This window comes from Elusimicrobiota bacterium (assembly GCA_041660925.1).
In the GTDB taxonomy this organism is placed as follows: Bacteria; Elusimicrobiota; Elusimicrobia; order UBA1565; family UBA1565; genus JBAZUV01.
The window spans coordinates 286,822-343,252 of sequence record JBAZVI010000002.1 but is presented as its reverse complement, the minus strand read 5'-3'; the positions used below and the strand labels follow the sequence as shown (position 1 = coordinate 343,252).

54 protein-coding genes (2 of these 54 running past the window's edge) are annotated in these 56,431 nt (G+C 71.8%); 22 read left to right on the top strand and 32 right to left on the bottom strand.

Annotated features, from left to right (window positions below):
• The 5 genes from WC969_04170 to WC969_04150 all read left to right on the top strand — a co-directional run.
• Positions 1-95, top strand: the 3' end of a protein-coding gene (locus WC969_04170; protein MFA6029034.1) for a HAMP domain-containing sensor histidine kinase. Its footprint begins 664 nt before the window's first position; the window shows 95 of its 759 coding nt (coding positions 665-759); its start codon lies beyond the left edge, outside the window; its stop codon occupies positions 93-95.
• Positions 92-472: a response regulator gene (locus WC969_04165; GenBank protein ID MFA6029033.1), complete on the top strand. Its 381-nt coding sequence runs from the start codon at positions 92-94 to the stop codon at positions 470-472. Before WC969_04170 ends, WC969_04165 begins: the two co-directional genes overlap by 4 nt.
• On the top strand, positions 376-1,185 hold the full coding sequence (locus WC969_04160; GenBank protein ID MFA6029032.1) for a hypothetical protein: 810 nt from the start codon (positions 376-378) through the stop codon (positions 1,183-1,185). Before WC969_04165 ends, WC969_04160 begins: the two co-directional genes overlap by 97 nt.
• A 13-nt stretch (positions 1,186-1,198) precedes the next feature.
• The gene (locus tag WC969_04155) at positions 1,199-2,272 is read left to right on the top strand and encodes a tetratricopeptide repeat protein (protein MFA6029031.1); all 1,074 of its coding nucleotides are present in this window, start codon (positions 1,199-1,201) and stop codon (positions 2,270-2,272) included.
• A gap of 287 nt (positions 2,273-2,559) precedes the next feature.
• Positions 2,560-3,141 (top strand): hypothetical protein, encoded by a 582-nt coding sequence (locus WC969_04150; protein ID MFA6029030.1) that lies wholly within the window; start codon positions 2,560-2,562, stop codon positions 3,139-3,141.
• Positions 3,142-3,214: 73 nt separating this feature from the next.
• Here the strand turns inward: WC969_04150 and WC969_04145 are convergent, their stop codons facing one another.
• From WC969_04145 to WC969_04130, 4 genes are all read right to left on the bottom strand, one after another.
• Positions 3,215-5,146 (bottom strand): HEAT repeat domain-containing protein, encoded by a 1,932-nt coding sequence (locus tag WC969_04145; GenBank protein ID MFA6029029.1) that lies wholly within the window; start codon positions 5,144-5,146, stop codon positions 3,215-3,217.
• A 64-nt stretch (positions 5,147-5,210) separates the two neighbouring features.
• Positions 5,211-7,313, bottom strand: coding sequence for a sodium-translocating pyrophosphatase (locus WC969_04140; GenBank protein MFA6029028.1), 2,103 nt, complete (start codon positions 7,311-7,313; stop codon positions 5,211-5,213).
• Between the two features lie 100 nt (positions 7,314-7,413).
• A complete protein-coding gene (locus tag WC969_04135; protein MFA6029027.1) occupies positions 7,414-9,423 on the bottom strand; it encodes an amino acid permease in 2,010 nt (669 codons plus the stop codon).
• 39 nt (positions 9,424-9,462) lie between these two features.
• The gene (locus WC969_04130; protein MFA6029026.1) at positions 9,463-10,599 is read right to left on the bottom strand and encodes a branched-chain amino acid ABC transporter substrate-binding protein; all 1,137 of its coding nucleotides are present in this window, start codon (positions 10,597-10,599) and stop codon (positions 9,463-9,465) included.
• A gap of 79 nt (positions 10,600-10,678) precedes the next feature.
• On the opposite strand from WC969_04130, the gene WC969_04125 reads away from it, so the two are divergent.
• From WC969_04125 to WC969_04055, 15 genes are read left to right on the top strand one after another with little or no spacing between them, the layout of a single operon-like run.
• Positions 10,679-11,173 carry an NADH-quinone oxidoreductase subunit J gene (locus WC969_04125; protein MFA6029025.1) on the top strand — a complete coding sequence of 165 codons (495 nt, stop codon included), beginning with the start codon at positions 10,679-10,681 and terminating at the stop codon, positions 11,171-11,173.
• Positions 11,170-11,472, top strand: a complete 303-nt coding sequence (gene nuoK / locus WC969_04120; GenBank protein ID MFA6029024.1) for an NADH-quinone oxidoreductase subunit NuoK — start codon at positions 11,170-11,172, stop codon at positions 11,470-11,472. Before WC969_04125 ends, nuoK begins: the two co-directional genes overlap by 4 nt.
• Positions 11,469-13,337, top strand: a complete 1,869-nt coding sequence (gene nuoL / locus WC969_04115) for an NADH-quinone oxidoreductase subunit L (GenBank protein MFA6029023.1) — start codon at positions 11,469-11,471, stop codon at positions 13,335-13,337. Before nuoK ends, nuoL begins: the two co-directional genes overlap by 4 nt.
• Positions 13,334-14,791, top strand: a complete 1,458-nt coding sequence (locus WC969_04110; GenBank protein MFA6029022.1) for an NADH-quinone oxidoreductase subunit M — start codon at positions 13,334-13,336, stop codon at positions 14,789-14,791. Before nuoL ends, WC969_04110 begins: the two co-directional genes overlap by 4 nt.
• The gene (locus tag WC969_04105) at positions 14,788-16,182 is read left to right on the top strand and encodes an NADH-quinone oxidoreductase subunit N (protein ID MFA6029021.1); all 1,395 of its coding nucleotides are present in this window, start codon (positions 14,788-14,790) and stop codon (positions 16,180-16,182) included. The genes WC969_04110 and WC969_04105 overlap by 4 nt, the downstream gene beginning before the upstream one ends.
• Position 16,183: 1 nt before the next feature.
• Positions 16,184-16,534, top strand: coding sequence for an NADH-quinone oxidoreductase subunit A (locus WC969_04100; protein ID MFA6029020.1), 351 nt, complete (start codon positions 16,184-16,186; stop codon positions 16,532-16,534).
• A gap of 8 nt (positions 16,535-16,542) precedes the next feature.
• Positions 16,543-17,022 (top strand): NADH-quinone oxidoreductase subunit B, encoded by a 480-nt coding sequence (locus tag WC969_04095; GenBank protein ID MFA6029019.1) that lies wholly within the window; start codon positions 16,543-16,545, stop codon positions 17,020-17,022.
• Positions 17,019-17,624: an NADH-quinone oxidoreductase subunit C gene (locus tag WC969_04090; protein ID MFA6029018.1), complete on the top strand. Its 606-nt coding sequence runs from the start codon at positions 17,019-17,021 to the stop codon at positions 17,622-17,624. Before WC969_04095 ends, WC969_04090 begins: the two co-directional genes overlap by 4 nt.
• Positions 17,621-18,952: an NADH-quinone oxidoreductase subunit D gene (locus WC969_04085; GenBank protein ID MFA6029017.1), complete on the top strand. Its 1,332-nt coding sequence runs from the start codon at positions 17,621-17,623 to the stop codon at positions 18,950-18,952. Before WC969_04090 ends, WC969_04085 begins: the two co-directional genes overlap by 4 nt.
• Positions 18,949-20,757: an NADH-quinone oxidoreductase subunit NuoF gene (gene nuoF, locus WC969_04080; protein MFA6029016.1), complete on the top strand. Its 1,809-nt coding sequence runs from the start codon at positions 18,949-18,951 to the stop codon at positions 20,755-20,757. The genes WC969_04085 and nuoF overlap by 4 nt, the downstream gene beginning before the upstream one ends.
• A gap of 1 nt (position 20,758) precedes the next feature.
• The gene (locus WC969_04075; GenBank protein ID MFA6029015.1) at positions 20,759-22,372 is read left to right on the top strand and encodes a 2Fe-2S iron-sulfur cluster-binding protein; all 1,614 of its coding nucleotides are present in this window, start codon (positions 20,759-20,761) and stop codon (positions 22,370-22,372) included.
• Complete coding sequence (locus WC969_04070; protein ID MFA6029014.1) at positions 22,369-23,475, top strand: complex I subunit 1 family protein; 1,107 nt, start codon at positions 22,369-22,371, stop codon at positions 23,473-23,475. The genes WC969_04075 and WC969_04070 overlap by 4 nt, the downstream gene beginning before the upstream one ends.
• Complete coding sequence (locus WC969_04065; GenBank protein ID MFA6029013.1) at positions 23,472-24,035, top strand: NADH-quinone oxidoreductase subunit I; 564 nt, start codon at positions 23,472-23,474, stop codon at positions 24,033-24,035. The genes WC969_04070 and WC969_04065 overlap by 4 nt, the downstream gene beginning before the upstream one ends.
• Positions 24,032-27,076 carry a HEAT repeat domain-containing protein gene (locus tag WC969_04060; GenBank protein ID MFA6029012.1) on the top strand — a complete coding sequence of 1,015 codons (3,045 nt, stop codon included), beginning with the start codon at positions 24,032-24,034 and terminating at the stop codon, positions 27,074-27,076. The genes WC969_04065 and WC969_04060 overlap by 4 nt, the downstream gene beginning before the upstream one ends.
• Positions 27,073-28,371, top strand: coding sequence for a solute carrier family 23 protein (locus tag WC969_04055; GenBank protein ID MFA6029011.1), 1,299 nt, complete (start codon positions 27,073-27,075; stop codon positions 28,369-28,371). Before WC969_04060 ends, WC969_04055 begins: the two co-directional genes overlap by 4 nt.
• 45 nt (positions 28,372-28,416) lie before the next feature.
• Here WC969_04055 and WC969_04050 read toward each other — a convergent pair whose 3' ends face one another.
• The 3 genes from WC969_04050 to WC969_04040 all read right to left on the bottom strand — a co-directional run bounded on the left by WC969_04050 (position 28,417) and on the right by WC969_04040 (position 30,662).
• Positions 28,417-29,814 (bottom strand): hypothetical protein, encoded by a 1,398-nt coding sequence (locus tag WC969_04050; GenBank protein MFA6029010.1) that lies wholly within the window; start codon positions 29,812-29,814, stop codon positions 28,417-28,419.
• 105 nt (positions 29,815-29,919) lie between these two features.
• A complete protein-coding gene (locus WC969_04045) occupies positions 29,920-30,183 on the bottom strand; it encodes a CPXCG motif-containing cysteine-rich protein (GenBank protein ID MFA6029009.1) in 264 nt (87 codons plus the stop codon).
• The gene (locus WC969_04040) at positions 30,096-30,662 is read right to left on the bottom strand and encodes an HDIG domain-containing metalloprotein (GenBank protein MFA6029008.1); all 567 of its coding nucleotides are present in this window, start codon (positions 30,660-30,662) and stop codon (positions 30,096-30,098) included. Before WC969_04040 ends, WC969_04045 begins: the two co-directional genes overlap by 88 nt.
• Positions 30,663-30,755: 93 nt before the next feature.
• On the opposite strand from WC969_04040, the gene WC969_04035 reads away from it, so the two are divergent.
• A complete protein-coding gene (locus WC969_04035) occupies positions 30,756-31,718 on the top strand; it encodes an adenosylmethionine decarboxylase (GenBank protein ID MFA6029007.1) in 963 nt (320 codons plus the stop codon).
• Positions 31,715-32,572 carry a polyamine aminopropyltransferase gene (speE, locus tag WC969_04030; GenBank protein ID MFA6029006.1) on the top strand — a complete coding sequence of 286 codons (858 nt, stop codon included), beginning with the start codon at positions 31,715-31,717 and terminating at the stop codon, positions 32,570-32,572. The genes WC969_04035 and speE overlap by 4 nt, the downstream gene beginning before the upstream one ends.
• A 9-nt stretch (positions 32,573-32,581) precedes the next feature.
• Here the strand turns inward: speE and WC969_04025 are convergent, their stop codons facing one another.
• The 25 genes from WC969_04025 to secF all read right to left on the bottom strand — a co-directional run.
• On the bottom strand, positions 32,582-34,495 hold the full coding sequence (locus WC969_04025) for a hypothetical protein (GenBank protein MFA6029005.1): 1,914 nt from the start codon (positions 34,493-34,495) through the stop codon (positions 32,582-32,584).
• Between the two features lie 149 nt (positions 34,496-34,644).
• Positions 34,645-35,364: an LPS export ABC transporter ATP-binding protein gene (lptB, locus tag WC969_04020; protein MFA6029004.1), complete on the bottom strand. Its 720-nt coding sequence runs from the start codon at positions 35,362-35,364 to the stop codon at positions 34,645-34,647.
• Positions 35,361-36,098, bottom strand: coding sequence for a hypothetical protein (locus tag WC969_04015; protein ID MFA6029003.1), 738 nt, complete (start codon positions 36,096-36,098; stop codon positions 35,361-35,363). Before WC969_04015 ends, lptB begins: the two co-directional genes overlap by 4 nt.
• Positions 36,095-36,559 carry an LPS export ABC transporter periplasmic protein LptC gene (gene lptC, locus WC969_04010; GenBank protein ID MFA6029002.1) on the bottom strand — a complete coding sequence of 155 codons (465 nt, stop codon included), beginning with the start codon at positions 36,557-36,559 and terminating at the stop codon, positions 36,095-36,097. The genes WC969_04015 and lptC overlap by 4 nt, the downstream gene beginning before the upstream one ends.
• A 26-nt stretch (positions 36,560-36,585) precedes the next feature.
• A complete protein-coding gene (locus WC969_04005) occupies positions 36,586-36,831 on the bottom strand; it encodes a hypothetical protein (protein ID MFA6029001.1) in 246 nt (81 codons plus the stop codon).
• On the bottom strand, positions 36,828-37,682 hold the full coding sequence (kdsA, locus tag WC969_04000; protein MFA6029000.1) for a 3-deoxy-8-phosphooctulonate synthase: 855 nt from the start codon (positions 37,680-37,682) through the stop codon (positions 36,828-36,830). Before kdsA ends, WC969_04005 begins: the two co-directional genes overlap by 4 nt.
• The gene (locus tag WC969_03995; GenBank protein MFA6028999.1) at positions 37,669-39,285 is read right to left on the bottom strand and encodes a CTP synthase; all 1,617 of its coding nucleotides are present in this window, start codon (positions 39,283-39,285) and stop codon (positions 37,669-37,671) included. Before WC969_03995 ends, kdsA begins: the two co-directional genes overlap by 14 nt.
• Positions 39,278-40,099, bottom strand: a complete 822-nt coding sequence (gene kdsB, locus WC969_03990) for a 3-deoxy-manno-octulosonate cytidylyltransferase (GenBank protein MFA6028998.1) — start codon at positions 40,097-40,099, stop codon at positions 39,278-39,280. The genes WC969_03995 and kdsB overlap by 8 nt, the downstream gene beginning before the upstream one ends.
• On the bottom strand, positions 40,096-41,115 hold the full coding sequence (rfaE1, locus tag WC969_03985) for a D-glycero-beta-D-manno-heptose-7-phosphate kinase (protein ID MFA6028997.1): 1,020 nt from the start codon (positions 41,113-41,115) through the stop codon (positions 40,096-40,098). Before rfaE1 ends, kdsB begins: the two co-directional genes overlap by 4 nt.
• Before the next feature lie 56 nt (positions 41,116-41,171).
• The gene (locus tag WC969_03980; protein ID MFA6028996.1) at positions 41,172-42,890 is read right to left on the bottom strand and encodes a hypothetical protein; all 1,719 of its coding nucleotides are present in this window, start codon (positions 42,888-42,890) and stop codon (positions 41,172-41,174) included.
• Positions 42,883-43,695: a DUF3108 domain-containing protein gene (locus WC969_03975; protein MFA6028995.1), complete on the bottom strand. Its 813-nt coding sequence runs from the start codon at positions 43,693-43,695 to the stop codon at positions 42,883-42,885. Before WC969_03975 ends, WC969_03980 begins: the two co-directional genes overlap by 8 nt.
• Positions 43,692-44,255 (bottom strand): hypothetical protein, encoded by a 564-nt coding sequence (locus tag WC969_03970; protein ID MFA6028994.1) that lies wholly within the window; start codon positions 44,253-44,255, stop codon positions 43,692-43,694. The genes WC969_03975 and WC969_03970 overlap by 4 nt, the downstream gene beginning before the upstream one ends.
• Positions 44,252-44,797, bottom strand: coding sequence for an HAD family hydrolase (locus WC969_03965; protein ID MFA6028993.1), 546 nt, complete (start codon positions 44,795-44,797; stop codon positions 44,252-44,254). The genes WC969_03970 and WC969_03965 overlap by 4 nt, the downstream gene beginning before the upstream one ends.
• Before the next feature lie 47 nt (positions 44,798-44,844).
• Positions 44,845-46,041 carry an O-antigen ligase family protein gene (locus tag WC969_03960; GenBank protein ID MFA6028992.1) on the bottom strand — a complete coding sequence of 399 codons (1,197 nt, stop codon included), beginning with the start codon at positions 46,039-46,041 and terminating at the stop codon, positions 44,845-44,847.
• Positions 46,022-47,110 carry a tetraacyldisaccharide 4'-kinase gene (lpxK, locus tag WC969_03955; GenBank protein ID MFA6028991.1) on the bottom strand — a complete coding sequence of 363 codons (1,089 nt, stop codon included), beginning with the start codon at positions 47,108-47,110 and terminating at the stop codon, positions 46,022-46,024. Before lpxK ends, WC969_03960 begins: the two co-directional genes overlap by 20 nt.
• Positions 47,101-48,138: a glycosyltransferase family 9 protein gene (locus WC969_03950; GenBank protein MFA6028990.1), complete on the bottom strand. Its 1,038-nt coding sequence runs from the start codon at positions 48,136-48,138 to the stop codon at positions 47,101-47,103. Before WC969_03950 ends, lpxK begins: the two co-directional genes overlap by 10 nt.
• Positions 48,139-48,954, bottom strand: a complete 816-nt coding sequence (locus tag WC969_03945) for a polysaccharide deacetylase family protein (GenBank protein MFA6028989.1) — start codon at positions 48,952-48,954, stop codon at positions 48,139-48,141. It lies immediately after the preceding gene.
• Positions 48,951-49,703 (bottom strand): glycosyltransferase family 2 protein, encoded by a 753-nt coding sequence (locus tag WC969_03940; GenBank protein ID MFA6028988.1) that lies wholly within the window; start codon positions 49,701-49,703, stop codon positions 48,951-48,953. The genes WC969_03945 and WC969_03940 overlap by 4 nt, the downstream gene beginning before the upstream one ends.
• Positions 49,700-50,845: a glycosyltransferase gene (locus WC969_03935; GenBank protein ID MFA6028987.1), complete on the bottom strand. Its 1,146-nt coding sequence runs from the start codon at positions 50,843-50,845 to the stop codon at positions 49,700-49,702. Before WC969_03935 ends, WC969_03940 begins: the two co-directional genes overlap by 4 nt.
• The gene (locus tag WC969_03930; protein MFA6028986.1) at positions 50,842-51,882 is read right to left on the bottom strand and encodes a glycosyltransferase; all 1,041 of its coding nucleotides are present in this window, start codon (positions 51,880-51,882) and stop codon (positions 50,842-50,844) included. Before WC969_03930 ends, WC969_03935 begins: the two co-directional genes overlap by 4 nt.
• A complete protein-coding gene (gene waaF, locus WC969_03925) occupies positions 51,879-53,426 on the bottom strand; it encodes a lipopolysaccharide heptosyltransferase II (GenBank protein ID MFA6028985.1) in 1,548 nt (515 codons plus the stop codon). Before waaF ends, WC969_03930 begins: the two co-directional genes overlap by 4 nt.
• 191 nt (positions 53,427-53,617) lie before the next feature.
• On the bottom strand, positions 53,618-54,919 hold the full coding sequence (locus tag WC969_03920; protein MFA6028984.1) for a 3-deoxy-D-manno-octulosonic acid transferase: 1,302 nt from the start codon (positions 54,917-54,919) through the stop codon (positions 53,618-53,620).
• Positions 54,916-55,578 carry a lysophospholipid acyltransferase family protein gene (locus tag WC969_03915; protein MFA6028983.1) on the bottom strand — a complete coding sequence of 221 codons (663 nt, stop codon included), beginning with the start codon at positions 55,576-55,578 and terminating at the stop codon, positions 54,916-54,918. Before WC969_03915 ends, WC969_03920 begins: the two co-directional genes overlap by 4 nt.
• Positions 55,579-55,680: 102 nt before the next feature.
• The gene (locus WC969_03910; protein MFA6028982.1) at positions 55,681-56,274 is read right to left on the bottom strand and encodes a hypothetical protein; all 594 of its coding nucleotides are present in this window, start codon (positions 56,272-56,274) and stop codon (positions 55,681-55,683) included.
• Between the two features lie 9 nt (positions 56,275-56,283).
• Positions 56,284-56,431, bottom strand: partial view of a protein translocase subunit SecF gene (gene secF, locus WC969_03905; GenBank protein MFA6028981.1) — the 3' portion only. The gene runs 863 nt beyond the window's last position; the window shows 148 of its 1,011 coding nt (coding positions 864-1,011); its start codon lies beyond the right edge, outside the window — the gene reads right to left on this strand; its stop codon occupies positions 56,284-56,286.

Sequence of the window (56,431 nt, the reverse complement as noted above, 5' to 3'; positions counted from 1 at the left end):
CCGCGCGCGTCGCCGAACTTCACGGGGGGCGCATGACGCTCGAGGTGGACCCGGACGGCCGGGCCGCCATCGCGCTGGAGCTCATCCGATCATGACCCGAATCCTCATCATCGAAGACGACTTCGCGCTCGCCGAGAGCCTTCAGGCGCTGCTCAAGAGCAAGGGCTACGAGGTCTCCTTCGCCCCCGACGGGCTCCAGGGGCTCGAGATGGCGCGCAAGGGAAGGCCCGACCTCATCCTCCTCGACGTGCTCATCCCCCGCGTCAACGGCTACGAGGTCTGCCGCCAGCTGCGCACCGAGCCGAAGACCAAGGAGATCCGCATCGTCATGGTCACGGGCCTCGGCACGATGCGCGACGTCGAAAAGGCCTTCGCCTGCGGCGCCACCGACTACATCATCAAGCCCTTCAACACCGACCGCCTCCTCAAAAAGATCGAGAAGGTGATGGGCTCCGGCCCCACCGCCTCCTGACGCCCCTCCAGGCGCACCGCCGTCTGCTGCGCCGCTTCGGCCCGCAGGGCTGGTGGCCTCTCACGCCTCCCGGCTCCCTGCGCCCCCGCTGCCGTCCCGGAGACCGACGTCCTCCGGGGGAACGGGGGGCGTTCGAGGTCTGCGTCGGCGCGCTGCTCACGCAGAACACGGCCTGGGTCAACGTCGAGCGGGCGCTCGCCGAGCTCCACCGCTCGCGCGTCCTCACTCCGGAGCGGCTCCTGGCGCTCGACGCCCCGCGCCTGCAGCGGCTCATCCGCTCCTCGGGCTGCTTCCGGCAGAAGGCGCGCCGCCTCAAGGACTTCAGCCGGCGCCTGCGCGCGCAAGGGCGGCCGCTGCGCGCATGGCTCAGCGGCCCGCTCGACGTCGTGCGCGCGGAACTGCTCGCGACCCGCGGCATCGGGCCCGAGACCGCCGATTCCATGCTGCTCTACGCGGGGGGCCGGCCGGTCTTCGTCGTCGACGCCTACACGCGCCGCATCGGCGGCCGCGTCGGCTGGCTGGGAGCGTCCTGGGAGTATGACCGGGTGCGCGCCTTCTTCGAGGACGCCCTCCCGCGCTCCGTCCCGGTCTATCAGGAAGCTCACGCCCTCTTCGTCGCGCTGGCGAAGGCGCACTGCCGCACGAAGCCCGTCTGCGAGGGATGTCCGCTGCGCTCCGGCTGCCGGGCGGGAGGGCGGCGGGCGTCGAAATAGGTATCATAGACTCATGGACGCCATCGAGAAGCTGGAAGCGGCGCGCGAAGCGCTCTCTGAGAGTCCGCGCCGGGCGCTATCGCTCCTGCCCCGGGCCGCGGCGCTTCCGCCGGCCCTGCGCCCTGAACGGGATTTCGTCGAGGCCGAGGCGCTGCGCGCGCGCGGCTTCCTCGCCTCCTCCGAGAGCCTCTACGCCGGAGTCCTCTCGCGCCTCACCCCCTCGGAGGACCCCGTCCTCTTCATCGAGTCCTGCCTCGCGCGCGCGGCGGCGCTGCGCAGCCTGGGAAGGACCCGCGAAGCGTCGGGTCTGCTCGCCAAAGCCGGCCGCGCTCCCTGGGCCCGCCGCTTCGCGCATCGGCTGCGTCTCGAGCGCGCCCTCGTCCTGCGCGCCGAGGGACGCCATCGCCCCGCCCTGCGCGAGCTGCGCTCCCTCCTCGCCGGCGCCCTGGACGCGCGGGACGCGCAGGAGGCCGCCTTCCTCCTGTGGGCCATCGGCGGCGCGGAGCGCCTCGAAGGGGAGCTCGAGGCGTCGGTCCGCTCGTTCAAGCGCTCCCGGACGCTCTTCCGCCGCGCCGGAGACCGGCTCGGGGAGGGCTACGCCCTCTTCGGGCTCGCCGGCGTCTCCCGCATCCGGGGCCGCGCGGCCGACTCCGAGCGCTTCTACGCGCGGGCCGCCGCCGTCTTCTCGCAGAGCGAGGACCTCTTCGGCCGCGCCTACGCGTTCTGCGGCCGCGCCAACGCCCTGCGCCAGCTCGGCCGCCTCGACGAGGCGGAGCGCCTCTACCGTTCGGCCTACGGGCTCTACGCCTCCCTCGGCGACGAGGTGGACCTCGCCTATGTCGTCTGGGGACAGGGGAAGATCCTTCTCCAGCGCGGAGCGCTCGCCGGCTCGCGCAGCCTGCTCCTGCGGGCGCTCGGGATGTTCTCGCGAGGGAACGAGACGCGCGGGGTCGTGCTCAGCGAACTCGCGCTCGCGCAGGCGCTCTACGCGCTGGGGAAGGTCCGCCAGGCCGAGGGCCTGAAGAAGCGCGCCGAGGTCCGCGCCGCGCGCGCCGGCCTCCATACCCCGCTGGAAGTCTTCACCTGAGCATCCACTTCTCCGTCGCCGCCGAAGCCCCGCCGCCCCTGCGCGAGCTGCTGGAGGGCATCCCTGCGCGCGGCCTGCGCAGCGCACCCGCCCTCCCGGAGGGGGCCTCCGCCTGGCTCAAGCGTCCCTGGACCTTCCACGTCGACCGGCGCTCCACGCGCCTCACGGAGGTCCGCTTCACGGGGGACCGCTTCGAGGTCGGCGTCCTCGCCGCCGCCGCGCCCGAGGATTGGGAGCTCGCCCTGCGGCTCGTCGAACGCTCGGCGGAGCTCCTGCACGCCCGCGAGGTGGACTGCGACGTCTTCGGGATCCTCCCGTCGGGAGAGCTGCGGGAGATCTTCGCGCCCGCCATCATCGCCGAGCAGGTGCGCTCCGACGCCCGGACGCTGGCCCGGATCGTCGGCGCGGAGCACCGGGTCCTGAAGATCCCGGGGCCGACACGCGACTTCTGCGTGGGACCGCGGCTGATGACGGAACTGGAGGGGGAGGGCTCCGCGGAGCTCTTCCCGCAGCGCCTGCTCAGGGCCATGCGCGCCGTACAATGGGCCGACACCGGGCGCTACCCCGCCGCGGATCTCTACGAGTTCCGGGAGTCCCAGGGGATGGGGACCTGCGCCGCCTGGTACGGCGAGCGCGACGCGCTCCTTCCGGCCGCCGACTTCATCATCCTCCTCACGGGAACCGACGGGCGCTCCGGGCCGGTGGTGCCGTTCCGGCACTTGCGCGAGCTGGCCGGCGAACACTGGAGCTCCCTCGACGAATGCCAGGGCCTCGTGCGCGGATTCGGAGAGGAATGGCCCGAGATCCTGCGCCGTGCGGCCGAGTTCGCGGCCCCCTCCGACGGCACCCCTCCCATCTTCATGGATTGAGCGCCCCCGAGGGGCGCTCAATCCATGGCTTTTTTGAACAAGCCCCAGCCGGGATTTCCTATGGAAATCCCGGCTATTTCAATGTGGCTTTGACGATGTAGTCGCCCGGCTCGAGGCGGTCGAGGACGTCGAGGCCGATGACGACGCGGCCGAAGGCGGTGTAGCGTCCGTCGAGATGCGGCGCGTCGATGAGCGTGATGAAGAGCTGGCAGCCGCCGGTGTCCTTGCCCGCCCTGGGCATCCCCAGGGTCCCCCGCGCGAAGCGCAAAGGAGTGGTCTCGTCGCGCAGGAAGTAGCCGGCGTCGCCCCAGCCGGTGCCGCGGGGGTCCCCGCCCTGCACGACGAAGTTGGGGACGACGCGGTGCCACACCTTCCCGTCGTAGAAGCCCCGTCGCACGAGCGAGACGAGGTTCGCGGAATGCGTGGGGGCCTCCTCGGGAGCGAGCTCGAGGATGAGCTCTCCCTTGCTCGTGAGCAGCGAGACCCGCGTCCCGGGCGCGGGGACGGGCTCCGCGAGGAGCGGGGACGGTGACGGAGCCTCCGGCGCTGGGGCCGGCCGGCCGAGCGCCTTCGCCGCCGCCGCGCGCACGGAAGGCGCGGGGTCCTCGAGCAGACGCTCCCGCCAGCGCTGCAGCTCCGCGGACTTCGGCGCCGTCGCCGCGAGCGCGGACCCGGCCTCGACGAGCGACTCGCGCAGCTCCACGAACTCGCGCGAGAAGGAGAGGCGGTAGCACTCTTCGAGGTCGGGAAGAAGCGAGGGTTCCTTGAGCTTCGCGGCCGCCTCGACGGCGGCGCCGCGGACCTCCAGCGGCGCCGACGCGTCGCGCAGGGCGGTCGAGAGGGCGGCGCGGGACTCCTTCGGCCAGCCCTCGGCGAAGGTCCGCAGCGCGGCGGCGCGCACGCGCACGTCCTCGTCCTTGAGCGCGGCCGCGAGCAGGCGCGGCCCTTCTCTCGGGAGCTTCAGCGCGGACTCCGCGGCGCGCAGGCGCACCCACCAGGAGTTGTCGGAAGCCGCCCTCTTGAGTTCGCGCGCCGCCTTGTCGCCCAGGCGCGCGGAGAGTCCCGCCGCGGCCTCGGCGCGCACGGAGGAGGAGCCGTCGAGGAGCAGCCGCCGCAGGGCCGCAGGGTCGCCTTCGCGGTTCCCGAGGGCTTCGGCCGCGGCCGCGCGCACGCGGGGGGAGGGGTCGGCGAGGGTCCGCGCGGAGATGCGCTCGGCTCCGCCGGCGGCGCGCAGCAGGGCGAGGGCCTCGACGCGGACGCGTTCGTCGCCGTCCTCGAGGCACTCCTCGCCCGCTTCGGCCGGAGCGGCGGCGCCCAGCTTCGAGAGGGAGCGCAGGGAGAAGAGGCGCGCGCGGGGGTCCGACGCGGTGATGGCCTCCGCCAGGGAGCCCGCGGCCTCCTTCGACGGCCAGCGGCTGAAGGCGTAGGCGCAGGCCCAGCGCGAGGGGGACTCCTCGCGCAGGCAGGCGAGAAGCCCCTGCACGGCCGCCGTGGAGTAGGCGGGGACGCGCTCGAGCAGGCGCATGCGGAAGAGCGCGAGGGCCGCGGCCTCGCGGACCGCGGGGTCCTTTTCGCGCAGGAGCCGGGCCGCCCAATCCTGCTCGTCGGCCCCTCCCGCGCGCCCGAGGGCGTCGAGGGCGGCGAGACGCACGGCGGCGGCCGGGTCTTCGAACGCCTCCTCGAGGGCCTCCGTCACGGCCCCGGAGGCCGGAGAGGTGCTCTCCGCGGCGACGAGGCCGACGGAGAAGGCGGCGTCCGAGCGCACGCGCGCGGAGTCGTCGCGCAGAGCGCGCAGAAGGCCGTCGAGATAGCCGGCGGAGCCGATGCGCCCCATCGCGCGGGCGGCGCGGGCGCGGCGCTCGGCGGAGGCGTCGCTCAGGGCCGTGCGCAGGAGCGCGGAATCCGGCTCGCGCAGGTCCTCCGCCGTGCGCAGGTCGGCGTCGGGCGCGGCGGTCTGCCCCGAGAGGGGGGAGGCGGCGAGAAGCAGCAGGAGGAGCGTCGTCATGCGCTCAGTCTATAAAAAGAAGAGGCCGGGCGGCACGAGCCGCCCGGCCTCCCTGCGCTCCGACTCAGATGAAGAGCGGAGCGAGGACCAGCGTGACCGTCGAGAGCAGCTTGATGAGGACGTGCAGCGAAGGGCCGGCGGTGTCCTTGAGCGGGTCGCCGACGGTGTCGCCCACGACCGCGGCCTTGTGGGCCGGAGAGCCCTTGCCCCCGAAGGCGCCGAGCTCGATGTACTTCTTGGCGTTGTCCCACGCGCCGCCGCCGTTGTTCATCATGGTCGCCATCAGGATGCCGGTGATGGTGCCGACCATGAGCAGGGCCGCGACCGCCTCGGCGCCGATGCCGAAGAGCTTGAAGAAGAGGCCGACGGCCACCGGCATGCCGACGGCGAGGATGCCGGGAAGGATCATCTCCTTGAGCGCGCCGGTCGTGACGATGTCGACGCAGCGGCCGTAGTCGGGCTCCTCGGTCCCCTTCATGATGCCCGGCTTCTCGCGGAACTGGGCGCGGACGTCGTTGATGACGAAGTAGGCCGCCTTGCCCACCGCGCGGATGGCCAGCGAGCTGAACAGGAAGACGAGCATCGCGCCGAGCAGGCCGCCGACGAAGACCTCCATCTTGGCGATGTCCACGCTGTGGAAGGCCTTCCCGGTGAGGAGCGTCACCTCGTCGAGGTAGGCCGAGAACAGCAGGAACGCGGCCAGGGCGGCCGAGCCGATGGCGTAGCCCTTCGTGAGCGCCTTGGTCGTGTTGCCCACCGCGTCGAGCCGGTCGGTGCGGCGGCGGATGTCCTCGGCCTGATGGCTCATCTCCACGATGCCGCCGGCGTTGTCGGTGATGGGCCCGAAGGTGTCCATCGCCAGGATGTAGGCGCAGGTCGAGAGCATGCCCATCGTCGCGATGGCCGTGCCGTAGAGGCCCGCCGAGGAGCGGGTGATCCCCTCGACGCCCGTGAGCGCCTGGATGCCGCAGTGGTAGGCGCCGAGCAGGGCGACCGAGATGGCCACGACCGGCAGGGCCGTACATTCGAGCGCGACCGCGAAGCCGGAGATGATGGTGGTCGCCGGCCCCGTCTGGCAGGCCTCCGCGATCTCCTTGACCGGACGGTACTTGTACTCGGTGTAATACTGCGTGATGAGCACGAACGCGTAGCTCGTCAGGATGCCGATGACGCCGGCGCCGAAGAGCCAGAGGTTGTTCTTGAGCAGCCAGTGCACCGCTCCGTAGAAGCCGACGATGGCGAGAACCGTGGTGACGTTGTAGCCGCGATTGAGGCTGTGCATCGGGTCGGTCTCGTCTTCCTTGACCGACACCGACATGACGCCGACCGCCGCCGCGATGAGGCCGAAGGCGCGCGCGACGAGGGGGAAGAGGATGCCCTCGATGCCGAAGACCGGGTAGAGCGCGGTGCCGAGGATCATGGCTCCGACGTTCTCGGCCGCCGTCGACTCGAAGAGGTCCGCGCCGCGGCCCGCGCAGTCGCCGACGTTGTCTCCCACGAGGTCGGCGATGACCGCGGGGTTTCGCGGGTCGTCCTCGGGGATGCCGGCCTCGACCTTGCCGACGAGGTCGGCGCCGACGTCGGCGGCCTTCGTGTAGATGCCGCCGCCGAGCTGAGCGAAGAGAGCCACGAACGACGCGCCGAAGCCGAAGCCGACGATCTTCAGCGGGACGAGCTTCATGACCTCGGGGTCGCCGGTGTTCCCGCCCAGGAGGTAGAAGAGCCCGCCCACGCCGAGGAGGCTCATGGAGACGACGGTGAGGCCGCTGACCGCCCCTCCGCGCAGGGCCGTCTGGAGGGCGTCGTTGAGGCTCTTGCGGGCGGCCGACGCGGCCCGGATGTTCGAGCGGATCGAGATGTACATCCCGATGTAGCCCGCCAGGCCCGAGCAGAAGGCGCCGAGGATGAAGGAGAGCGAGGTCTGCCAGGCGGTGGTCATGTTCCCCTGCACGCCGGCGTAGACCGCGAACATCACGACCGCGAGGGCGATCGCGAGCATCGCGATGGTCTTGTTCATCCGTCGGAGGAACGCTTCGGCGCCGGCCTTGATGGCGTCCGAGATCTTGCGCATCTCGGGGGTGCCGTCGTCGCGGCGCAGGACGTTATGGGCGAGCCAACCGGCGAAGGCCAGGGACAGGAGGCTGATGACGAGGACTAGCGCAAGCATTCATGTGCTCCTTGACGCGATATGCATACACCTTTTATAGGTGCATGATTATACATTATACCATCAAAAACGAGATAATGAACGCTCGTTCATTTTTGATTCAGGAGAGCGGGAGCTCGGTGCGGCCGCCGTCCGGCCGGAGGATGATGAATTTCACGGGGTGCTGACGGCTCTGGGCGATCGCGCCCCAGGCCATCGCGAGACGTTCGAGCTGGGTCTCGCCGCTCATGACGTTGGACGCCCCCATGACGACGGTCTGGGCGCCGACCGTCTGCGCGGCCTGGGCGATGGCGAGGAAAGGGTCGCTCGCGACGACGAGGAGGGGGACCACCGGCTTGCCGTGCTTCTCCGAGAGCGCGACCACCTGGGTGAAGAGGAGCTCCTCCTCCGGGCTCATGCGCTCGACCTCTCCGCCGAGCATGATGCCGCCGGCCCGGCGCGCGTGGAGGACGATGACCTCGCTCTCGTCGGTGTCCGTCGACTCGAGGAGCTTGTGGAGGGCATGCATGTGGACGCCGTCGCGCAGGGCGAGGAGGATGCGGCGGGGAAGCTGCACGTCGTCGAGGACGCCGTGGAGGTCGCCCTGCTGCAGCAGGTTCAGCTTCTCGCGATGCTCGGCGGAGAGCGCCTTGCGCCGGTTCATGCTCTCCGAGACCACGAAGACGACGTAGAAGACCGCCGTGAAGGCGAGTCCCCAGACCGTCGCCACCTTCTTCGTGAACAGGTTCGTGAGCGCGACGCCCAGGAGGAACACGAAGATGAGGCCGATGCCGAGCGGGAGCTGGAGCGTCCCAAGACGCAGGTTCAAGGGGACCATCCACTCGCGCGGGGTGCGGTCCTTGAAGCGCAGGGCGATGACCGAGGCCGCCATGAACACGAAGCTCCAGATGACGCCGAACGCGTACGCCTCTCCGAGCAGGTAGACGTCGCCGCGGCTGGCGACGATCGTGACGAGCTGGAGCGCGACCACGAGGTTGATCGTGCGGTGCGTGGTCCCGTACTTCGGATGCAGCCAGCGGAACCAGTCGGCGAGGATGCCGTCCTCGGCGACGCGGTTGAGCACGCCGTTGGCGCCGACGATGGCGGTGTTGACGGCGCCGGAGAGGATGAGGGCGCCGACGATGACGACGAAGGCCTGGAGGAGGAGCAGGGCGCGATGCGGACCTTCCTGGAACATCGCCAGGCCGGCGAGCAGGTTGTCGAGGTAGCGGCCGCGCTCGCCGTCCGGGATGATGGAGGAGGCCAGGAAGGTGGAGCCCACGGTGAGCGTGAACGCGAAGAGGAAGATGAAGAGGGCCGCCCGCTTGAGATTGACGTGCTTCGGGGCCTCCATCTCGCGGTAGACCTGCGCCAGCGACTCGAGCCCGCTGAGGCCCAGGAAGGAGTGCCCGATGGCGACGAAGACGCCGGCCGCCCCGATCGTGCGGACCCAGTCCTGCCCGTCGAGCCAGCCGAGCGCCTCGGGCCGGAAGGAGAGGGTGAAGGGGGGCAGGGAGAAGCCCCGGGACCACAGGGTCCAGGCGCTCCAGCCGAAGACGACCAGCGCCATCACGGACGTCAGCTGGATGATGAAGAGCGATTTTCCGGAGGACTCCTCGATGCCGATGATGTTCTGGCGCCAGAAATAGACTGTCACGACCACGGCGAAGATCATCGAGAACAGATGGGGGTCCACGTGCCAGCCGATGCGCAGCACCGGGAAGGCCGTGTTGAGCAGCCCGGCGAGATACTGCCCGGCGGAGACGCTGGAGATGGGTCCGGTGAGGACGTAGTCGAACATGAGGGCCGAGACCGCGATCTTCGCCAGCGGGGCCCCCATCGACTGGCGGACGACCTTATAGACGCCCCCGCGCACGAACATGCTCGAGGACTCGAGGTAGACCGCGAGCATGCAGGCCGAGAAGGCCATCACCGCCAGTATGAACCAGGGGGCGGAGCGGCCGATGGCCTGCTCGGCGATGCCGCCCGCGTAATACGCCGAGGAGGCCATGTCGCAGAGCACGATGGACCCTGCGCGCCAGAAGGAGATGAAGGAGAGCATGGCGGTCGTCATCACGACGACGCCGCCGACGCGCCTGGAGACTCCTGTGGGCTTCTCGGGAGGGGCCATGGGGTGGGCGGGGACTATATCACGGCCCCGCCGGGGGAGTCAATCGACGGGGACGAAGCGTCCTTTCGAGGCCCGATAGAGGGTCACGCTGCGCAAAGTCGTATCGCCCTTCCGATCGAAGGAGGTCGTGCCGGCGAGGCCGCGCCAGCGCGTCCCCCGCAGGGCCTCGAGCAGGGGGCCGCGCTGGGGTCCCGCGCGGCGCAGGGCCTCGAGCGCGATGGAGGCCGCGTCGTAGGCGAAGACGTCGAAGGGGCCCGGCTCGGCGCCGGGGTACCTGCGCCGGTACGCGTCGAGGAACTCGGCGCCCCGGTCGAGCTTCTCGAGCGGCCGGCCCGGGGCGGTGAAGAGGGCGCCTTCGGCGGCGTCGCCGGCGAGGGAGAAGACCTCGACCGCGCGCGCGCCGTCTCCGGCGAGGAAGGGGACCTTGAGCCCGGCGCGGCGCGCCTGCGCGAGCAGGAGCCCGAACTCGGGATAGGCGCCGCCGAAGAAGACCGCCTCGGGGCGGTCGGCTCGGACCTTCTCGACGAGCCCGCCGTAGTCGCGCGCGCCCACGGGGACCCCGCGCAGGCCGGCGACGCGGCCTCCCGAACGCTCGAGGCGCCGCGCGAACTGCTCGGAGAGGTTGCGGCCGTAGGGGGTCCCGTCGTGGAGGACCGTGAAGCGGCGCAGCCCCCGGTCGACGGCGGACGCGGCCGCGCGGTCGGCCTGGAGCTCGTCGGTCGGCACGAGCCGGAAGACGTTGCGGGGGCCGGGCCAGCCCGGCTCGAGCTGCGCCGCCGTCAGGCGCGGGTGCGTGGCCGCCGGCGTGAGCATCGCGAGGGAGCCGGCGGCGTAGATCGGCGCGGCCGCCAGCGAGCAGCCGGAAGTGTAGTGGCCGATCACGGCGACGACCCGGGGGTCGGCGAGGATGAGGCGGGCCGCGCGCACGGCCGTGTCGGGCTCGGCGCGGTCGTCGAAGGCGACGACCTCGACGGGCACGGGCAGGCCTCCCTGCGCACGGGCGTGCTCCACGGAGAGCTCGACCGCCCGGCGGACGCCCTGCCCGCCCGCGCTGAGGTCCCCGGTCAGGGGGACGGCGACCGCGATGCGGGCGACGCGCGGCTCGGGGGAGCAGGCCGCGGCCCACGCAAGGAGGGGGAGGAGCGCGAGGAGGGGGAGGGCGCGACGCGGCTTCATCGGGGGGGCTTTATATCAAATACGACGAGGTCTCCGCGCGTTTCTTGCTCCCTGCGCGCGAATTTCGGATAATGCGTGCGTGATTACGGCCGCAGTCGCCGTCTGCGCCGCCGCGGCGATCCTCTTCGCCGTCCTCGCCCTCTTCCAGCGCTCGCTCTACGGCAGCGCGCTCTGCCTCCTGGTCGTCCTCCTGCAGGTCGCCGCCCTCTACTTCCTGCTCGGCGCCCGCCTCCTCGGCCTCCTGCAGGTCCTGATCTACGCCGGCGCGGTCATGGTCCTCATCGTCATCGCGGTCATGGCCTCCGCCCCGCGCGTCGAGAAGCTCTGGGCCGACGGACCGCCGCGCTCGCTGGCGTGGGTCGCGCTGGCGGTCCCGCTCCTCGAGCTCCTGGTCCTGGCGCCGCTCGCGCGAGACGCCGCTCCGGCGCTGCCTCCGGCGGCCGCACTGGAGCGCGGCACCGCCCTCCTCCTTTTCGGGCCCTACGCCCCGCTCACCGAGGCCCTCGGACTCCTCGTGCTGGTCGCGGCGCTCGCCGTCGTCCGCGAGCGTCCCGACGAGGGAGCGGGCCGATGAGCGCGTCCTTCTGCGTCCAGGCGGCGGCCGCCCTCCTCTTCCTCATCGGAGCCGCCTTCATCGTCCTGCGTCGTCAGCTCATCGCCATGCTCATCGGCCTCGAGCTCATGATCAACGCCGCGAACCTGGTCCTCGTCCAGGCGGCGCTCGCGCGCGGTGACGCCCGCGGACTCGCCGTGGCGCTCCTGGTCCTCGCGGCGGCGGCGGCGGAGGCCGTGGTCGGCATCGTCCTCGTCCTCGAGCTCGACCGCGCGGGCCGGCCGGCCGAGACCCAGGCGCTCGAGGAGCTTCAGGGATGACGCCCGGAACACTGGACCTCCTCGCCGTCCGGACCCTCTTCGCCGCCCCCGTCCTGGCCCTGCTCGCGGGCTATTTCCTCTTCGGCGGGCGCTGGTCCCGCCGGGCGCACTGGCCGCCGCTCCTCTCCTGCGCCGCGGTCGCGGCCTCGGCGCTCTGGCTCGCGTGGCAGGTCCGCCACGGCCTGGTCATCGACTCGACCGCCTGGCGCTGGCTCTCCGCCGGCTCCTTCTCGGTCGACTTCGGGGTCCGCATCGACGGGCTGAGCGCCTCGGTGCTCGCGATGGTCAGCGTCGTGGGCGCCCTCATCCACGTCTACGCGGTCGGCTACATGCAGGGCGACGAGGGCTATGCCCGCTTCTTCCTCTACTTCCACTTCTTCCTCCTGTCGATGGTCGGGCTGCTCGTCTCCAACAGCTACCTCCAGATGTACCTGTTCTGGGAAGGGGTCGGCCTCGCCTCCTTCCTCCTCATCGGCTTCTGGTCGCACAAGGAGAGCGCCCGGCGCGCGGCCTGGAAGGCCTTCCTGGTCAATCGCATCGGCGACGTGGGCTTCATGCTCGCGGTCCTCCTTCTGCTCCGCGCGCTCGGGACGACGCGCTTCGAGGAGGTCTTCGCGCGCGTCGGAGAGCTCTCGCCCGCTCTCGCCCTCGCCGTGGCCGGGCTCCTCTTCTGGGGCGCCTCAGCCAAGTCGGCCCAGTTCCCGCTCCATGTCTGGCTGCCCGACGCGATGGAGGGCCCCACGCCGGTCTCCGCGCTCATGCACGCGGCCACGATGGTCACCGCCGGGGTCTTCCTCATGGCCCGCTCCATGCCGCTCCTCTCTCGCGCGCCCGCGGTCATGACCGCCATGGTCGTCGTCGGGCTGGCGACGGCGCTCGGCGCCGCGGTCGTGGCAGCCACGCGCCGCGACCTCAAGCGCATCCTCGCCTACTCGACGGTGAGCCAGCTCGGCTTCATGATGACGGCGCTCGGGACCGGGAACCTCTTCGGCGCGGTCTTCCATCTCATCACGCACGGTTTCTTCAAGGCCCTCCTCTTCCTCTGCGCGGGCAGCGTCATCCACGCCCTCCACGACGACCTGCACGGCGCGACGAGCGCGACGGTCGACGACGCCGGAGGGCTCTCGAGGCAGATCCCGGTGACGACCGGCGCCTTCCTCCTGGGCGCGCTCGCCCTCGCCGGGGTCCCGCCCCTGGCCGGCTTCTTCAGCAAGGACTGCATCCTCGAGGGCGCCCACGCCGCGGGCCCGGTCCCCTTCCTCCTCGCGCTCTGCGTCGCGGCCGGCTCGGCCGTCTACATCTTCCGCATGCTCTTCCTCGTGTTCTTCGGCGAGCGCCCCGAACAGCGCGGCCCGCGCTCCCACGGCCACGAGCCGGGCCTGCGCATGAAGATCCCGGTCCTGACGCTCGCGCTCTGCAGCGCGGCCGCCGGCGCGCTCGGCGGCCCGGTCGCGGCGATGCTCGGCGTCGAGGCGCCCGTCCTCGACCTCGCCGTCTCGCTGAAGGCGCTGACCTTCGCGGGCTTCGGCTTCGCCGCGGCCTGGGTCCTCACCACCGCGCGCCCATCCTTCGACTGGGAGTGGCGCCGCCGCCGCCCCGGCCTCGAGCGCCTCGTCGACTCCGAGTTCGGCTGCCAGACCTTCACGACGGCGCTCGCGCGCGCAGGAGGAGACTTCGCCGCCTTCCTCGCCGACGCCTGGGAGCGCCGACGCTGGGACCCCTTCACCGAAGCCCTGGGAGACACCTGCGCCGGCCTGGGCGAAGGCCTCTCCGCCGTCGCCCGCGGACGCCTCAACGAATACGTCTGGTGGATGGTTCTGGGCGCCGCGGTCCTCGCTTCCACCGTCGTGGTGAGGACCCTGTGACCCTCTCCCTGACCACTCTCTGGCTCGCGCCCGCCCTCGCCGTCCCGGCGGTCTGGGCCATGCCCGGACGCCGTTCGGCGCGCTGGGCCGCGGTCCTCGTCTCCGCCGCGCTGCTCGCCTACGCGCTCTTGCTCCTCGTCCCGTATTCCGCCGGGAGCGGCCTCCTGCGCCTCGAGGAGCTCGGCGGCGCCGGCCTCCTCGGCATCCGCTACCACCTCGCCGTCGACGGCATCGCCCTCACCCTGTGCTGGCTCACCGCCCTCCTCACCGTGCTCGGCCTCCTCGCCTCCTGGAAGCTCGAGGTCCCGCCCGCCTACTGGGCCTCCTTCCTCGCGCTCGAGGCCGCGCTCATGGGCATCTTCACCTCCCGCGACCTCTTCTACTTCTATGTCTTCTGGGACGTCGCCCTCGTCCCGATGTTCTTCATCATCGGACTCTGGGGCTCCGAGAACCGCCGCAAGGCGGCCTACAAGTTCTTCCTTTACACCTTCCTGGGGAGCATGTCCCTGCTGATCGGCCTCGTCGCCCTCGTCACGCTCCACCACGGAGCGACCGGCATCTGGACCTGGGACATGGGCGAGCTGGCGCGCTCGCCGATCCCGCCGTCCGCCGTCCCCTGGATCTACGCGGCCCTCGCGCTCGGCTTCGCGGTCAAGATCCCGGTGTTCCCGCTGCACAACTGGCTCCCCGACGCGCACACGGAGGCCCCGGCGGCCGGCTCCGTCCTCCTCGCCGGCTCCATGCTCAAGATGGGCGTCTTCGGCTTCATGCGCGTGCTCCTGCCGGTCTTCCCCGAGATGAGCGCGGACGTCCTGCCCTGGCTCGGCGGGCTCGGCGCGGTCAACATCGTCTACGGAGCGCTCTGCGCGATGGCGCAGAAGGACCTCAAGCGCCTCGTCGCCTTCACGAGCGTGAGCCACATGGGCTTCTGTCTCCTGGGCCTCTACTCGCTGACGCCGCAAGGCGTCTGCGGAGCGGCCCTGCAGATGCTCAACCACGGCCTCTCGACCGGAGGGCTCTTCCTCCTCGTGGGCTTCCTCTACGAGCGCACGCACCGGCGCGGGCTGGGGGACTTCGGCGGGCTCTCCGAGCGGGCGCCGATGCTGACGTTCTTCTTCGCGTTCATCCTCCTCTCCTCGATCGGCATGCCCGGGCTCAACGGCTTCGTCGGAGAGGTCCTCACGCTCGCCGGCATGGCGAAGGCCTCCCGTCCCCTCGCGGCGGTCGGAGCGCTCGGAGCCGTGCTCGCCGCGGCCTACGGCCTGCCCGCCTTCCAGAAGGTGTTCTGGGCCCCCGAAGGTCCCCGCTCCGTCTCCTCGAAGGTGACGGAGCTCGACGCCCGCGAGAAGGCGATCCTCTGGACGCTCACCGTCCTCATCCTCTGGCTCGGGCTTTATCCGAAGCCGGTCATGGAGCTCCTGGACCCCGCCGTCCAGGCGCTCGCCCAGCGATGAACGCCCTCGCCGACCCGACCCTCTCGCTCCTCCTTCCGCAGGCCGCGTGCGCGCTGGGTCTCGTCCTCGTGCTCCTGCTGGGCATGCGCCCCGGAGGAAGGGACGGCTTCGCGCTCGAGCGCTGGGTCGCGGCGCTGGCCGCCGCCGCCGGGCTGCTCCTCGTCCTGCGGGTCCCCTCCGGCGGGGAGACGGAGCTCTTCCGCGCCGACGGGATGAGCAAGGCCTGGCAGATCCTCTTCCACCTGGGCACGCTGGCGCTGTTCGCGGTCCTTCGTCCGCGCGGAGAGCGCCCGCTCGCGCTGGCCCTGGCCGCGCTGCTCGGCATGGACACGATCGCCTCCGCCAACCATCTCTTCGCGCTCTTCCTCGGGCTCGAGCTGACCAGCCTGCCGACCTATCTGCTCGTGGCGGGCCTGCGGCCGGGACGACGGTCGCTCGAGGCGGCGCTGAAGTACTTCTTCGCGGGCGCAGCGGCGTCCGCCCTCTTCCTCATGGGCCTCGCGCTGCAGTACGCCGCGACGGGCTCCTTCTCCTTCGCCGGCGGCCTGCCCGGAGCGGCGTCGGGGCTCGCGCTCGCCCTGATGGGCTCCGCCGCGCTCTTCAAGATCGGCGCCTTCCCGTTCCACTTCTGGCTCCCCGACGTCTACGAGGCCGCCGAGCCCGAGCTCACCGCCTGGATGTCCACGGCGGTGAAGGCGGCCGGCGTCCTCATCCTGCTCCGCATCCTCGGCGGCCACGCCGACTTCGACCTCCCCGACCTCTCGCGCTGGCTGCCGGCCGTCGCCGTCGCCACGATGACCTTCGCCAACCTCATCGCTCTGCGCCAGTCGGACGTCCGCCGCCTGCTCGCCTACTCCTCGGTCTCCCATGTCGGCTACCTCACGGCTGCGGTCTGGGCCTGGCAGACGGGGGGGATGCCGGGCGACGCGCTCGCCACGGTGTACTTCTATCTCTTCGCCTACCTCTTCATGAACACCGGGGCCTTCCTCTTCCTGCGCCTCTGCGGCATCCGTGAGCTCGAGGAGCTGCGCGGCTTCGGCTCCCGCGCCCCGCTCCTGGCCGGCGTCTTCGCCCTGATGGTCTTCTCCCTGGCCGCGCTCCCGCCGACGACGGGCTTCCTGGCGAAGTTCTTCGTCGTCTGGGACCTGCTCAAGGCGGGGGGGACGGGTCTCGCGGTCGCCGTCGTCGTGAACAGCCTCGTGGGCGCGGGCTATTATCTCAACCTCATCCGCCTCATGACGCTCGAGCCCGCCGGGCCCCGCACCGCGCCGGCGCCCGGACGCACGGCCCCCGCGGCGGCGCTCGTGCTCCTGGCATGCGCGGCGTTCACGGCAGGCTTCGGCCTCGTGCCGGGACTGCGGGAGTGGCTGGCGGCGTTCCTGATCCTCTGACATGGCCATCGCGTTCATCCTCAACGTCCTCATCGTCCTGGCCCTCGCGGGAGGGATGAGCTTCGCCTCGGCGCTGCTCGGCCCGCGCCGCCGCTTCAAGGGGGAGAAGGGCGTACCCTACGAGACCGGCATGCCTCCCTGCGGCTCCCCGCTCGGGCGCATGAGCGTCTCCTACAGCCGCCTCGCCGTGCTCTTCGTCGTCTTCGACGTGGACCTCGCCTTCCTCGCCCCCTGGGTCCTGCTGCGCGACTCGCTCACCCTCGGCGCGATGGTCTCGATGACGGTCTTCATCCTGCTGGTCGGGCTGACCCTCGCCTATGTCTGGCGCAAGGGCGCCCTGGAGTGCGACTGAGCGACCCCATGGGACTGGAACAGATCGAAGCCCCCGGCATCCTCGTCTCGCGGCTCGACGACGCCGTCGGCTGGGCGCGCAAGTTCTCGCTCTTCCCGTACCCCTTCGTCACCGCCTGCTGCGGGATGGAGTACATGTCGGTCTCCTGCTCCCACTACGACCTCGACCGCTTCGGCGCCGCCTTCCCGCGCTTCTCGCCGCGCCAGGCCGACCTCCTCATGGTCGTCGGCACCATCAGCCATAAGATCTCGCCGGTCCTTCGCCGCATCTACGAGCAGATGGCCTCGCCGAAGTGGGTCGTCGCCTTCGGCGTCTGCACCTGCACGGGCGGCTTCTACGACAACTACGCGACGGTGCAGGGCATCGACACGATCGTGCCGGTCGACCTCTACATCCCGGGCTGCCCGCCGCGCCCGGAGGCCGTGCTCAAGGGCCTGATGATGCTGCAGGAGAAGATCCAGCGCGACGGACGGAAGGCCGGACTATGAACGGCGTCGAGCTCTGCGAGAAGCTTCGGGGCCTCCTCGGTCCCTCCGCGGTGACCGGACACGCCGGCTCCGGCTTCGACGGCGTCGTCGCCGTCGAGCAGGAAGCCGCGCGCAAGGCGCTCGAGCTCCTCAAGGACGAGGGCTTCAACGTGCTCGTCGACCTGACCTGCGTGGACTACCTCGGCTACGGCGCCGCGCCCGCGCGGCCGTCGCCCTCGCACCCCGAACGCGGCCGCCGCTGGGAGGCTCCGCGTCCGCCGCAGCGCTTCAAGCTCGTCTACCGCCTCATGGACCTCGAGGCGGAGAGCGGCCTGCCGCGCCGCCGCGTCGCCCTCGACGTCTGGGTCCGGACCGAGAACGGCACGCGCTCGGTCCGCGACCTCTGGCCGAACGCCGACTGGCTCGAGCGCGAGGTCTGGGACATGTTCGGGCTCGGCTTCAGCGACCGTCCCGACATCCGCCGCATCCTGATGTACGACGAGTTCCAGGGCCATCCGCTGCGCAAGGACTACCCCATCCGCCGCCGCCAGCCGCGCATCGGTCCGAAGGACGCTCCCGCCGCCGCTCCCGAGAGGGAGCTGCGCCCGAGGCCCGCGCCATGAACGCCCGGACCCCCGAGAAGAAGTCGTATTTCCTCAACATGGGCCCGTCGCACCCGGCCATGCACGGCGTCATCCGCCTCCTCGTCGAGCTCGACGGCGAGCGCGTCGTGGGCGCCGAGGCCGAGATCGGCTATCTGCACCGCGCCTTCGAGAAGCAGGCCGAGGACGACTCCTGGAACAACGTCATCCCGTTCACCGACCGCCTCAACTACGTCTCCCCGCTCATCAACAACGTCGGCTACTGCCTCGCCGTCGAGAAGCTCTGCGGCATCGAGGTCCCCGAGCGCTGCAAGTACCTGCGGGTCCTGGCCTCCGAGATCTCCCGCGTCACCGACCACCTGACCTGCGTCGGCGCCTCGGCGATGGAGCTCGGCGCCTTCACCGTCTTCCTCTACCTCATGCAGGCCCGCGAGGTCCTCTACTTCCTCGTCGACCGGCTCACCGGCGCCCGCGTCACGACGAGCTACGCCCGCATCGGCGGGGTCAAATCCGACCTCCCCGCCGGCTTCGAGGACGCGCTGCGCGAAGCGATCGCGAAGGTGCGGCGCTCCATCCGCGAGGCCGACCTCCTCCTCACGAAGAACCGCATCTTCATGGACCGGGTCCGCGGCACCGGCGTCCTCCCGAAGGAGACGGCGCTCGCCTACGGCATCACCGGGCCCATGCTGCGCGCCAGCGGCGTCCCCTACGACGTGCGCCGCGCCCTGCCCTATCTCGTCTACGACCGGCTCGACTTCGAAGTCCCCGTCGGCTCGACCGGCGACAACTACGACCGCTACCTCGTGCGCCTCGCCGAGACCGAGCAGAGCCTGCGCATCATCGAGCAGTGCCTCGAAAGGATGCCCGCCGGCCCGGTGGGCGTCCACGAGGGACAGCTCCTCGAGGCCGGCCTCATGGCCGACCTCGGCAAGCGCGGGAAGACCGGCCACATCTGGAAGGCCCGCGCCGACGGCGACCCCGTCCTGGAAGGGACGGGAAGCGCCGTCAAGGAGGGCATCAGCGCCGCGCGGCCCGAGGCCGTCCTCCCGGCCAAGGAGGAGGCCTACGGCTCCATCGAGGGCCTCATGCGCCACTTCGAGGTCGTCATGTGGGGACGAGGGATCGTCCCGCCGCCCGGCGAGGCCTACTTCCCCGTCGAGGGCGGCAACGGGGAGCTCGGCTTCCACGCGGTCTCCGACGGCGGGGACAAGCCCTGGCGCGTGCGCGTGCGCCCGCCCTGCTTCTTCAACATGGCGGGGCTGCACACGATGCTCGCCGGCGGGATGGTGGCCGACGTCATCGCCACCTTCGGCTCCCTCAACATGATCGCAGGGGAGCTCGACCGATGAGCATGACTCCCGAGCTCCGCGCGGCCCTCGAGGCCCTCACGAAGCGCTACCCGGAACCCGCCATGGGCCTCGTCGAGGCCCTTCGAGAGGTTCAGCGCCGCCAGGGCCGCGTCGCGCCGGAGGCCGAGGCCGAGCTCGCGGCCCTCTTCGGTCTGCCCGCCGCCCGCGTCCATGAGGTCGCGACCTTCTTCCCGTACTTCACGGCGGAACATGCCGGCAGGCACCGTCTCTGCGTCTGCCGCAACCTCTCATGCCAGCGGCGGGGCGCGGGAGACCTCGTCGGGCACCTGCACCGCGCGCTCGGCCCGGAAGGCCAGACGACTCCCGACGGCCTCCTCTCCTGGGAGGCTGTCGAGTGCCTCGGGGCCTGCGACCACGCGCCCGCCGTCGCGCTCGACGACGAGCTCCTCGGAGCGGGGACGCCCGCCTTCCTCGATGCGCTCGTCGCCGACCTGAAGGCCGGGAAGCGCCCGAAGCCCGTCGAACCGCGGCTCTACGCCCCTCCCGCGGACGGCGCCCCCCGGGTGCTGACGACCCATTTCTCGGAGCCCTCCCTGCACCGCCTGGAGACCTACCGCCGCTTCGGCGGCTACGCCGCCCTCGAGAAGGCGAAGGGGATGGAGCCTTCCGCCCTCCTCGCCGAAGTGAAGTCGGCGAACCTGCGCGGGCTCGGAGGCGCCGGCTTCCCGGCCGGCATGAAATGGGAGACCGTCCCGCCGAAGTCCCAGCGCCAGGCCCCGCACTACCTCATCGCCAACGCCGACGAGAGCGAGCCCGGCTGCTACAAGGACCGCGTCCTCATGGAGCGAGACCCCCACGGCCTGCTCGAGGGCCTCTGCATCGCCGCCCGCGCCCTCGATGCCGACGGCGTCTTCATCTTCCTGCGCGGCGAGTACGCCTTCCAGAAGCGCGTCCTCGAGACCGCGATCGCCGAGGCCCGCGCGGCCGGCGCGACCGATCGGGAGATCCTCGTGGTCTCCGGCGCGAACGCCTACATCTCGGGCTGCGACACCGCCCTCATCGAGACCCTGGAGGGGAAGAAGGCCCAGCCCCGCCAGCCCCCGCCGTTCCCGACGGTCGCGGGCCTGCTCGGCTGTCCCACGGTGGTCAACAACGTCGAGACCCTCATGATGCTGCGCGCGATCGTGCGCGACGGGGGAGCGGCGTTCGCGAAGCTCGGCGTCCCTCGCAGCGGCGGCACGAACGTGTACTCCGTCAGCGGCGACGTCGAGCGGCCGGGCGTCTACGAGTTCCCCATGGGGACGCCGATGAGCGTCCTCCTCGCGGCCTGCGGCGGCGTGCGCGGCGGCCGCCGCCTGAAGGCCGTCATCCCCGGAGGCACCTCGACCCCGGTGCTCACCGCGGCCGAGGCCGCCGCCGTGAAGCTCGATTTCGACGCGCTCCGTACGGCCGGCTCCTTCCTCGGCGCCGGGGGGGTCGTCGTCCTCGACGAGACGGCGGACATGGTCGAGGTCCTGCATGTCATCGAGCGCTTCCTCTGGCACGAGAGCTGCGGGCAGTGCACCCCCTGCCGCGAGGGCTCGGGCTGGGTGGAGCGCATCCTGCGGAGGATCCTCGGCGGCGGCGGGGTCCCCGAGGACAAGGCGAACCTCGTGCGCATCGGCGAGAACGTCACCGGCCGCGTCATCTGCGCGCTCGGAGACACCGTGGGCATGGTCGCGAAGGCGATGATCGAGAAGTTCCCCGAGGACTTCGACCGCCGGCTGGGACGCTCCAGCGCCGGAGCCGCGTCCCAGCCCCTCACCCCCGCCCCCTCTCCCGGCGGGGCGGGAGAGGGGAGATAATATGGCGGCAGACATCACCCTGAGCATCGACGGGAAGAGCGTCACGGTGCCTGAGGGGACGCTTGTCATCGAAGCGGCGAAGAAGACCGGCCTCGAGATCCCTCACTACTGCTACCACCCGGCCCTCGGGAACCCCGGCGTCTGCCGGCTCTGCCTGGTCCAGGTGGAGGGGATGCCGAAGCTCCAGGTCGCCTGCCGTCTGAACGCGAAGGCCGGGATGGTCGTGCGCACCGACTCCGAGCTCGCGCGCCGCGCCCAGGCCTCCTCGCTCGAGTTCCACCTCGTCAACCACCCGCTCGACTGCCCGGTCTGCGACCAGGCCGGCGAGTGCATGCTCCAGGACTACTACCAGCGCTACGGGCTCTATGCGAGCACCGTGAAGGAGGACAAGCGCCACAAGGCCAAGCGCGTCGATCTCGGCCCCCATGTGATGCTCGACGCCGAGCGCTGCGTCCTCTGCTCGCGCTGCACCCGCTTCTGCTCCGAGGTCCCGAAGACCCACGAGCTCGGCATCTTCCAGCGCGGCGACCGCAGCGAGATCGGCCTCGCGCCGGGCAAGCGCCTCGACAACCCGTATTCCGGCAACGTCGTGGACCTCTGCCCCGTCGGCGCGCTGACCGACAAGGACTTCCGCTTCCAGGTCCGCGTCTGGTACCTCGACAGCGCCCCATCGGTCTGCACCGGCTGCGCGCGCGGCTGCTCGATCGACGTCCATACGAGCACGCTCCGGCCCTGGCACAACGGCGGCCGCCGACTGGCCCGGCTCAAGCCCCGGCAGAACCCGGCGGTCAACGGCTGGTGGATGTGCGACGAAGGCCGTTACGGCTTCGCCTGGACCGACGGCCCTGCGCGCCTGAGCGCCTCCTCCCTCATGAAGGGGAAGGCCCCCGGCGCCGTTGCGACGGACGACGCGCTCAAGCTCGTCGCCGCCGAACTCTCCGAGCTCTGCCGGACGAAGGGCCCCGAGGGACTCGCCGTCGTGCTGAGCGCCTCGCTCTCCTGCGAGGACCTCTACGCGGCGAAGAAGCTCTTCTCCGAGCGCCTCAAGGCCGGACACGTCCTGGTCGCTCCGGGCCCTGATGGGCTCGGGGAGGAGGACGCCCTCCTGCGCCGCAGGGAGAAGGTCGCGAACCTCCGCGGCGCCCAGGCCCTCAGCTTCGGCTCGCGGGTGCGGGAGAGCTCGTGGGACGCCCTGCGCGAAGGGCTCCGCTCCGGTAAAGTCTGGGGCGTCTACGCCGTCGACCGCGACCCGCTCGCCGTGCTCGGCGACGGGATGCTCGACACCCTCGCCCGCCTGCCCTTCACGCTCCACCAGGGCGCGCGCGCGAACCTCTTCACCGGCGCCGCCCGCTGGGTCCTGCCCTCCGCCTCGCCCTTCGAGAAGGACGCGACCTACGCGAACTTCGAGGGCCGCCTCCAGCGCGCCCGCAAGGCGCTCTCCCCGCTCGGAGAAGCCCGGCCCGACTGGGCGCTCTTCGCCGGGGTCCTGCGCGGGCTCGGCGCCGAGTTCAGCCCGGACTCGGCCGCCGCCGTCTTCGCCGCGCTCGCGAAGGAGGAGAAGCCCTTCTCCGGGCTCTCCTTCGACCTGCCTGCCGGGGGGGAGCTCCTGCGATGAGCTGCCTCCTGAGCTGCCGGCTGTCCTGCCTCCTCGAGTCCCTCGACCCCCGCCTCGTCCAGGGCGCCTGGTCGCTCGTCCTCGTCCTCTTCGCGGTGAACTTCGGGATGGGCATGGCCGCCCTCCTGAGCTGGGTCGAGCGCAAGCAGAGCGCTTTGCTCCAGGACCGGATCGGCGCCAACCGCGCCTCCATCTTCGGCTTCCGGGTCCTCGGCCTCTTCCACATCTTCTCCGACGCGATCAAGCTCCTCACGAAGGAGGACTTCATCCCGCCCAAGGGCCTGCGGCCCTGGCACGACCTCGCCCCGGCCTTCAGCCTCGGCTTCGCCGCGCTCTGCCTCGCCGCCCTGCCCTTCGGGGATCACATCGACTTCCTCGGCCGCTCCTGGAGTCTCCAGCCGCTGCCGATGGGCTCCGGGATCGTCTTCGTGCTCGCGATGCTCGGCGTGGGCGTGCACGGCGTCGTCATGGCGGGCTGGGCCTCCGGCAGCGCCTACTCCCTGCTCGGCGGCCTGCGCGGGGCGGCGCAGATGATCTCCTACGAGGTGGCGATGCTCTCCATCCTCGCGGGCCCTCTCTTCCTCTACGGGACCCTCGACCTCGCCGAGGCCGCGCGCGCCCAGGCCCATATGATCGGAGGAGTCCTCCCGGCCTGGGGAATCTTCCTCCAGCCGCTGGCCGCGATCCTCTTCCTCACCGCCGGCGCCGCCGAGACCAAGCGCGCGCCCTTCGACCTCCCCGAGGGGGAATCCGAGATCGTCGGCTACTTCACCGAGTACTCCGGCATGAAGTTCGGCATGTTCATGACCACCGACTTCGTCGAGACCGTGCTCCTCGCGGGACTGACGACGACCCTCTTCCTCGGCGCCTGGCACGTCCCCGGGCTCTCCCTGCTCGGCCTGCCCCAGCCGCTCTTCGCGCTGATCGGCGTCGGAGCCTTCATCGCCAAGACCTGCGCGGTCGTCTGGCTGCTCATGCAGATCCGCTGGACCCTGCCGCGCTTCCGCTTCGACCAGCTCCTCGCGCTCGGCTGGAAGAACCTCCTTCCGCTGTCCCTGATGAACTTCCTCGCCACGATCTGGATCATATGGGGATTGCGATGACCCTTCCCCGCCAGAAGGTCGTCCCGGTCCTCCGGCCCGAGATGGGGCTCTCGGAGCGCGTCTACCTCATCGAGGTCTGGAAGGGCCTCCTCCTCACCTCGCGTCACTTCTTCGTGAACCTCTGGCGGCACACCCTGCGAGCGCTCGGCGTCGAGACGCTCCCCGGCGCCGTCACCATCCAATATCCCGAGGACCCCGCGGTCGTCGCCCGCCGGGCCCGCACCCGTCACCGCCTCCTCAAGCGCGAGGACGGCACGCCGCGCTGCGTGGCCTGCATGATGTGCGAGACCGTCTGCCCGGCCAAGTGCATCCGCATCGTCGCCGAGGAGAGCCCCGAGGTCATGATCGAGAAGCGCGCGAAGAGCTTCGACATCGACCTCGGAGAATGCGTCTTCTGCGGCTTCTGCGTCGAAGCCTGCCCCGAGGACGCCATCCGCATGGACGCGCGCCAGGTGGAGCTTTCGGCCTTCGCGCGCGAGGACATGGTCTGGCACATCGACGAACTGCTCGGCGACAAGCCCAAAGCGCTCCCGATCCGGCCGTCCAAGGACCCGCTTTGAGCGCCGCGCTCCTCCTCATCCTCCTCTCCACGCCCTGCCGCGCCCAGCCCGACCAGCCCTTCGCCGCCGCCCTGGACGCCGTGCGCATCTCGACCGGAGACCTCGCCGTCCGAGCCGACCGCTGGCCGACGCCGATGACGCTTCGGGCGGTCGAAGACGCCCTGCGCGCTCCCGCGTCGCACCCGGGGAAGGCCGTGAGCGAAGGAGGGGCGACGCTCTCCGCCATGGCCGATGAGGCCGCAGGTCTCCTGGAGGTGAAGCCGTCCACCTTTCAGGCCGCGCCGCTCCCGCCGGCACTGCCCGCCGGCCTGAGACCCGTCGCCGAGCCCGTCGGGCGCCTCCTCGCGGCCATTTCCGCTGCGCGCGCAGACATGGCCCGCGCCGTCGCCTCGCTCTCTCCGCCCGAACGCGCTCGCGCGCTGGAGCTGGTGCGCGCCTGGGTGACGAACGGGAACCCCGAGCCGACGCCCGCGGACATCCGCGTCCTCGAGCGCTTCGACGTCGGCGCGGTCGTCTCCGCGGCGCGCCGGGTCCTCGACGAGCTCGAGCCCGCCGCCGCGGGCATCGCGGCCCCGAAGGAGGACGGCTACGCCTGGCCGCGGCGGACCCGCGTTCCCATGGAGGGGGGAGACCTCCTGATCGGAGGCTTCGGCGACGATGAATACTCCGCGAAGGACCTCGAAGGCGTCGCGCTGCTCGTCGACCTGGGAGGCCGCAGCACCTATCTCTGCGCGCCCGCGGCCGCGGGGGAGGGGGAGGTCCGCGTCGTCCTGGATCTGAGCTCCGAGGTCGTCGTCGGATCCTCTTCCGGAACCGCCTCCGGGACCTTCGGCGTCGGGGTCCTGGCGCTGCCGCGCGCGCGCGCGGGCGTCGTCCTGCGCGGGGGGGACGTCTCCCTCGGCGCCGGCCTGTTCGGAGCGGGAGCGGTGCTCCTGAACGGTGAAGCCAAGGTCGTCGGCGGACGCTTCAGCCAGGGCGCGGGCGCCTTCGGCATGGGTCTCTTCCGCTCGCGAGGGGACACGTCGAGCTTTCAGGTCCGCATGGCGGGGCAGGGCTTCGGCTTCACGCGCGGCGTCGGGATCTTCTCGCATGCGGGCGCGGGAGCCCATCTCGACGGCGGGCTCGTCGAGCCCGACCCGCGCGAGCCGCTCGCGGCGCTCAGCATGAGTCAAGGCTTCGGGTACGGCCCGCGCGCCTGGATGGCCGGCGGCATCGGCATCGCCCGCGTACGGGGCGACGGCTGCACCCTGGACGCCTCCTACATGGCGCAGGGCGCCGGCTACTGGCATTCGCTGGGGCTCCTCACGGTCGAAGGCGACCGCTGCCGCGTCCAGGGCCGCCGCTACGTCCAGGGAGCGGGAGTGCACACGGCCGCGGGGACTTTCATCCTGCGAGGTTCGAACAACCGCTCCATCGTCTGGGGCGCCGGCCCGGCGCTCGGCTGGGACTACGGCGTCGGCATCCTCGACGTCGAAGGAAGCTCGAACTCCTGCCAAGGCGAATGGGCGACGATGAAGGGCGACGTGAACGGACACTCGCTGTCGCTTATCCAGGGGAACGGGAACCGCCTCGAGCTCCCCGACGCCGCGGGCGGAGCGCTCAAGCGCGGCGCTCCCTCCTACGGATTGCTGGCGGTCCACGGAGAGAGGAACACCTACGCCGCCGGCTCTTCGACGAGCTTCGCTGGGCCGCTCGCGCTCGCCGCGGACCCCTGGAGCGCGAGCGTCGGGGGACTCGTCCTCGCCGCGCCCGCGGAGCCGAAGCCCGAATGGCCCGCCGTCCAGCGCGGCACCGCCTTCGTCGCGGAGCGCGACCGCCTTGAGGAGCTCCTGCGGCGGGCGGAGGCCCTCCCGCCCGCCGGGCGCGCCGCGCTCTGGCTCCAGGCGGCCTCCTCCTCCGGACTCGACGGCGAGACCGGCATGGCCGCCGCCGCGAAGCTTGCGGCCCTCCCCGCGGAGGCGCGCTCTGAGCTCGTGCGCCTCGTCTCGGCCGGAAACTTCGACGCGAACCTCTGGCTCTCGACGCTGGTCCCGGCTTTCGGTCGGGTCCTCTCCCGGACGATCCTCCTCGAGCTCGCCAAAGCCGAGCCGGTCCGGCGCCTGGCGCTGGCCCCGCTCCTGCGCGGCCTGCCGGTAGAAGAAGCCCTCGGCCCGGCGGTCGATCTCGCCACCGCGGAGGATTGGCGCCTGCGCCGCGGCGCGGCCGGGACGATCGGAAGCCTGCTCGCCCGCCGGCGCGGGCAGGAACCGGGCCGCCTGCGCCTGCTCGAGGCCGCCCGCGCCTACGTCCTGAAGCCGTCGGCCTTCCCCGCGGGGTCGAAAGCGGAGGAGGAGTGGCTCCGCTCCCTCGGGGAGCAGCGCCTGGGAGACCTCTACGCCGCCCTCGCGCTCGGAGAAGGGATGACCGCCGACGAGCGGGTCGCGCTCCTGCGCGCGGCCCCGAGCCCGTTCTCCGCCCTGCCGCCCTCGACCCTCAAGGCCTTCGCCGCCGTGCTCTCAGCCCGACCCGCCGCGTACGCCTCGGCGTTGAGCGCCGAACTCGCCGAAAGCGCCGCGCAAGAGCCGCAGGCGCGGAAGGTCCTCGCCCGACTTCTCGACGATCAGGAACCGGAAGTCGTACAGGCCGCGCTCGTCGCACTCTCCGCCCTCGGCCGCCGGGAGGACGCCCCGCTCATCGCGCGCTTCCTCGTCCATCCTTCCGCCTATCTGCGCGAGAGCGCCGCGGCCGGCCTCGGACGGATGGGCGCCGAAGGGGAGGGGGAACTCCGCAAAGCGCTCGGAGCCCCGGAAGCCCGTACGCGGGCGCTCGCGGCGGCCGGGGTCTCCCAGACGACGGAAAAGAAGGTCCTTCCCCTGCTCGGGAAGGCCCTCGGAGACCGCGACGCCTCGGTGCGCCGGACCGCGCTCGCGGGCCTCCTCGCCCTCCCCTCGCCGCTCATCGCCGAACGCGTCCGCTTCAAGAAGCAGCTCGACCGCCTTGCTCTCAGCGACCCGGACCCTTCCGTCCGCTTCGCCGCGGAGAGAACCAGGAGAGGATTATGACCGACCGCAACCACAAGACCTACTACCCCGAAGACCGCCTGCCGCTCGCCCGCCTCATCCCGCTCGGCATGCAGCACGTCGTGGCGATGTTCGGAGCCACCGTCCTCGCGCCCATCCTCATGGGCTTCAACCCGCAGGTCGCGCTCTTCTTCTCGGGCGTCGGAACGCTCGTCTTCATCTTCATCACCGACTTCAAGGTTCCGAGCTACCTGGGCTCGAGCTTCGCCTTCATCGGCCCCGTGCTCGCCGTCACCGCCGGGGACCCCGCGCGCATCCCCGAGGCCCTCTTCGGCATCGCCGCGGCCGCCGTGCTCTACGCCCTCGCCGGCGCGGCCACGCTGCGCTGGGGCTCGCGCTGGATCGACCGGCTCATGCCGCCGATCGTGACGGGGACGGTCGTGGCCATCATCGGGCTCAACCTCGCGTCCTCGGCGGTCGGCAACGCCCTCAACGCGGAGTTCGCGCTCGACGACATGGGAGACCTCCTCCGGCTGAGCGTGGCCGTCACGACCTTCCTCACCGCCGCCCTGGTCTCCATCCACGGGCGCGGCCTGCTGCGGTTGCTCCCCATCCTCACCGGCGTCATCGCCGGCTACGCGCTCTCTGCGGCGACCGGCATCCTCGACCCGGGGATCCTGCAGGAGCTGCGCGAGGCGCCCTGGCTGGGCCTGCCGCCCTTTCAGAGCCCCGTCTACAGCCTCCGGGCCCTGTTCGTCATCGCGCCCGTCTTCGTGGTGCTCGTGGCCGAGAACAAGGGGCACATCGAGGCCATCTCCGGCTTCATGAAGCGCGACCTGAACCCGCACCTCGGGCGCGCCTACCTCGGCGACGCCTGCGCGAGCTTCATCTCGGCGCTCGGCGGCGGCACGCCGCAGACGACCTATGCGGAGAACATGGGGGTGATGGCCATCACCCGCGTCTTCAGCACCTGGAACTTCGTCGCGGCGGCGTGCATGGCGATACTCCTGGGACTCTGCCCGAAGTTCGGGGCCCTCATCCAGTCCATCCCCTCTCCGGTGCTCGGGGGAGTCACGCTCATCCTCTACGGCCTCATCGCGCTCATGGGAGTGCGCATCTGGATGGACGCCGGAGTGGACTTCCACGACCACCGGAACCTGGTGGTCGCCGGGACCTCGCTGATCGCCGCCACGGGCCTCGGGGTCAAGGGCGTGACGGTCGCGGGGGTCAACATCGCGGGGATCGCGTTCGGGACCCTGCTGGCGCTCGCCTTGAACTTCCTGCTCTCCGTGGGCGTGCCCCGCGACCCGCAGGACTGCCGGACCGAACGGCCCTGACGAGGCCGGCGGACGGGGAGCTTTCCCCGGCCGCCGGGCGGCGTCTTACTTCGCGAGGACCAGCGCGTCCTTCGAGACCGGCTTCCCCAGGAAGTTCTGCCAGCGGCTCCGTGCTCCGTCGAGCAGCCCGCGCGCGGTCTGAGTGACCTGGGCGGTGCCGTCCGTGAGGGCGGCCTTCGCTTGAGCGGCCGCGTCGATGACTCCCGTCTTGATCCGGCCGGCGACCTCGACGGTCTTCTCCTTCGCCGCGGCGGCAAGCTCGACCGTCTTATCCTTAGCGGCGACGGCGAGCTCGACGGTCTTGTCCTTCGCCGCGACGGCGAGTTCGACCGTCTTATCCTTGGCGGCGACGGCGAGCTCGACGGTCTTGTCCTTCGCCGCAACGGCGAGCTCGACCGTCTTGTCCTTGGCGGCGACGGCGAGCTCGACCGTCTTATCCTTGGCGGCGACGGCGACCTCCACGACCTTGTCCTTCATCGCGACAAGGACCTCCCCGGTCTTTTCGACGACTACCGCGGTCTTCTCCTTGGCCGCGGCCGCGAGTTCGACCGTCTTCTCCTTCGCCGTCGAAGCGAGCTCGACGGCCCTGCCCTTCGCGGCGACGACGACCGCGACGGTGTCGTCCTTCACCCTGGAAGCGAACTCCGTCGACGCGCGCAGCGCCTCGGCGGCGCGCTCCTTGAACGCCGCAGCGTACTCGACGCCCTTGCGCTTGAGCATGGCGGCGGCCTCGAGGGCCTTCGCTTCGGCGGCGGCGGCGAGCTCGGCCGTCTTCTCCTTGGCGGCGAGCGCGAGCTCCACGGCCTTATCCTTCGCCGCCGCGTAGGCCCCGGCGGCCCGTTCCCGGGCTCCGTCGCAGAGCGCCACGGCCTCCTGCCCCAGCTTCGCCGCGAACTCCTTCGCGGGCTTCAGGACGTCCTCCTTCATGACCTGCGCCGCCTGCTCCAGCAGCGAAGGGCCCTGCGGAGCGGAGGGTACGGGCGCGGCGGGCGCGCGGGAGGGGTCGTCGAGCGCGAGCGCGGGAGAGGTCGAGGCGGTGAGCTCCGCGACCGCGCGGGCGCGGTCCTCCTCGTCAGAGCCTTCGGGCTTCACCGCGGGGCCGTCGCCGCCGGCGAGCCGGGCGAGTTCCTGAGCAGCGGGCTTCTCCGTCGAACCGTCGAAGCGGAGCCCCGCCTCTTCCTTGACGCGTTCCCCGGCGGCCGAGGTCTCCGCGGAGGGGGTCGCGGCCGCGGACCGGGCGGCCGGGACGGGAAGGTCTTTGCGCTCGACCGCCGCGCTCGGAGCCGCGGCGAGCCGTTCCTGCGCGGCCTGGGGGGCCTGCGCCGTCCCTGCTTTCGTGTTCTGCGGGGTCCCGTTCCTGCCCTGCTCGTTCCCGCCGTCCGGTTTGCACGCGGCGAAGATGAACGCCGCGACGAGGACGCACGACAGCCGGGTCGTTTTCATGAACCACCTCCGGCTTCAGTATGGGTCCCGCGGACCCAGACCTCACGGGACCGATGGAAGCGTTACGAGTAGGTCCAAGGACCTATATTGACGGCTGTGGAGGATTCAGGCCCTCGAGGCGCTCACCGAGGGGGGATCCCCAGGGGTCACCTCGAGCTGGAGGGGGTGACAGCAGACGCTGCAATCCTCTATGTAGCGTTGAAGAGAGGGCAGGGGCTCCACCGCGAGCTCGATGGTCTCTCCGCAGTACGGACAAGACAACTCGATCGACTGGAGGCCCTTCAGAGGCCGAGCTCCCCGGCGATGCCCTGCATGGCGGCGAGGCCGAGCTCGGCGAACTCGGGGAGCGGGACCCCGATCTTCTCGCACTCGAGGATGACCGCGCGGTCCACCGAGGCCGCGAAGGCCTTCTCCTTCATGCGTTTGACCACCGACTTCGCCTTCACGCTGGAGAGCTTCTTGTCGGGATAGACGAGGGCCGTGGCGGTGATGAGCCCCGTGAGGGTCTCGCCGGCCGCGAGGGCGACGTGGAAGCGCTCGCTGCGGCCCTGCCCGGTCGCCTTGTCGTTGTGCAGGCGCACCGCCTCGACGAGCGCGGAGGGATAGCCGGCGGCCGCCAGCATCTCGGCCCCTTTGATCCCGTGGACCTTCGGGTCCGCGCCCGTGAGTTCGATGTCCACGTCGTGGAGGAGGCCGGCGATGCCCCAGAGCTCCTCGTCCTCGCCGAAGCGGCGCGCGAGGGCGCGCAGCACGGCTTCCGAGGCGAGGCAGTGGCGGCGCATGTTCTCCGCCTGCACGTGGGCATGGAGCAGCTCGAGGGCGCGCGGGCGCTGGAGGAGTTCGGTCATCCTTCGATTCTACGACATCCGGCGCGCCGGGCGTGCGCGCATTTTTATAGAATAGGCGGGACGCAAATCGGGTCGACTATACTGCGTGGGGGTGTGGAAGAATTGTACTTCGAAGGACCTGAGAAGAAGGTCGAACTGGTCGTCTCGCCCAAGGGGCCGCGGCTGCGGAGCCTCGGGACCGCCTGGTGGGGCTCCGTCGTCGCGAAAGCCGACGCGAAGATCCTTTCCAAGGTCTCCAACGACGACTGCGACGCCTACCTCCTCTCCGAGTCCAGCCTCTTCGTCTACGACGACCGGGTCCTGATGTTCACCTGCGGCCGCACGACCCTGGCGAAGGCCGTCGTGAAGATGCTCGAGCGCATCCCCTCGCGCCGCATCCTCTCCCTCATCTACGAGCGCAAGAACGAGCTCTTCCCGCACTACCAGCGCTCCAGCTTCTACGCCGACGCGGCGCTCCTCGACCGCCGCCTGCGCGGCCGGGCCCTGCGCTTCGGCCCTCAGGACGAGCACCACGTCTACCTCTTCCACCTCCGCCGACCCTACGACCCGGAGATGCGCGACACGACCCTCGAGATCCTGATGCACGACATCAGCCCGCGCGCGCGCGACATCTTCTGCTCCGGCTCGCGCCACAACCTTTCCTACATCCAGAGCCGCACCGACGTGCGCGAGATCTTCCCGGGCTTCCAGGTCGACGACCACCTCTTCCGCCCGATGGGCTACTCCCTCAACGCCATCCGGCGCCGCCAGTACTACACCGTCCACGTGACCCCCGAGGAGTCCGGCTCCTACGTGAGCTTCGAGACCAACGTCCCGCTCGGCGCGCGCGCCTACGGCGACACCCTCGAGAAGGTCCTCAGCATCTTCGAGCCGCGCACCTTCGACCTCGTCCTCTTCCAGATGCCGGCGCGCAGCGGCGTCCCCGCGCGTCTGGGCTACTCGAGCCGCGGGGAGAGCAGCGAGTATCTCGGCTGCGGCTACGAGGTCCGCTACCAGCGCTTCCACCGGCCCCAGAAGGAGCCGAGCCCCGCGTACGAAGTGAGGTTCCGACGATGAAGACCACGGGCCCGACGGCCGACCTCTGGGTGACGGAGCGCCACCGCGCCGGCGTGCAGCTGGGCTTCCGCGCGAAGGGCGTGCTCTTCTCAGGACGCAGCCGCTTCCAGGACGTCGCCATCGTCGAGACCGCGCTCGGGCGCATGCTGCTCAACGACGGGCTCGTCATGCTCAGCGAGGCCGACGAAGCGGTCTACCACGAGATGATCGCCCACGTCCCGCTCTTCACGCACCCGGCCCCGCGGCGCGTCCTCGTCATCGGGGGAGGCGACGGCGGCACCGTCCGCGAGGTCCTGCGCCATCCGGGCGTCGAACGCTGCGTCCTCGTGGAGATCGACCGGCTGGTCATCGACGCCTGCCGCCGCCACCTCCCGCAGACCGCGGCGGCGCTCGACGACCGCCGCGCCCAGGTCGTCATCGGGGACGGCGTGCGCTACGTCGCGAGAACCCGGGAGCGCTTCGACGCGGTCATCGTCGACTCCACCGACCCCATCGGGCCGGCCGCTCCGCTCTTCGGGAGGAAGTTCTACTCCGACGTCCGCCGCGCGCTGCGCCCGGGAGGCGTCGTCGTCTCGCAGGCGGAATCGCCCTTCTACGAGGCCGAGGCCCAGCGGGGGCTCGCGAAGGTCCTGCGCTCCGTCTTCCGCAAGGTCCGCTTCTACAACTTCTCGAACCAGACCTACCCCGGAGGCCTCTGGTCGTTCTCCTTCGCCTCCGACCGCCTCGACCCCCTCAAGGGCTTCCGTCCCGCGCGCGTCGCGCGTTCGGGGCTGAAGTTCCGCTACTACAACGCGGGGATCCACTCCGCGGCCTTCCAACTGCCGCAGTTCCAGAAAGACGCCCTCGGGCTCTGAACGGAGCCGTCAGGATTTCTTGAGGGAGACCTTCTTCTCCGCGAGGGGGAAGGAGGCTTTCAGGAGCACGAGGGCGAGCAGAGTCAGCACGACGTTGACCCCGATGTAGACGGCGGAGATGGGGAAGGCGTCCATGAGCATCCCGAGCCCCAGCGACGAGGCGACGATGAGGACGAAGGTCACCGCGGTGATCAGACCGAAGGTGCGGCCGCGCTTGTCGGGGGAGATGGCCGACTGGAGCTTCCCTCGCAGGCTCAGGTCGCTCGCCGCCCAGGTCACCCGGCTGAGGGTGATGAAGGGAAGGATGGTCCAGAGGGTCGGAGAGATGCTGAACGCCCACAGTCCCACGAGACCGAGCGCCAGAAGTCGCACCCAGAAAGCCGAGTGCGGCGGATGGTCCTTCTTCATGGAGCGCGAGAGCACGAGCGCGCCGAGGAGCTCCCCGGCGTTCGACGCCGTCGTCATCCAGGCGGCCTTGGCCGGCGCGAGCAGGACGGCCTTCGCGAAGACGGGGATGAGCAGCGACTCCATGAGGCGGTGGACGATCAAGGGGAGGATGATCGCGGCCGCTCCCCACATGATCATCGGAGAGGAATGGATCGTGCGCGCGCCCTCTTTCAGGTCCGCCCAGACGGCCTTCAGCCCGCGCGGCGCCGCCGGGTCCGGCGCGGCCTTGACGACGGGATGGGCCTGCGGCAGTCGGAGCTTGGAGAAGATCAGGGCCGCCAGGAGGTACATGGGCGGATGGATGGCCAGCACCGCGGCGATCCCGAGATACTTGATGGTCAGGCCGGCGAGTGCGGCGCCGAGGACGCCCGCGACCTCGTAGGCGATGTGGGTCCGGGCGTAGAAGGCCTTCACGGCCTTCTCGTCCTCGCCGAACACGCTCGGCGGGACGACCTGCCGGGCGACGTCGGCCATGCCGACGAAGCCGCCGGCGAGGCTGTAGAGGACGAGCACCGCGACGGGGTTGAAGGCCGCGAAGGGGAGCACGGCGGGCAGGAACTTGTCGACCATGAACAGGGCGATGAGCGAGGCGCCGGTCAGCGCCTCCAGGTACATCGCGCGCGTCAGGATCTTCCCGGGGGGGTTCCGGTCGATGAGGCTTCCGCCCCAGATGCCGAAGGCCGCTTGCGAGAGTCCCCAACCGGCGGCCATCCCCGCGGCGATGGCCGCGGACCCGAAAGTGGTCAGCGCGAGCAGGGGGACGGCCAGGCCCAGGGCCTCCATGCCCACCTTGAAGGCCCGCGTGCCCCAGAGGTAGCGGCTGAGGACTTTGGCGCGGTCTTTCTCCTCGGACGCAGTGAGGGAGACCTTCCCTTCGACGGAGGGTTCGGCGGAGGCGGAGGCCGGCCCGGCCTCCGCCGGGAGGAGCTGCGCGGCCGCGAGAGGGTCCTCGGACGGAAGCCCGACGACCGGATCCGCGGAGTCCCGCCGGAAGGTCGCGCCGTCGTAACGGACCCCGAGCGCGGCCCCGCCGCGCTCGGGGGAGTCCTTCTCGGCCAGGACGCTGGCCGCGATGTCCTCGACCGCGCCGCGCGCCGTGACGGGCGCCGCCGTCTCGACCGCCGCGGAGGCGGCGAGCCGGGATCGGCCGGCGGAGCTCTTGGCTCCCGGGAGGATCCTCAGGCCCAGGCGCAGGGCGCTGCGGGCGGCGGCGGTGCGGGGCGCGTCAGCGGCGGCCGCGATCTGCGGGAGGGCCGCCGGGGAAAGCGTGAGCGTGGGGAGCGTCGTCCGCCCGAGCGGGGCCGCCGTCAGGGAGCCGGACGCATTCGCAGGCGCGACGATGCGGAGCCCGGAGACGGGGAGGACGAGGCCGGAACTCTGCGGGACCGTCCGCGCGACGGCCTGAGCCCACGACTGCGCCGGCCCCGCGAGGAGCAGGAGGGCTGCCAGGAGCGGCGTATACCGCGCTCTGCGCATGTCCCCGTCAGTCTACAGCGGAAAGGACGGGAGCCGTAGGGGCTTTCGCCCCAGAGGGCGGCGGCCAACGGACCCAGACGGGACGTGCCCCGATGGTCTACTTCGTGTGCGCGGCGGGGTGGACGGCTCGCTCGAGCCGGGAGACCGGCCTACATCTTGAAGTCATGGCCCAGGTAGAGCTCTCGCGCCTTGGGGTCCTCGATGAGCTCCTTCGAGGTCCCTTCGAGGAGGACCTGACCGTCGAAGATGAGGTAGGCGCGGTCGATGATGGGCAGGGTCTCCCGGACGTTGTGGTCCGTGATGAGGATGCCGATGCCGCGCTGGCGGAGGCCCTCGATGGTCTTCTTGAGGTCCCCGACCGTGATGGGGTCGATGCCGACGAAGGGTTCGTCGAGGAGGATGATCTTGGGGTCCTGGATCATCGCCCGCGCGACCTCGAGGCGGCGCTTCTCCCCGCCCGAGAGGGTCCAGGCCTTCTGCCGGCGCAGCTTCCAGAGCCCGAACTCCTCGAGCAGGGACTTCACCATGCGCATCTGCTCCAGGCGCGAGGGGTGCAGGCGCTCGAGGACGGCCAGCAGGTTCTCCTCGACGGTGAGGCCGCGGAACACCGTCGGTTCCTGCGCGAGGTAGCCCAGCCCGCGGCGCGCCCGCTGGAACATGGGGAGGTGCGTGACCTCGTCGTCGTCGAGGAGGACCCGGCCCTCCTCCGGACGGATGAACCCGACGAGGCTGTAGAAGGTGGTCGTCTTCCCGGCGCCGTTGGGGCCGAGCAGGCCCACGATCTCGCCGGTCCGGACCTCGAGCGAGACGCCCTTGACGACCTGCCGTTCCCCGTAGTTCTTGACGATCTGCTCCGCGCGCAGCTTCACGGGCGCCTCCTCGAGCGAGGGAAGCCGCGCCCGTGGACGGCGTCGACGCTCTCCTTCGGGAAGTGTATCCAGCCGTGCACCCCGCCTTCGGCGCGCAGGCGCCGGGGCTCGGAGGTCGCGCGGATCAGGTCCGCCTGGGCCGCGGCCGACCAACCCTTCTCGCGCGGAGCGACGTACGGCGGTCCGCCGCTCAGCGTGAGCGTGCGGTCCTCGTGACGGTAGAGGGCCTCCTCCGCGGCGGCGTCGCCGTAGAGCCCCTCGACGCGGACGGAGCCCGAGAGGCGGGCGGTGCGCGACTTCTCGTCCCAGACCAGGACCCGGCCGACGGCGCGGTCGCCCTCGAGCGGGGTCGGCAGGGAGACGCGCAGCGGTCCTCCGCGCGTGACGACGACGGGGTCGGTCTCGTCCTTTCCGCGCATGCTGCCCAGGCCGGTGCGGAGGTCGTGGACGGCCTCCTGCCCTTCGAGGCCCAGCAGCCCCCCGTCGTCGTAATGCTCCTCGCCGCGGATGGCGCCGCGCAGGCGCCAGAACTGTGAGAGGTGGTCGAAGAGCGCCCAATCCGCGCGGAAGGAGCGGGTAGCGCGCCGGTAGCGCACGTCCCCGATGAACTCCTCCTGCTTGCGCGGGGCGCGGCGGACCACGTACTCCCTGCTGCGCACGACGGTCCCGACCAGCGGGGAGCCTTCTTCGGCGGCCGCGGGGAGGCAGAGGAGCAGGAACAGGAGGGCTTTCACCGGAGGTCGGACTCCATATGATGGATGCGGATCTCCGCGAGGGCGCCGTCCGCGTCGAGGCCTCGGCCGCGCAGGCGGACGCCCGGGCGCTCAAGGGCGACCAAGGAGTCCGTGCGGAAGCGGCCCTCCCGGGCCCCGTACTCGAGACGGTCGGTGCGCAGGACGGCCTTCTCCTGCGGGGAGCGGATGACCACGTCGCCGACGAGGGTGATGTCCTGCGAACCGTCCTTGACGTAGGCCTCGCGGGATTCGGCGATCGAGCCCTCGCGTCCTTCCCGGAAGATGCGGATGCGGGGTCTCAGCATGCGCGCGCCGCCTTCCGCAAGGAGCCGTGCCTGCGGCGCGGCGAGCGCCCAGGCCTTGCGCCCGCCCGCCGACTGGGTCATCGAGAAATCCTCGATGACCTGGGAGGTCTCCTCGCCGCTCCCGCCGCGGCGGGCCGTGCAGCCGGCGGCGGCCAGGGCGAGCGCGCAGAGGAAGACGGCGTTCAGCGCTTGAGCCAGGGGGTCATCTCCGGAGGGATCTTGCGCAGCTGATAGGGCGCGGGCAGCGTCTTCAGCGCAAGGGTCAGGCCGAAGTAGAGCACGGTGAGGCAGACGTAGATGACGCCGAGGGTGCGCGCGTGCCACTTCCAGTCCGGCATCCAGGCCGGGGGAAGGGTCATGTCGCGTCCGCAGCGCTTGCAGACCTTGGCGTTGTCCTTGTTGTCCTGCTGGCAGCTGAGGCATTTCATGGGCGCCTACCTTTCACGAGTCGGTCGAGGGCCGCGAGCGTCCGCAGCAGCGGCGGCACGTCGGAGAGCCGGAGGGAATTGGGGCCGTCGGAGAGCGCCTTCTCCGGCCGCGGGTGGGTCTCGAGCGAGATCCCGGAGACGCCGGCGGCGACGGCCGCGCGAGCGAGGAGCGGCGCGAACTCGCGCTCTCCGCCCGTGGCGTGTCCGAGCCCGCCCGGGAGCTGGCAGGCGTGCGTGCAGTCGAAAATCACCGGACAGCCGGTCCGGGAGAGGAAGGCCATGGAGCGCATGTCGGCGACGAGGTTGCCGTAGCCGAAGGAGCTGCCGCGGTCGGTGAGGAGGACCCGGCGGTTGCCGGTGGACTCCACCTTCTCGACGGCGTGGATCATGTCCCAGGGCGCGAGGAACTGCCCCTTCTTGATGTTGACGACCGCGCCGGTGCGCCCCGCCGCCAGCAGGAGGTCCGTCTGGCGGCAGAGGAAGGCGGGGATCTGGAGAACGTCGGCCACGCGCGCGACGGGCCCTGCCTGGGCCGCGTCGTGGATGTCGGTGAGGAAGGGGACGCCCAGCTCGCGCTTGACCTTCGCGAAGGCGTCGAGCGCGCGCGCGAGCCCGGGGCCGCGGAAGGACTTGAGCGACGAGCGGTTGGCCTTGTCGAAGCTGCACTTGAGCACGAGGTGCAGCCCCGCGCGGGCGCAGGCGGCCTTGAGCTCCCGGCCGACGCGCGCGAGCAGCTCCGGGGACTCGAGGATGCAGAGGCCGGCGATGATGAAGAGCGGACGGCCCGCGCCGACCTGGAACTTCCCGATAGAGACGGCCCGCGGCGTCCGCGCGCGTTCAGCCCTGGGCACGAGCGGCCTCCGGACGCCCCTGCGCGCGGCGCAGCGCCGCGCCGACGAAGTCCGCGAAGAGCGGGTGCGGCGCCTCGGGCCGGGACTTGAACTCGGGATGGGACTGGACGGCGAGGAACCAGGGGTGGCCCTTGAGCTCGACGATCTCCACCAGGTTCTTCGGCGCGTGGGTCCCCGTCACGAGGAGCCCCGCGTCCTCGACGAGCTTGCGGAAGCGGTTGTTGAATTCGAAGCGGTGGCGGTGGCGCTCGTCGATCTGCAGGCTCTTGTACGCCTTCCAGGCCAGCGAGCCCTTCTTCACGGCGCAGGAGTAGGAGCCCAGGCGCATGCTCGCACCCTTGTCCTTGACGGCCTTCTGCTCGGGAAGGAGGTCGATGACGGGATAGCGGGTCTTGGGGTCGAACTCGGTGGAGTTGGCGCCGCCGAGCTTGAGCACGTTGCGCGTGAACTCGATGACCGCGAGCTGGAGCCCGAGGCAGAGCCCGAAGAACGGGATGCCGTTCTCGCGCGCGTGGCGGATGACGTTCAGCTTCCCCTCGATGCCGCGGTCGCCGAAGCCGCCGGGCACGAGGATGCCGTGGACCCCCTCGAGGCCCTGCTCGAGGTCCGCCGCGGAGGTGTCGAGGTAGCGGACGTGCACGCGCGTGTCGTGGGCGGCGCCGCCGTGGACGAGCGCCTCGTGGACGGACTTGTAGGCGTCCTTCACGGCCGTGTACTTGCCGGCCAGCGCGATCGTGACCTCGTGGCGCGGGTGCGTGATGCGCTCGACCATCTTCGCCCAGCCCTCGAAATCGCGGCCGTGCGCGCGCTGGCGCAGGAGCATGAGGACCTGCTCGTCGAGGCCCTGGCGCTGGAAGAGCACGGGGACCTCGTAGATCGTCTGGGCGTCCGGCGCCTCGACGACGCCCTCGCGGTGCACGCTGCAGAAGAGCGCGATCTTGGCCTTGAGCTCGTCGGAGATGGGCTTCTCGGTGCGGCAGATGATGATGTCCGGGTTGAGGCCGATCTCGCGCATCTTCCCGACCGAGTGCTGCGTCGGCTTGGTCTTGAGCTCCTCGGCGGCGCGGACCCAGGGAAGGAGCGTCACGTGGATGAAGAGGGTGTTGTCCCGTCCGTTCTCGAGCGAGAACTGGCGCGCGGCCTCGAGGAAGGGGAGGCTCTCGATGTCGCCCACGGTGCCGCCGATCTCGACGATGACGAGGTCATGGCCCTCGGAGACCGAGCGGAAGCGCCGCTTGATCTCGTCGGTGATGTGGGGGATGACCTGCACGGTCGCGCCGAGGAAGTCGCCGCGGCGCTCGCGGGTGATGACGGTCTCGTAGACCTGCCCCGCGGTGAAGTTGTTCTCGCGCTTCATGTCGACGTTGAGGAAGCGCTCGTAGTGGCCCAGGTCGAGGTCGGTCTCCGTCCCGTCCTCCGTGACGAAGACCTCTCCGTGCTGGTAGGGGTTCATCGTCCCGGGATCGACGTTGATGTAGGGGTCGCATTTGAGCAGCGTGGTCTTGAGTCCGCGGCTCTTCATGAGCTTCGCCAGCGAGGAGGCGCTGATGCCCTTGCCCAGAGAGCTCACGACGCCGCCCGTCACGAAGATGTATTTAGCCATTCTTGACTCCTCGAGAAGATGCCGGCATGCGCGCCGTCCTCGTGCCGGGCCTTCGCGGCCCGAGGACGGCGCGAGCGGAGGACAGCATGCGCGCCGCCCGTCGGAGGTCGGCCGCGGTGTCGATGGAGACCGTGCGGTCGCGGCAGACGTGCGCGAAGATGGGGATTCCGTCCTCGAGCGCGCGCAGCTGCTCGAGGCTCTCCGTCCTCTCGAGTCGGGAGGGGGGGAGCCTCACGAAGCGCTCGAGCGCGGCCCGGGAGAAGCCGTAGATGCCGAGGTGGCGGTGGATCGGCCGTGCGGCCGGAGCACCGGCATGGGGACGCAGGAAGGGGACGGGAGCGCGGCTGAAATAGAGGCAGCGGCCGTCCTTGGCGAGCACGGCTTTGACCGCGTTCGGGTTCGCGAGGTCCTCGGCGGCGCCGGGGACCACCGCGGTCGCCATCGCGGCGCCGCGGCGGAGCAGGCCCGCCACGCCCCGCAGCGTCGCGGACCGGATGAAGGGCTCGTCGCCCTGGAGGTTGACGACGTAGCGGAAGCGGCGGCCCCGCTTCGCGAGGAGGCGGACGGCCGCGTGCACCCGGTCGGTGCCCGAGCGGCAGGAGACCGGGGTGAGCACCGCCTCGCCGCCGTGGGCCTCGATGGCGCGGACGATGTCGGGATGATCGGTGGCCACGACGACGGGGCCGACGCCGGCGCGCACCGCGGCGCGGCGGCACCATTCGACGACCGGGACGCCTCCCAGGAGGCGGAGCATCTTGGCGGGCAGACGGGTCGAGCCGTAGCGGGCGGGGATGACGACGAGGACGTCCTTCACCGGCGCACGCGCCTGCGCGAGGCGTCGGTCACGGCGGCGCGCAGCTCGCAGACGCTGACGGTGGCGGTGCCGAGCTTGCCCACGACCACTCCGGCGGCGGCGTTGGCGATGACGGCCGCCTCGAAGGGCGCGGCCCCGACGGCGAGGGCGAGGGCCATCACGGAGGTGACGGTGTCGCCGGCGCCGGTGACGTCGAAGACTTCCTTGGCCTGCGTGGGGATGTGGCGGGTCTTCCCGCCCGGGAGGAACAGGGACATCCCCTTCTCCCCGCGGGTGATGAGGAGGAAGCGGGTCCGCAGCGTGCGCAGGATGCGTCGGCCCAGGTCGAGGACGGCCCCTTCGTCGCCGGAGGGGATCATGCGCATCCCGGCCCAGGCTTCGTGGGTGTTCGGGGTGATGCAGTCCACCCCGCGGTAGCGGCGGAAATGCTCGATCTTGGGGTCGACGACCACGGGGATGCCGCGGCGGCGGGCGGCGCGCACGGCGCGGCGCACGGCCAGCGGCGTCACGACCCCCTTGCCGTAGTCGGAGATGATGAGGGCGTCGGCTTCGGCGGCCTTCTTCTCGATGCGAGCGCAGAGGCGCTCGAGCGCGTGGGCCGGGAGGTGCCCCGGAGTCTCGCGGTCGAAGCGCACGACCTGCTGGTGCTCGGCGATGACGCGCACCTTCTGGATGGTCACCCGGCCCGGCTCCACCTGGACGCCGGACACGTCCACCCCGCGCGCCTTGAGGTCGGAGAGGAGATGCTCGCCGGCGTCGTCGCCGCCGACCACGCCGTAGACGCTCGGAACGGCCGAGAGAGCGGCGAGGTTGCTGCAGACGTTGCCGGCGCCGCCGGGCAGATGGGACTCTTCGCGCACGAGGACGACGGGGACGGGGGCTTCAGGGGAGATGCGGCTGACGCCGCCCCGGATGAACTGATCGAGCATGAGGTCCCCGAGGACCATCACTCGGCGTCCAGGCAGGCGGTCGACCAGGGTGAGCAGACGCTTGCGCGTCGGGAAGGCGCTCTCCATGTTCGTTACGCGGGAGTATATCAAATCAGGAATCCCCACAGGGGATTCCTGAGCGCTTAACCAGGGGTAGAGGTTTTCCTGAACCCCCCTGCGAAATCCGGAGGGGGCCCCGTACCGACGGATTTCGCAGGTCCGAGGAGGCGGTAGGCCTCCTCGAGCAGCTCCGGGAGCCGGATCCCTCCGGGATCCAGGGCCCGGGCGCGCTCCAGGAAGGCGGCGGCCCGGGTCCGGTCCGAGCGGCCGATGAGGAGACCCGACTTGAGCGGCGGCAGATGCCAGGAGGGGGCCAGCCGCTCGGCCTGCGCGCAGTCGGCGAGGGCTCCGACTCGGTCGCCGAGCGCTGAGCGCGCCTCGGCGCGGCGCACGAGGAGCGGAGCCCGTGCGGAAGGGTCCTCCTCCTCCCGGAGACCGGCGTCGAAGAGTTCCGCGGCACGCGAGGGACGCGAGAGCCGGAGCTCGAGGAGGCCGAGGACGTACGGGCGGCCCTCGACATGGCTCCAGCCGGGGTCGTCGAAGCGCGTGCGCAGCCCCGGATCGAGGTCGAAGGCGCGCGCGAAAAAGGGGAGCGCCGCGGCCGCGTCGCCTTCTCGCTCGAGGAGATGGGCTCCGAGCAAGGCCTGCGCGCGGGGGTTCGCGGGGGCGCAGGCGGCCGTCTGCCGCAGGAACGCTCCGGGGTCCCCGTAGAGCGCGGCTCGCCGGAGCCCGAGCGCTCCCCAGCACAGGGACAGGAGCAGCGGGAGGAGCGGACGCCAGGAGAGGGACGCCAGCAGGAGCGCAAAGCCGGCCGACGGGAGATAGAGATAGCGGTCGGCCGTCGGACTGTAGTTCGCGAATGGGACGAAGTGGAGCACCGGCAGCAGGGAGAGGAGCGTCCAGAGCGCCGCGAAGCGCCGCGCCCCGCGCAGGAGCGCCGCGCCGCCGAGCGCGGCGAGCCCGAGCGCGAGGAGGAACGCGCCCTCCGCGCTGAACGTCGCCGGGAGCGAGCGCTCCAGGCAGAGCGGCGCCGGCCAGACGAGGACCCGCGCGTACGCGCCGAGGGAGAGGAGGCTCGACCAGCCCGGTGCGACGAGCGCCGGAGCGGCGGGCGCCGGCCGCAGGAGGAGGAAGCGGACGGCGAGATAGAGGACGACGAGTCCTCCCGCGGCCAGCGCGGGACGAAGAAGGGGGGGGCGATCCTCGCGCTCGACGCAAGCCGCCCAGGCCGCGGCCGCGAGAGGGACGCTCAGGGCGCTCTCCTTGCTCAGAAGGGCGAGGACGAAGAGCGGCGGCCACAGGAACGCCGAGAGGCGGCTTCGCCCGGAGGCCTCCCAGCAGAGGAGCGCCGCGAGGCCCGCCGCCGCCGCCGCCGCGTGGGCGACGAACGAGGAGACGGCCAGGAGTTCCGTCGCCGCGGGGAAGAGCGCGAACAGGAGGGCGGCGAGGAACGCCTTCTCCCGCGAGCGCAGCGCCCGGCGCGCGAGCTCGGCGAGCAGGAGCGTCGCCGCGGCGTGCAGGAGGAGGCCTCCGGCGCGCAGGGCGGGGGCCGAGCCGCCGCAAAGGTGCTGGCAGAGGGTGACGAGCGGCTGCCAGCTGCGCTCGCCGCTGAGCGCGAAGTAGTCGCGCGAGAGGAGGACCCGCAGGAAGGCCCCCGGGGACAGCGCGGAGAGCGGGCTCCGCAGGAAGACGGCGTCGTCGTAGAACGGCGGGACGCGGAGCAGGGGGAGATAGGGAAGGACCGCGGCGAGCGTCAGGACGGCCGCGCCGGCCCCGCGGGGGATCCGGCGCTCCTCAGCCACCGAGTTTCCGAAGATAGGCGGAGACGTGCCCGAAGAAGACCTCGACCTTCATCTGTACGGGCGTGTGCCGCTCGTCGTCGGTGAGCCAGACCTGGAGCCGCTTGCCCTTCTGGACGAAGATGCCCTCCTGGCGGACGCCCGGCTCGACGACGAGGGTCTCGAAGGTCCCGGCGGGGACGCGCACCTTCTCCCGTCGCAGGACCTTCACGACGAGCGGCCAGTTCGATTTCGTGTTCACGTCGAGCACGATCTCGTCGCCGACCTTCAGGGCGCGCGGGCGGAGGTAATAGATGCTGGAGAGCATGTCCTGCACGGGACCCGGTATCGGCCCCGAGCTCTCCGCCGCACGGCCGTCCTTGTCGAAGCGGCGGGAGAAGAACATCTTCCGCGCGTAGTCGAAGGCCACCCACTCGTCGCGGAAGAACCCGCCCTCGCGCAGCTTCTTGGAGTAGCCGAGCGAGCGGAGGTCGTCGGCGGCGACCCAGGACTCGTTGACGTCGCGCACCTTGTAGAAGGTGTCGCAGAAGCCGTTGGAGCGGGCCGTCGAGACGATGCGATAGGCCGGCCCGCCGTCGTAGTCCAGGAGCTCCCCCATCTTCATGTCGGCCGCGCCGACGGCCATGATGCCCCATTTGATGTCGAACTCGAGGCTCTCGGGGAACCAGGGGACCTTCGCGATCGCGCTCGAGACGGACAGCGCCCCGCGCACGCGCTCCATCGGAGAACGGAAGGCCTCCGTCGAGGCCTCCTGCGCCGAGAGGGACGCCGCGAACGCGAGGAAGAGGGGCAGGACGGATGCGATCATAGGCGGTAGGTCAGCTTGAAGCGCAGCAGCGCCGCCAGGCCGAGCGCGGCCCAGACCGCGCGCTTCTCGCGCCCCCAGCCCGGCGCGAGAAGAGACGCCGAGAGGCCGCGCAGCGCGGCGAAAGCGCGGGTGTCGGGAAGGAGGAGGGGGACTTCCGCGGACCAGCGGGTGAAGGCGTCGCCCATCCGCGCCGCGAGCGACCGGTCGGCCTCGGCGAGGGCGGGGAGCACGCGCAGGCGCAAGGCGGCCGCGAAGCACGCCCACAGGAAGAGCGAGGAGCCCCAGCGCGTCAACGAGGTGCTCATCAGCAGGAAGCCGGCGGCGGCGAGGAGGGCGCCGAGGGTCCCCGGATGGCGGACGACGCGGCCGGGACCGGCGGTCGGAGCCCCGTCGAAGGACGCGCCGCACCATACCCGCAGCGCCATCCCGGCGGAGACGACCAGGAAGCCGAGGAGGAACATGAGCTGGGAGCGCGGGTGCGCGAAGAAGAGCGCGCAGAACAGCGCGGCGCACCAGAGGCTGCGGACGGGATGGCGTCGGACGGGCTCGGGAAGGTTCATTTTTCGCTCTCGCGGAGGATCCAGTTGACGGCGCTCAGGAGCGTGGACGCCCGGTGGTCGGCACGCAGGCGTCGGCCGTACTTCTCGCGCTGGGCACGCCCGTGGCCGGTCCCCAGGTGCACCGCCCGCACGCCCAGCGCGCGGGCGAGGTCGGCGTCGGCCTTCTTGTCGCCGACCACCCAGGAACCCCGCAGGCGCAGGCCCAGCTCGCGGACCGCGCGGCGGGCGAGCGTCGGCAGCGGCTTGCGGCAGCGGCAGTTCTCCCAGGGAGCGTGCGGGCAGAAGTAGAAGCCGTCGACCCGCGCTCCCCGTCGGCGCAGCTCCGCGAGCAGGCGGCGGTGGATGACGCGCAGTCGTTCATGATCGAGGTAGCCGCGGCCGATGCCCGACTGGTTGGAGACGATGACCAGGCGGAAGCCGGCGCGCCGCAGCCGTCGCAGGGCCTCCGCCGTGTGCGGATAGAGCCGGACCTGCCCCGGATGGCGGAGGTAGAAGCCGGGCCGGTCGTGGATGAGAGTGCCGTCGCGGTCCAGGAAAACCACGGGGCTCTTCGAGCCCCGTGAGGGAGCTCGACGAGAAGTCGAAGAGGTCATGATCCTGCGGCCTCCGACCGGCGATGCTCGGCTTCCGCGAGCAGCCAGACCGTCCAGACGAGCATCCATATGAGCTCCACCTGGAGGGCGACCTCGGTGAGGTTCATCACGACGAAGGCCGTGACCGTCCCGTAGGCCCAGAGGTTGAGGGCGTCGGGCCGGCGGCGGACGCGCTCGAGGGCGCGGTACCAGAGGGAGCCGACCAGCAGGAAGAGCGCGCCGAGGCCGACGACCCCGCGCTCGGCCAGGTGATGGAGGTAGAGGTTGTGCGCCGTCCCCCAGGTGCGGACGCCTCCGTCGAGGATCCCGTGGAAATAGGAGCCGAAGACGGTGCGATAATGCCCCGGTCCCACCCCGGTCCAGGGGTGGTCGAGCCCCATGCGGACGGCGGCCTTCCAGAGGTCCACGCGGACCATCTGCGCGGTGCTGCCCGTCTGCAGTCCGAGGAGCTGGGCGACGAGCGAACGGCTCTTGTAGTAGGCGACGCCCTCCATGACGACGAGGACCGCCGCGGCGATGATCAGAGCGCCGACGCTCCAGCGGCGGTATCTGCGCAGGTGCGGGAAGAGCGCGACGATGCCCGCCGCCGCGCCGAGCGCCGCGCCGCGCGTGTTGCTCAGGAAGAGCGCGAGGCCCAGCGCCGCCGTCCAGACCCAGAGCATCCGCCGGGGGCGTCCGCCCGCGGTCTCGGGGGCGGGGGCGACCAGCGCGCTGAGCCCCGCGATGAGACCGACGGCCGCCTGCTCCCCGAAGGTGACGGGGTGCACGAACGCATGAGAGCGCGCGGCCCCGTCGCCGATGAGGAGCCCTCCGAGGGACTGCCCGATGCCGAAGGAGGCCGCGGCGCAGAAGCCCAGGGAGAGGCCCGTGAGGAGGGGGGCGGGGCGGGCCGCGGCGAAGGCGGCGGCGAGAAGGTAGTAGAGCCAGAGCTTGTGCGCGTCCTGACGGAGGGGGTGGAGGCTCCCGAGGAGGCTCGTGCCGAAGAGCGCGCAGAGCCCGGCGGCGAGCACGAAGAGCCAGAGCGGGGTCTCGATTGCGCCGCGGAGGTCCGCGCGAGCGGGCCGCCAGCCGCCCCGGGCCTTCCAGAGCAGGGCCGCGAGCACGAGGCCCCAGCCGATGTTCGCCCCCGCCATGGAGAGCGGCAGGGCCAGGCCGTAGAGGAACAGCGCGACTTCAAGAGGATCGGCGGGCATCGAAGAGGGCGTGTTCCCAGTCCTCCTTCCCCGAGAGGATCTCCATGCGCACCGTCAGGGCGAGGACCTCTCCGGAGAGGAGCTCGCGCCACTGCACCGGCAGGCGCGGGAAGTCCTTGAGGGTCGTGATCACGGGGATCCCTCCGCGCACGTTCTCGATGGAGCGGAGCTCGTCGGCCGTGAACGGATGGTGGTCGGGGAAACGCCAGACCTGCTCGAGGTGCGCCCCGAGCGAGCGCAGTTCGTCCTCGAAGGGGCGCGGGTCGCCGAGGGCCGAGAAGCAGGCGACCCGCTTCCCCTTGAGATGCGCGGGACGATGGCGCTCGTTTCGCCGGAGGTCGAGCAGGTAGTCGGAGCGGTGCGCGGCGCGCGCGATGCGCAGGCGCGGGTGGGCGCGGCGCAGGGTCTTCTCGATCTCCGCAAGCTGCTCCTCCGGGACGCGGTCGGCGTGGGTGAGGAGCGCGAGGGAGGCCCGCTTGAGCCCCGAGAGGGGCTCGCGCAGGTCTCCGCGGGGCAGCAGGGCGCCGCCGCCGAAGGGGTCGAGCGCGCTGACGAGGACGATGTCCGCGTCGCGGCGCAGGCGCAGGTGCTGGAACCCGTCGTCGAGGAGGAGGAGCTGCGGCGCGTAGAACTTCACGGCGGTGCGTCCCGCCTTCAGGCGGTCGGAGGAGATGAGGACGGGGACGTCGAGGCCCTCGAGCATCCGGTGCATCATCCAGGGCTCGTCTCCCGTATCCTCCCAGGAGACCGCGTTCGTGTCGAGGAGGACGACGACCTCGTTGGAGCGCCGGCGCCGCCCGTAGCCCCGGCTGAGGACGGCCACCTTCATCTGGCGCGCGCGGCAGGCGTCGACCGCGCAGAGCACGGCGGTGGTCTTGCCGGTCCCGCCCGCGGTCAGGTTCCCGATGCAGACGGTGCGCACGGGGAGGCGGCGCACGGGGAGGAGGCCGACGGCGTAGGCCAGAGAGCGCAGGCGCACGGCCGCCTCGTAGAGCCAGGAGAGGACGAGGAGGAGGGCGCAGCCGGAGGAGGATTCGCGCAGACGGGAGCGCCAGAGGTTCAGCCGCATTTCGCCTCCAGGGACATCAGTTTCTCGGCCGCCTCGAAGACCCGCGCGGGCGCCAGGGCCTCGAGGCACTCGAGGGCCTTCGGGCAGTCGTTGAGCCGGCAGCCGATGCAGCCGAGCTCCGAGCGCCGCACGACCGGGAAGCGGGAGCGGTCCGGCGGATTCCAGCAGGCGGGGTCGCTCGAGGCGTGCACCGTCAGCGTCGGGGTCCCGCAGGCGGTCGCGATGTGCCGCGGGCCGCTGCAGTTCGTGACGACGGCCCGGCAGAGCGAAAGGATGGCCGCGAGGTCGAGCAGGTCGGAGACCGGCGGATGAAGCGCGGCGTCGGGGCCGATCCCCGCGGCGACCTCCTCGGCGAGGTCCCGCTCGCCCGGGCCCCAGCAGACGAGGACGCGGGCGCCGCAGCGCTCGCGCAGGAGGCGTCCGAGCTCCGCGTAGTGCCGCGCGGGCCAGCGCCGCGTCGGCTTGCGCGAGCCGGGCACGAGGGCGACGACCGGGCCCGCGCCGGGGAAGAGGCTCCGGAGGAGCTCCTGCGCCCAGAGGCGGGAGGCGGGCGGGGGACTCAGGCGCGGCAGGAGGTCCGTCTCGTCGGGCGAGAGCCCGAGCTGGCGGAGCACGCGGACCTTCTCGAGCGCGCTGTAGCAGGCCTCGGAGGACTGCGTCAGGCGCCGGTTGTAGGCCCAGCGGTGGGAGACCTGGGCGGGTCCCGCCCGGAGGGCGGCTCCGCTCGCGAAGCTCAGCATCGCCGAACGCGGCGTGCCCATGAAGTCCACGGTCCAGTCGTAGCGTGCCGCACGGACGCGGGCGGCGGCGCGCAGGAGGCCCAGCGGAGAGCGCTCGCAGACGAGCACCGCGCTCAGGTCCGGGTTGCCGCGCAGGACCTGGTCGGCCGGAGCCTCGACGGCGAAGTCGATGCGGGCTTCGGGAAAGGCGCGGCGCAGCGCGCGCACGGCCGGCGTCGTCAGCAGCACGTCGCCGATGCGGCGGAGCATCAGGACGAGGATGCGGCCGGGCGCCGGGGAGGGCTCCATCTAGAAGTGGGCCTTCCCCCGCGTGACGCTCAAATGGAAGTCGAAGCGCCCGCGGTCGCCGCGGATGAAGAGGCGCGGGATGGGGCCCATCTCCGCCTTCCAGGGCCACGGGGAGACGCCCTGGCGCACGCTGAAGTCGTAGAGGTAGCCGGCCTCGAGCGCCGCCTGGCGGACCTCCGGGACGTACGCGCCCGCCCCGTAGGGATAGGCGAAGAAGTGGAAGGGCCGGTCCAGGCGCTCCTCGAGACGCTTCTTCGACTCGCGCAGCTGCCAGCGGACCTCCTCGAGCGGGATCTTCGGGAGGTTCGGATGTCCCATCGTGTGGGAGCCGAAATCCATGACGCCGGTGTCGAGCATCTCGCGCACGTGCTCCCAGCGCATCATCCGCACCCAGGGCTCGCTCGCCGGGTCGTGCCAGGCGTTGTGGTGGTCGAGGGTGTCGTGGACGAGGAAGATGTTGCCCTTGAGCCCGAGCTCGCGCAGGATCGGGTAGGCGATCTCGTAGTTGCTCGCGTAGCCGTCGTCGAAGGTCACGAGCGCCGGCTTCTCAGGTGACGGGGCCTTCCCGGTGAGGACGTCGTGCATCTGGGAGAAGAGGAGCGTCGTGTAGCCGCGGCGCTTGAGCCACTCCATCTGCCAGCGGAACTCCTCGGCGCCGACCCAGAGCTTGCCGAGACGCGAGCCGGCGGGCGGGTCGCCGATCTTGTGGTACATGAGCACCGGAAGGCCCTTGGCCAGCGGGCGCCACCAGTTCCAGCGCACCGAGGCGGCGGTCGCGACGGCGGCGGCGGCGAGGGGGAAGGCGGTCTCGATCATCGCTCCTCCGACTGCATCTCGCGGAGTTTCACATATTTCAGCCAGGTGTGGAAAGCGGAGAGGCCGGCCCAGACGACGCCCGCTCTCCCGTCGAGGATCCCGCCGCGGAGGATGAGCCGGGCGAAGAGCTCCCAGAAGGGCAGGAGGTGGTGCAGCGGCGTCGCGCGCACGCCGCGCTCGAAGCGCTTGCGGGCCGCGAAAGTGGTGTAGCGGGCGAGCTTGTCGAGGTACTCGTCGACGTCGCGGTAGGGGAGGTGGATCACCCGGCCGCGCAGCCGCCGCGCCGTCCCGTCGAGCGCGATGCCCTCGTGGAGGGCTCCCCCGACGAAGCGTCCCCGTCCGCGCCGGAAGAGGCGCAGGTGGCGCTCGCTCCCGAGCCCGCCGAAGCGCAGGCGGCGGCCCAGGAAGCGGACCTCATAGGGGAGCTCGTAGCCGTCGGCCGGACCGTCCGCCTCGAGCACGGCGCGGACCTCCGCGGCGAGCTCGGGGGAGAGGCGTTCGTCGGCGTCGATGGAGAGGACCCAGTCCCCCGTCGCCAGGTCCAAGGCCGCCTGCTTCTGCGCGGCATAGGCGTCGAAATCCCGATGCTCGACCCTCGCCCCGGCGCGGCGCGCGAGCTCCACGGTCCCGTCGGCGGAGCCGCCGTCGACGACGACGATCTCGGGCGCGAGCGCGCGGAGACTCTCCAGGCAGGCCGGCAGGTCGCGGGCCTCGTCCTTCGTGATGAGCACCGCGCTGAGGCGCTTCACGGGCGGGCCCCCGCGGCCTCGCGGTAGACCTCGGACATGCGCTCGGAGGACGCGGCGATCGAGAAGTCCCGCACGGACGCCAGGGCCGCCTCGGCCCGGCGCGCGGTCGCCTCCCCGTCCGAGAACGACTCGAGGATGGCTTCCGCCAGGCGGCGCGGGTTGCGCGGCGGCGCGAGAAGGCCGGTCGCGCGGTCGCGCACGACTTCGGGGATCCCGCCGGCGGAGGTCGCGGCGACCGGCAGGCCGCAGGCCATGGCCTCCAGCAGGACCGAGCCCATCCCCTCGCCCCAGGAGGAGAGGACGAAGAGGTCGCAGGCCTTCAGACAGCGCACGGCGTCGCGCCGGAAGCCGACGAGGCGCAGGGAGGCGCCGAGTCCCAGCGAGGAGGAAAGCGCCTCGAGGGCGCGGCGCAGCGGGCCTTCCCCGAGGACGATGAAGCGCGCGTCGGGGCGCTCCTTGACGACGATGGCCGCCGCGCGCAGGAGGGTGTCGTGGTCCTTGTGCGGGACCAGCGCCGCCGCGTTGACGACCCAGAGCGCGTCCGTCGGTACGCCCCACTCGGCGGAGAGCGACGCCCTCAGGGCGGCGCGCTCGTCGGGGGTCGGCGGGGCGAGGGGTTCGTCGGCCAGCGCCGCGCGGGCCTCCTCGGGGCCGACCGGCAGGGAGTCATGGACGACGCGCACGCGCGCGGGGTCCAGACCGTCGGCGACGAGGACCTCGCGCACGCCCTCGGAGACGGCGACGACGGCTCCGGCCGAGTCGTACTTCATCCTGCGGCTGAGCCCGTCGCTCATGCGGAAATCGACGCGCCGGTGCGCGACCCGTGGGAGCGGCGTCCCGAGCGCGGCCAGCCAGGCGATGGAGGCGGCGTGCGCGGTGTGCGCGTGGAGGAGCGGGGAGGGCGCGGCGAGCGCGCGGCGGCGCAGGAGCCACGCGGAGACGGGGTCCCACTCGAAGAGGAAGGGCAGGTGCAACCGCTCGAGCCCGCGCCGCTCCGCCTCGCGGTCGAGAGCTCCGTCGCGCCGGCAGACGACCACGTTGCGGTGCCCGAGCTCGCGCATGCGGCAGGCGAGGTAGAGGAGCTGGCGCTCTCCGCCGCGGAAGCCCCGTTCGCCGTCGATGTGGAAGAGGGTGAAGTTCAAAGCAGCGCCTCCTTCAGAAGGGCTTCCGTTCCGTCGAGGAAGCGTCCGAGCGTGAAGCGTTCCTCGTAGCGGCGCCGCGCGGCCGAACCGGCCGCCGCGAGCGCACCGCCCTCGAGCAGGCTCCGCAGAGCCCCGCAGAGCGCGTCCGGGTCCCCCGGCGCGACGAGGACGCCGCCCGCGCAGCCCTCGAGGGTCTCCGGGAGGCAGCCCACGGCGCTGGCGGCCACCGGCCGGCCGCAGGAGAGCCACTCGAGCGCGGCGCGGGAGACGGCCTCGGAGCCGAGGGAGGCGACGACGCCGACGCTGCAGCGCCGCATGAACTCGCGGACCTCCGGGACATGGCCGAGCAGCGAGACCCGCTCCTCGAGGCCCAGCTCCCGGATGAGGCGGCGCAGCTCCGCGACCTTCACGTTCTCCTCCCGGCCCGCGACGAGGAAGCGGGCTTCCGGGAGCGCCTCCGTCAGGCGCGCGGCGGCGCGCAGGAAGACGGCATGCCCTTTGACGGGGTCGAGGCGGCCGAGGATGCCGACGACCCGGGACCCCGACGGGAAAGGGGGAGGAGCGCCGGGGTCCTCGATGCCCTGGTAGACGACGGCCGCGGGCCGCCCGGCGCAGAGGCCGCGGGCGTCCTCGAGGATGCCTCGGTTGGCGGCGATGAAGCCGGCGGTGCGCCGCCAGAGCCAGCGCGCCGCCGGGTGGCGCTTCACGGGCCGCGCGTCGCCGCGGACCCGGACGATCCGCGTCTTCAGGCCCAGCGTCGCGGCGGCGGCCAGGGAGTGCGCCGAGCCCGTGTGGGCGAGGACGATGTCGACGCCCTCCGTCTTCAGCCGCGAGCGCAGGCGGGGAAGAGAGAAGCAGGGGTTTCCCAGCGGGAGCGTCCGCAGGCCCAGACGAGCGGCCTCCTCCAGCGGCGGGCGGCCGGCGAGGCCGGCGACACAGCCGTCGTGCCCTCGCCGGGCGAGGCCCGCGGCCGCCGCGAGCGCGTAGGCGGTCAAGCCGCTGTCGTAGGGCTCGTCGACGAGGTGGAGGAGCCTCACGGAACGCGGACCTCCACTTTGCCGGGACTCCCCGCCAACATGGCGCGGGCCGCGTCGAAGACCTCGTCGGTCGTGATGAGGCGCATGCAGAGGAAGTGCCCCTGAGGACAGCTCCGGGAGCCGTGCAGGCCGCAGGGCCGGCAGGCGAGGTCCTTCTCGACGACCCGGTGTCCGCGGCCGTACGGGAAGAAGCCCAGCTCGCGCGTCGTCGGCCCGAAGATCGCAAGCGTGGGCACTCCCCGCGCGGCGGCGACGTGCATGGGTCCGGAGTCGTTGGTGACGAAGAGGGAGAAGCGGCCGGCCAGCTCGATGAGCTCGGGGAGCGTCGTGCGGCCGGTCCAGTCGAGGAGGCCCTCGCCGGCCTCCGCGGCGACGGAGCGGGAGAGCGCGGTGTCCTCGGGGCCGCCGACGAGCACGACGCGCAGACCGAGCTCCCGGCGCAGGCGCTCGGCGAGGCGGGCGAAGCGGCGGGCCGGCCAGCGCTTCGTCGGCCAGGCGGAACCCGGGTGGAGCCCCGCCAGGCGCTCGCCGGGAGCGACACCGGCTTCGGCCAGGCGGCGCGAGACCGCCTCGCCGGCGCCGTCGGCCGCGCGGGCCGCGCTCAGGTAGAGGGAATCCTCCTCGGCCCCGCGCAGATCGGGCTTCAGGGGGAGCAGAAGCGCGAGGTTCCGCTCGAGGTCGGGCATCCCCCACGGGAAGTAGACGGTGCGGTGGTAGAAGAAGGCCCCGGCGCTCGACGAGAAGCCGATGCGCAGGGGGACGCGCGCGAGCCAGAGAAGGACCGCGGTGCGCAGCGAGCGGTGCGCGGAGAGCGCCACGTCGTAGCCCCCGCGCAGTCGCCGCGAGAGCCGCCAGAGGCCCGCGAGGCCGCGCTCGCGGCCGCGCTTGTCGTCCTCGAGGACCTCGTCGACGAAGGGGGAGCGGCGGAAGAGGGCGGCGGTCTGCGGGCGGGTCAGCACCGTCAGCCGGCAGCCGGGCAGGGTCTCCTTGATGCGCCGCGCGAGGGGCACCGTGAGGAGAGCGTCCCCGAGGAACGAGGTCTGGGCCAGCAGGACCCGCTTGCCCTCCGAGGGGGCCTGCGCTCCGGCGCTCCCGTAGTCGCCCAGCGAGAGCTCGCGGCTGCGGATGGGGACGCCCCAGGCCGAGAGGGCCTCGAGGTAGCGGTCGAGGGTATGGCGCTCGAGCGAGGGGGAAGGGAGCCCGAGGTAGACGAAGAGTCGGCGGGCCAGGGCGTCCTTGCGGTAGACGGCCACGTTCGGGATCCCGGCCAGCCGGCGCAGCCAGAAGGTGCGGGAATTGACGTGCAGGTCGAGGAGATGCGTGAAGCCCTTCGCGCGGACCAGGGCGAGGGCCTGGGCATGCCCGCGGTAGGGAAGGACCTCGTCGACGAAGGGGTTGCGCGCGAGCGCGGCGGCGAAGGGGGGCTTCACCATCACCGAGATGCGGCATTCGGGCCAATGGGCCTTCAGATTCCGGTATACAGGGGCGGTGAGGACGACGTCGCCCAGGGAGGACAGCCGCAGCACCAGTATTCGATGGCTCATTCGGCGTTTCTCAGAACGCGCGCGTGCAACGCCTGCGCGCGCGTTCTGAGAATCGGATTATATCATTTGCCTAAGCAGCTGCCGGCAAACCGATGCGGTGGGCGGGTGGGCGGTGAGGCTGGTGCGAGGTATGCGCGAGCGTAGCGCGCATACCTCGCACCTCCAGACCTCACGCGATAATCCTTCGAGAACTACGGCTTGATGGACAGAAGCGGTTCGAGATGCTCGAGCGTCCGTTGGGTGGCGCCGGAGAACTGCTCGGCGGCGAGCTTGGCGCCCTGGCCGGCGACCGCCCTGCGCACGGGGGACTCGAGCCACTCCTCGAGCTTCGCGGCGAGCTCGCCGGAGGAGCGCACGACGCAGCCGCCGCCCGTCTTCACGAGCATCTCGGCCGGCTCCGGGATGCCCTCCGTATGGGGACCGAAGAGCACCGGGGAGCCCAGGCGGGCGGGTTCCAGGAGGTTGTGGCCCCCGACGGGGACGAGGGTGCCGCCCACGAAGGAGGCCAGCGCCCAGCTGTAGAGCCCTCCAAGGACGCCGAGGCGGTCGACGAGAAGGCACCCCACGCCCTCGGGCGCCGCTCCGGGCCCCTCGCCGAGCTCGCTCCAGCGCACGTAGGGGATCCCGGCGGCCTCCAGGAGACCGGCCGCCTCCCCGCAGCGCTCGGGATGGCGCGGCGCGAGCACGAGGCGCAGGGCGGGACGGCGCCCGGCGGCCTCGCGGTGGGCGTCGAGGAGGACCTTCTCCTCGCCCGGCCGCGTGCTGCCGGCCACCCAGACCGGAGCGCCGGTCCAGCCCAGCCGGGCGAAGATCCCCGCCGCCGCGGCGCGCGCCTCCTCGGAGGCGGGAGCGCCGTCGTATTTCATGTTCCCGCAGGAGCGCAGCGCCTCGGGAGCGACCCCGAGCGCGCGGAAGCGCGCGGCGTCCGCCTCGCTCTGAGCGGCCACCCGCTCGAAGCGCCGCAGGAGCGAGGTGAAGAGCCCCCGGAGCGCGAGGTAGCGCCGGTGCGCGCGCGCGGTGATGCGGCCGTTGACGACGCCCATGCGAGCGCCGGACCAGGCGGCCGCGCAGAGGGTCATCGGCCAGAGCTCGCTCTCGACGAGGACGAGGACCCGGGGGCGGGAGCGCAGGAGGAAGAGGGCGACGCAGGGAAGGAAGTCGGCGGGCGCCAGCGCCGCCGCGTCCACGCCGGGGAGCGCGCGCGCCTTCGCGCGCCCCGTCGCCGTCGAGCAGGTCATGAGCACGCGCGCGCGCTCGGGCCGCTCGGAGAGGGCCTTGAGCAGCGGCGCCGCGGAGAGCGTCTCGCCGACCGAAGCGGCGTGCACCCAGAGCAGGGGACGGCCGTCGTCCTCGGGCGGCGTCACGACGCCGAGCCGCTCGAGGACGTCCGCGCGCGTCTCGTCGAGCGCGCGGGCGCGGCCGCTCCAGGCGAGCTTGAGGAGGATGAGCAGCGCGACGAACGGATAGATGAGCTGATAGACGAGGAGTCTCATCGCAGGTCCTCCTCGCAGCGCCGCGTCGTCTCCTCGAGCGCGCGCTCGAGCTCGGCCGCCTTGGCCGCGAGGTCGTCGCCGGGGGCCACGCGGACGGGCGCGCCCAGGCGCACGCTGATGCGGGAGAAGGGAAGCGGCAGGAGGAAGCGGTCCCACGAGCGCGTGAACTCGCGCCGGCGGGTCGTCGCGTTCGCGATCGGGACGATGGAACGGCCGGACTTCTGCGCGAGGTAGAGGACCCCGGGCTTGACGCTCCGCGCGGGGCCCTTCGGGCCGTCGGGGGTGATGGCGACGGTGACGCCGGCGGCGAGCAGGTCGAGGAGCTCCCGGGCGGCCGAGGCCGCGCCGCGCGAGGAGGAGCCCCGCACCGTCGCCAGCGGCATGAGGGAGAGGGCCTTCGCGATGAGCTCGCCGTCGCGGCTGCGGCTGACGAGCGTCGTGACCCCTCGGCCCCGGTGCGTCCAGGCGAAGAGTATCTGGCGCTGATGCCAGAAGGCGTAGATGACGGGCTCCCCGCGCTCCTCGAAAGGACGCACGTGCTCGAGTCCGTGCCAGCAGACGCGGGAGGTGAGGCCGATGAGGCGGATCCAGGCGGCGGCCAGATACGGCGCCAGCGTCCGCAAGGGCCCGTGGAATTCGGAGCGCCAGGGGATCCTCAACAGCCGCGTCCGCGTCCCGGCGCCCCCGGAGGGAGTCCCTGAGTCAGACATTTTGTTCTTGACGGAGAAAAAGCGACAGGGGAGCCCGCGGAGGGGTCCCCGTCACTTCTTCTTCGCGGGGTCGGCTTTGGCTGAGCGCCGGCCGCGCGGACGAGCGATCCAGCTCAGGCAGAACGCCGCCGAGCACTCCGGCCGCAGGGTCCCGGAGGAGAGCTCCACGCGGATCTTGGCGGCGCTGAGCTTCTCGAGGAGGAAGGCGAGAGCGTCGGGGTCGAGGACGTAGTGGATGGGGCTGAGGTCGCAGCGCTCGTCCTCGACCTCCTCCGCGATGAGGCCGATGACGAAGCGCACGCCCTCTTCGAGCGCGACCTTGCGCAGGCACTCGGCGAGCTTCGCGTGCCGGGCGCCGGACTCGCGCTGCTCCGCGAGGTAGGCGTCGGCGTCCGGGCCGAGGGTGACGAGCCCGATCGTGTGAGCGAGGCCCGGGAGGGGGGAGAGCGCGGCGGTGTCCGTGCTGTCGGCGCCGAAGCTTTCGAAGACCACGGAGGGCTCCAGGCGCGCGCCGAAGCCCTTCAGGTGCTTCTCGAAGAGGGACTCGTCGTCGAGCCCGAGGCCCGGCAGGTCCGCCGCACGGCGCAGGCGCCGGCGCAGTTCCCGCGCGTGCAGCGCGAGGCGGAACCCGCGGATCTTGCGCACGGAGGCGCCCTACTTGTTCCTGCGCCGCCGCTCGGCGCGGGAGCTCTGGGGGCCCTTCGGCGCTTCCGACGGGCTCGGAGCGGGCGGCAGGTCGCCGGCGGCGGGTGCGGAGCCCTCCGCCGCGCGCTCGCCGTGTCCGACCTCGAACTGATAGACG

Excerpts from the sequence above, each read along its gene's own strand:
- WC969_04140 (MFA6029028.1), bottom strand. The coding sequence starts at position 7,313 with ATGCTTGCGCTAGTCCTCGTCATCAGCCTCCTGTCCCTGGCCTTCGCC.
- WC969_04155 (MFA6029031.1), top strand. The coding sequence starts at position 1,199 with ATGGACGCCATCGAGAAGCTGGAAGCGGCGCGCGAAGCGCTCTCTGAG.
- WC969_04050 (MFA6029010.1), bottom strand. The coding sequence starts at position 29,814 with ATGAAAACGACCCGGCTGTCGTGCGTCCTCGTCGCGGCGTTCATCTTC.
- speE (MFA6029006.1), top strand. The coding sequence starts at position 31,715 with ATGAAGACCACGGGCCCGACGGCCGACCTCTGGGTGACGGAGCGCCAC.
- WC969_04075 (MFA6029015.1), top strand. The coding sequence starts at position 20,759 with ATGGCGGCAGACATCACCCTGAGCATCGACGGGAAGAGCGTCACGGTG.
- WC969_04130 (MFA6029026.1), bottom strand. The coding sequence starts at position 10,599 with ATGAAGCCGCGTCGCGCCCTCCCCCTCCTCGCGCTCCTCCCCCTCCTT.
- WC969_03920 (MFA6028984.1), bottom strand. The coding sequence starts at position 54,919 with ATGAGACTCCTCGTCTATCAGCTCATCTATCCGTTCGTCGCGCTGCTC.
- nuoF (MFA6029016.1), top strand. The coding sequence starts at position 18,949 with ATGAGCATGACTCCCGAGCTCCGCGCGGCCCTCGAGGCCCTCACGAAG.
- WC969_04040 (MFA6029008.1), bottom strand. The coding sequence starts at position 30,662 with ATGACCGAACTCCTCCAGCGCCCGCGCGCCCTCGAGCTGCTCCATGCC.
- WC969_03975 (MFA6028995.1), bottom strand. The coding sequence starts at position 43,695 with ATGATCGCATCCGTCCTGCCCCTCTTCCTCGCGTTCGCGGCGTCCCTC.
- WC969_03950 (MFA6028990.1), bottom strand. The coding sequence starts at position 48,138 with ATGGAGCCCTCCCCGGCGCCCGGCCGCATCCTCGTCCTGATGCTCCGC.
- waaF (MFA6028985.1), bottom strand. The coding sequence starts at position 53,426 with ATGAGCCATCGAATACTGGTGCTGCGGCTGTCCTCCCTGGGCGACGTC.
- WC969_03995 (MFA6028999.1), bottom strand. The coding sequence starts at position 39,285 with ATGGCTAAATACATCTTCGTGACGGGCGGCGTCGTGAGCTCTCTGGGC.
- WC969_03970 (MFA6028994.1), bottom strand. The coding sequence starts at position 44,255 with ATGAACCTTCCCGAGCCCGTCCGACGCCATCCCGTCCGCAGCCTCTGG.
- WC969_04135 (MFA6029027.1), bottom strand. The coding sequence starts at position 9,423 with ATGGCCCCTCCCGAGAAGCCCACAGGAGTCTCCAGGCGCGTCGGCGGC.
- rfaE1 (MFA6028997.1), bottom strand. The coding sequence starts at position 41,115 with ATGGAGAGCGCCTTCCCGACGCGCAAGCGTCTGCTCACCCTGGTCGAC.
- WC969_04105 (MFA6029021.1), top strand. The coding sequence starts at position 14,788 with ATGAACGCCCTCGCCGACCCGACCCTCTCGCTCCTCCTTCCGCAGGCC.
- WC969_04095 (MFA6029019.1), top strand. The coding sequence starts at position 16,543 with ATGGGACTGGAACAGATCGAAGCCCCCGGCATCCTCGTCTCGCGGCTC.
- WC969_04070 (MFA6029014.1), top strand. The coding sequence starts at position 22,369 with ATGAGCTGCCTCCTGAGCTGCCGGCTGTCCTGCCTCCTCGAGTCCCTC.
- WC969_04090 (MFA6029018.1), top strand. The coding sequence starts at position 17,019 with ATGAACGGCGTCGAGCTCTGCGAGAAGCTTCGGGGCCTCCTCGGTCCC.
- WC969_03945 (MFA6028989.1), bottom strand. The coding sequence starts at position 48,954 with ATGATCGAGACCGCCTTCCCCCTCGCCGCCGCCGCCGTCGCGACCGCC.
- WC969_04025 (MFA6029005.1), bottom strand. The coding sequence starts at position 34,495 with ATGCGCAGAGCGCGGTATACGCCGCTCCTGGCAGCCCTCCTGCTCCTC.
- WC969_03960 (MFA6028992.1), bottom strand. The coding sequence starts at position 46,041 with ATGCCCGCCGATCCTCTTGAAGTCGCGCTGTTCCTCTACGGCCTGGCC.
- WC969_04065 (MFA6029013.1), top strand. The coding sequence starts at position 23,472 with ATGACCCTTCCCCGCCAGAAGGTCGTCCCGGTCCTCCGGCCCGAGATG.
- WC969_04005 (MFA6029001.1), bottom strand. The coding sequence starts at position 36,831 with ATGAAATGCCTCAGCTGCCAGCAGGACAACAAGGACAACGCCAAGGTC.
- nuoK (MFA6029024.1), top strand. The coding sequence starts at position 11,170 with ATGAGCGCGTCCTTCTGCGTCCAGGCGGCGGCCGCCCTCCTCTTCCTC.
- WC969_04055 (MFA6029011.1), top strand. The coding sequence starts at position 27,073 with ATGACCGACCGCAACCACAAGACCTACTACCCCGAAGACCGCCTGCCG.
- WC969_04100 (MFA6029020.1), top strand. The coding sequence starts at position 16,184 with ATGGCCATCGCGTTCATCCTCAACGTCCTCATCGTCCTGGCCCTCGCG.
- lpxK (MFA6028991.1), bottom strand. The coding sequence starts at position 47,110 with ATGCGGCTGAACCTCTGGCGCTCCCGTCTGCGCGAATCCTCCTCCGGC.
- WC969_04085 (MFA6029017.1), top strand. The coding sequence starts at position 17,621 with ATGAACGCCCGGACCCCCGAGAAGAAGTCGTATTTCCTCAACATGGGC.
- WC969_04145 (MFA6029029.1), bottom strand. The coding sequence starts at position 5,146 with ATGACGACGCTCCTCCTGCTGCTTCTCGCCGCCTCCCCCCTCTCGGGG.
- nuoL (MFA6029023.1), top strand. The coding sequence starts at position 11,469 with ATGACGCCCGGAACACTGGACCTCCTCGCCGTCCGGACCCTCTTCGCC.
- WC969_04165 (MFA6029033.1), top strand. The coding sequence starts at position 92 with ATGACCCGAATCCTCATCATCGAAGACGACTTCGCGCTCGCCGAGAGC.